This window comes from Klebsiella sp. JN_Kp121 (assembly GCF_040062145.1).
Lineage (GTDB): Bacteria > Pseudomonadota > Gammaproteobacteria > Enterobacterales > Enterobacteriaceae > Klebsiella > Klebsiella aerogenes.
In genome coordinates, this window is sequence record NZ_JBEAHX010000028.1 from 57,672 (window position 1) to 115,342 (window position 57,671).

At 55.7% G+C, this 57,671-nt stretch carries 53 protein-coding genes and 1 pseudogene (2 of these 54 cut by a window edge); 20 read left to right on the forward strand and 34 right to left on the reverse strand.

All coding sequences use genetic code 11. The annotated features are described in order from the left end of the window. The 8 genes from rluE to ABLU86_RS19475 all read left to right on the forward strand — a co-directional run. A protein-coding gene (rluE, locus tag ABLU86_RS19440; RefSeq protein WP_032705674.1) for a 23S rRNA pseudouridine(2457) synthase RluE crosses the window boundary here: on the forward strand, window positions 1–315 show its final stretch. The gene continues 336 nt to the left of window position 1, outside the view; only the last 315 of its 651 coding nucleotides appear in the window; the start codon falls outside the window, past its left edge; its stop codon occupies window positions 313–315. Between the two features lie 21 nt (window positions 316–336). Further along, window positions 337–795, forward strand: coding sequence for an NUDIX hydrolase (locus tag ABLU86_RS19445; protein ID WP_015367142.1), 459 nt, complete (start codon window positions 337–339; stop codon window positions 793–795). Window positions 796–851: 56 nt separating this feature from the next. Beyond that, a complete protein-coding gene (mnmA, locus tag ABLU86_RS19450; protein ID WP_015367143.1) occupies window positions 852–1,958 on the forward strand; it encodes a tRNA 2-thiouridine(34) synthase MnmA in 1,107 nt (368 codons plus the stop codon). Between the two features lie 56 nt (window positions 1,959–2,014). Next, window positions 2,015–2,656 (forward strand): high frequency lysogenization protein HflD, encoded by a 642-nt coding sequence (gene hflD, locus ABLU86_RS19455; RefSeq protein ID WP_015367144.1) that lies wholly within the window; start codon window positions 2,015–2,017, stop codon window positions 2,654–2,656. A 3-nt stretch (window positions 2,657–2,659) separates the two neighbouring features. Next, window positions 2,660–4,030, forward strand: coding sequence for an adenylosuccinate lyase (purB, locus tag ABLU86_RS19460; protein ID WP_348796391.1), 1,371 nt, complete (start codon window positions 2,660–2,662; stop codon window positions 4,028–4,030). A 168-nt stretch (window positions 4,031–4,198) separates the two neighbouring features. Next, window positions 4,199–4,873 (forward strand): two-component system response regulator PhoP, encoded by a 675-nt coding sequence (phoP, locus tag ABLU86_RS19465; protein WP_015367146.1) that lies wholly within the window; start codon window positions 4,199–4,201, stop codon window positions 4,871–4,873. Further along, window positions 4,870–6,336: a two-component system sensor histidine kinase PhoQ gene (gene phoQ / locus ABLU86_RS19470; RefSeq protein WP_015705063.1), complete on the forward strand. Its 1,467-nt coding sequence runs from the start codon at window positions 4,870–4,872 to the stop codon at window positions 6,334–6,336. Before phoP ends, phoQ begins: the two co-directional genes overlap by 4 nt. A gap of 85 nt (window positions 6,337–6,421) precedes the next feature. Next, complete coding sequence (locus ABLU86_RS19475) at window positions 6,422–7,543, forward strand: cupin domain-containing protein (RefSeq protein WP_015367148.1); 1,122 nt, start codon at window positions 6,422–6,424, stop codon at window positions 7,541–7,543. Window positions 7,544–7,809: 266 nt separating this feature from the next. Here the strand turns inward: ABLU86_RS19475 and pepT are convergent, their stop codons facing one another. Next, window positions 7,810–9,033 carry a peptidase T gene (gene pepT, locus ABLU86_RS19480; protein WP_045361297.1) on the reverse strand — a complete coding sequence of 408 codons (1,224 nt, stop codon included), beginning with the start codon at window positions 9,031–9,033 and terminating at the stop codon, window positions 7,810–7,812. A gap of 254 nt (window positions 9,034–9,287) precedes the next feature. On the opposite strand from pepT, the gene potA reads away from it, so the two are divergent. The 4 genes from potA to potD are packed head-to-tail and all read left to right on the forward strand — an operon-like array spanning window position 9,288 to window position 13,090. Then, window positions 9,288–10,424 carry a spermidine/putrescine ABC transporter ATP-binding protein PotA gene (potA, locus tag ABLU86_RS19485; protein WP_015705060.1) on the forward strand — a complete coding sequence of 379 codons (1,137 nt, stop codon included), beginning with the start codon at window positions 9,288–9,290 and terminating at the stop codon, window positions 10,422–10,424. Beyond that, a complete protein-coding gene (potB, locus tag ABLU86_RS19490; RefSeq protein WP_047053791.1) occupies window positions 10,408–11,265 on the forward strand; it encodes a spermidine/putrescine ABC transporter permease PotB in 858 nt (285 codons plus the stop codon). Before potA ends, potB begins: the two co-directional genes overlap by 17 nt. Further along, window positions 11,262–12,047, forward strand: a complete 786-nt coding sequence (gene potC, locus ABLU86_RS19495) for a spermidine/putrescine ABC transporter permease PotC (protein ID WP_012968557.1) — start codon at window positions 11,262–11,264, stop codon at window positions 12,045–12,047. Before potB ends, potC begins: the two co-directional genes overlap by 4 nt. Further along, window positions 12,044–13,090 (forward strand): spermidine/putrescine ABC transporter substrate-binding protein PotD, encoded by a 1,047-nt coding sequence (potD, locus tag ABLU86_RS19500; RefSeq protein WP_015367153.1) that lies wholly within the window; start codon window positions 12,044–12,046, stop codon window positions 13,088–13,090. Before potC ends, potD begins: the two co-directional genes overlap by 4 nt. Window positions 13,091–13,170: 80 nt before the next feature. Here potD and ABLU86_RS19505 read toward each other — a convergent pair whose 3' ends face one another. The 6 genes from ABLU86_RS19505 to lolC all read right to left on the reverse strand — a co-directional run bounded on the left by ABLU86_RS19505 (window position 13,171) and on the right by lolC (window position 20,026). After that, window positions 13,171–14,799 (reverse strand): long-chain fatty acid--CoA ligase, encoded by a 1,629-nt coding sequence (locus tag ABLU86_RS19505; RefSeq protein WP_348796392.1) that lies wholly within the window; start codon window positions 14,797–14,799, stop codon window positions 13,171–13,173. Between the two features lie 233 nt (window positions 14,800–15,032). Continuing rightward, window positions 15,033–15,857 (reverse strand): Sir2 family NAD+-dependent deacetylase, encoded by an 825-nt coding sequence (cobB, locus tag ABLU86_RS19510; protein ID WP_042892240.1) that lies wholly within the window; start codon window positions 15,855–15,857, stop codon window positions 15,033–15,035. 14 nt (window positions 15,858–15,871) lie between these two features. Further along, the gene (nagK, locus tag ABLU86_RS19515; RefSeq protein ID WP_047079593.1) at window positions 15,872–16,783 is read right to left on the reverse strand and encodes an N-acetylglucosamine kinase; all 912 of its coding nucleotides are present in this window, start codon (window positions 16,781–16,783) and stop codon (window positions 15,872–15,874) included. A 105-nt stretch (window positions 16,784–16,888) separates the two neighbouring features. Next, on the reverse strand, window positions 16,889–18,133 hold the full coding sequence (lolE, locus tag ABLU86_RS19520; RefSeq protein WP_015367167.1) for a lipoprotein-releasing ABC transporter permease subunit LolE: 1,245 nt from the start codon (window positions 18,131–18,133) through the stop codon (window positions 16,889–16,891). After that, window positions 18,133–18,834 (reverse strand): lipoprotein-releasing ABC transporter ATP-binding protein LolD, encoded by a 702-nt coding sequence (gene lolD / locus ABLU86_RS19525; protein ID WP_015367168.1) that lies wholly within the window; start codon window positions 18,832–18,834, stop codon window positions 18,133–18,135. Before lolD ends, lolE begins: the two co-directional genes overlap by 1 nt. After that, window positions 18,827–20,026, reverse strand: coding sequence for a lipoprotein-releasing ABC transporter permease subunit LolC (lolC, locus tag ABLU86_RS19530; protein WP_015705053.1), 1,200 nt, complete (start codon window positions 20,024–20,026; stop codon window positions 18,827–18,829). Before lolC ends, lolD begins: the two co-directional genes overlap by 8 nt. A gap of 338 nt (window positions 20,027–20,364) precedes the next feature. Here lolC and mfd point away from each other — a divergent pair, with 338 nt between their 5' ends. Together mfd and ABLU86_RS19540 are read left to right on the forward strand one after the other, a co-directional pair. Next, a complete protein-coding gene (gene mfd, locus ABLU86_RS19535) occupies window positions 20,365–23,811 on the forward strand; it encodes a transcription-repair coupling factor (RefSeq protein WP_046883763.1) in 3,447 nt (1,148 codons plus the stop codon). A gap of 165 nt (window positions 23,812–23,976) precedes the next feature. Beyond that, on the forward strand, window positions 23,977–24,936 hold the full coding sequence (locus tag ABLU86_RS19540) for a L,D-transpeptidase family protein (RefSeq protein WP_015705051.1): 960 nt from the start codon (window positions 23,977–23,979) through the stop codon (window positions 24,934–24,936). 230 nt (window positions 24,937–25,166) lie between these two features. Here the strand turns inward: ABLU86_RS19540 and bhsA are convergent, their stop codons facing one another. After that, window positions 25,167–25,424 (reverse strand): multiple stress resistance protein BhsA, encoded by a 258-nt coding sequence (gene bhsA / locus ABLU86_RS19545; RefSeq protein WP_015705050.1) that lies wholly within the window; start codon window positions 25,422–25,424, stop codon window positions 25,167–25,169. A 124-nt stretch (window positions 25,425–25,548) separates the two neighbouring features. Between bhsA and ABLU86_RS19550 the strand changes: the two are divergent. From ABLU86_RS19550 to ABLU86_RS19560, 3 genes and pseudogenes are all read left to right on the forward strand, one after another. Continuing rightward, window positions 25,549–25,611, forward strand: a pseudogene (locus tag ABLU86_RS19550) (hypothetical protein); the annotation flags it as partial. 62 nt (window positions 25,612–25,673) lie between these two features. Then, on the forward strand, window positions 25,674–26,309 hold the full coding sequence (locus tag ABLU86_RS19555; protein WP_015705049.1) for a TetR/AcrR family transcriptional regulator: 636 nt from the start codon (window positions 25,674–25,676) through the stop codon (window positions 26,307–26,309). Between the two features lie 224 nt (window positions 26,310–26,533). Then, the gene (locus ABLU86_RS19560) at window positions 26,534–28,723 is read left to right on the forward strand and encodes a TonB-dependent siderophore receptor (protein ID WP_230132934.1); all 2,190 of its coding nucleotides are present in this window, start codon (window positions 26,534–26,536) and stop codon (window positions 28,721–28,723) included. 56 nt (window positions 28,724–28,779) lie between these two features. Here the strand turns inward: ABLU86_RS19560 and ABLU86_RS19565 are convergent, their stop codons facing one another. From ABLU86_RS19565 to yceD, 22 genes are all read right to left on the reverse strand, one after another. Then, window positions 28,780–29,319, reverse strand: a complete 540-nt coding sequence (locus tag ABLU86_RS19565; protein WP_048228651.1) for a glycine zipper 2TM domain-containing protein — start codon at window positions 29,317–29,319, stop codon at window positions 28,780–28,782. Window positions 29,320–29,524: 205 nt separating this feature from the next. Next, window positions 29,525–30,829, reverse strand: coding sequence for an NAD(P)/FAD-dependent oxidoreductase (locus ABLU86_RS19570; RefSeq protein ID WP_015367177.1), 1,305 nt, complete (start codon window positions 30,827–30,829; stop codon window positions 29,525–29,527). 244 nt (window positions 30,830–31,073) lie between these two features. After that, on the reverse strand, window positions 31,074–31,616 hold the full coding sequence (gene ycfP / locus ABLU86_RS19575; RefSeq protein ID WP_015367178.1) for an alpha/beta hydrolase YcfP: 543 nt from the start codon (window positions 31,614–31,616) through the stop codon (window positions 31,074–31,076). A gap of 36 nt (window positions 31,617–31,652) precedes the next feature. After that, entirely contained in the window at window positions 31,653–32,663 is a 1,011-nt protein-coding gene (gene nagZ / locus ABLU86_RS19580) for a beta-N-acetylhexosaminidase (RefSeq protein ID WP_161798797.1), read from the reverse strand. Window positions 32,664–32,686: 23 nt separating this feature from the next. Beyond that, window positions 32,687–33,514, reverse strand: a complete 828-nt coding sequence (gene thiK, locus ABLU86_RS19585; RefSeq protein ID WP_348796393.1) for a thiamine kinase — start codon at window positions 33,512–33,514, stop codon at window positions 32,687–32,689. Next, on the reverse strand, window positions 33,495–34,133 hold the full coding sequence (lpoB, locus tag ABLU86_RS19590) for a penicillin-binding protein activator LpoB (protein WP_161798798.1): 639 nt from the start codon (window positions 34,131–34,133) through the stop codon (window positions 33,495–33,497). The genes thiK and lpoB overlap by 20 nt, the downstream gene beginning before the upstream one ends. Before the next feature lie 21 nt (window positions 34,134–34,154). After that, complete coding sequence (locus ABLU86_RS19595; RefSeq protein ID WP_015367182.1) at window positions 34,155–34,529, reverse strand: YcfL family protein; 375 nt, start codon at window positions 34,527–34,529, stop codon at window positions 34,155–34,157. A 4-nt stretch (window positions 34,530–34,533) separates the two neighbouring features. After that, a complete protein-coding gene (hinT, locus tag ABLU86_RS19600; protein ID WP_015705043.1) occupies window positions 34,534–34,890 on the reverse strand; it encodes a purine nucleoside phosphoramidase in 357 nt (118 codons plus the stop codon). 256 nt (window positions 34,891–35,146) lie between these two features. Next, window positions 35,147–36,580: a PTS glucose transporter subunit IIBC gene (gene ptsG / locus ABLU86_RS19605; protein WP_015367184.1), complete on the reverse strand. Its 1,434-nt coding sequence runs from the start codon at window positions 36,578–36,580 to the stop codon at window positions 35,147–35,149. A gap of 296 nt (window positions 36,581–36,876) precedes the next feature. After that, on the reverse strand, window positions 36,877–37,671 hold the full coding sequence (locus tag ABLU86_RS19610) for a metal-dependent hydrolase (RefSeq protein WP_015367185.1): 795 nt from the start codon (window positions 37,669–37,671) through the stop codon (window positions 36,877–36,879). Window positions 37,672–37,681: 10 nt separating this feature from the next. Next, window positions 37,682–38,686, reverse strand: coding sequence for a DNA polymerase III subunit delta' (gene holB / locus ABLU86_RS19615; protein WP_348796394.1), 1,005 nt, complete (start codon window positions 38,684–38,686; stop codon window positions 37,682–37,684). Continuing rightward, window positions 38,683–39,324: a dTMP kinase gene (tmk, locus tag ABLU86_RS19620; protein ID WP_020079143.1), complete on the reverse strand. Its 642-nt coding sequence runs from the start codon at window positions 39,322–39,324 to the stop codon at window positions 38,683–38,685. Before tmk ends, holB begins: the two co-directional genes overlap by 4 nt. After that, on the reverse strand, window positions 39,314–40,336 hold the full coding sequence (gene yceG / locus ABLU86_RS19625; protein WP_032705663.1) for a cell division protein YceG: 1,023 nt from the start codon (window positions 40,334–40,336) through the stop codon (window positions 39,314–39,316). Before yceG ends, tmk begins: the two co-directional genes overlap by 11 nt. Window positions 40,337–40,338: 2 nt before the next feature. After that, a complete protein-coding gene (gene pabC / locus ABLU86_RS19630; protein ID WP_015367188.1) occupies window positions 40,339–41,148 on the reverse strand; it encodes an aminodeoxychorismate lyase in 810 nt (269 codons plus the stop codon). A gap of 129 nt (window positions 41,149–41,277) precedes the next feature. Next, entirely contained in the window at window positions 41,278–42,519 is a 1,242-nt protein-coding gene (fabF, locus tag ABLU86_RS19635; protein WP_015705037.1) for a beta-ketoacyl-ACP synthase II, read from the reverse strand. An 88-nt stretch (window positions 42,520–42,607) separates the two neighbouring features. Beyond that, window positions 42,608–42,844: an acyl carrier protein gene (gene acpP, locus ABLU86_RS19640; protein WP_000103754.1), complete on the reverse strand. Its 237-nt coding sequence runs from the start codon at window positions 42,842–42,844 to the stop codon at window positions 42,608–42,610. A gap of 210 nt (window positions 42,845–43,054) precedes the next feature. Further along, window positions 43,055–43,789: a 3-oxoacyl-ACP reductase FabG gene (gene fabG / locus ABLU86_RS19645; protein ID WP_348796395.1), complete on the reverse strand. Its 735-nt coding sequence runs from the start codon at window positions 43,787–43,789 to the stop codon at window positions 43,055–43,057. Between the two features lie 12 nt (window positions 43,790–43,801). Continuing rightward, on the reverse strand, window positions 43,802–44,731 hold the full coding sequence (gene fabD, locus ABLU86_RS19650; RefSeq protein WP_020079146.1) for an ACP S-malonyltransferase: 930 nt from the start codon (window positions 44,729–44,731) through the stop codon (window positions 43,802–43,804). 15 nt (window positions 44,732–44,746) lie between these two features. Then, complete coding sequence (locus ABLU86_RS19655; protein ID WP_015367192.1) at window positions 44,747–45,700, reverse strand: beta-ketoacyl-ACP synthase III; 954 nt, start codon at window positions 45,698–45,700, stop codon at window positions 44,747–44,749. A 53-nt stretch (window positions 45,701–45,753) separates the two neighbouring features. After that, the gene (plsX, locus tag ABLU86_RS19660; RefSeq protein WP_086538096.1) at window positions 45,754–46,854 is read right to left on the reverse strand and encodes a phosphate acyltransferase PlsX; all 1,101 of its coding nucleotides are present in this window, start codon (window positions 46,852–46,854) and stop codon (window positions 45,754–45,756) included. A 146-nt stretch (window positions 46,855–47,000) separates the two neighbouring features. Then, window positions 47,001–47,174, reverse strand: coding sequence for a 50S ribosomal protein L32 (rpmF, locus tag ABLU86_RS19665; protein ID WP_000290724.1), 174 nt, complete (start codon window positions 47,172–47,174; stop codon window positions 47,001–47,003). A gap of 16 nt (window positions 47,175–47,190) precedes the next feature. After that, window positions 47,191–47,712, reverse strand: coding sequence for a 23S rRNA accumulation protein YceD (gene yceD, locus ABLU86_RS19670; protein WP_015705036.1), 522 nt, complete (start codon window positions 47,710–47,712; stop codon window positions 47,191–47,193). A 141-nt stretch (window positions 47,713–47,853) separates the two neighbouring features. Here yceD and ABLU86_RS19675 point away from each other — a divergent pair, with 141 nt between their 5' ends. Then, the gene (locus tag ABLU86_RS19675) at window positions 47,854–48,438 is read left to right on the forward strand and encodes a nucleoside triphosphate pyrophosphatase (RefSeq protein ID WP_015367195.1); all 585 of its coding nucleotides are present in this window, start codon (window positions 47,854–47,856) and stop codon (window positions 48,436–48,438) included. Window positions 48,439–48,478: 40 nt separating this feature from the next. Here the strand turns inward: ABLU86_RS19675 and rluC are convergent, their stop codons facing one another. Next, on the reverse strand, window positions 48,479–49,432 hold the full coding sequence (gene rluC / locus ABLU86_RS19680; RefSeq protein ID WP_072205245.1) for a 23S rRNA pseudouridine(955/2504/2580) synthase RluC: 954 nt from the start codon (window positions 49,430–49,432) through the stop codon (window positions 48,479–48,481). Window positions 49,433–50,257: 825 nt separating this feature from the next. Here rluC and rne point away from each other — a divergent pair. Continuing rightward, window positions 50,258–53,470 carry a ribonuclease E gene (gene rne, locus ABLU86_RS19685; protein ID WP_015367197.1) on the forward strand — a complete coding sequence of 1,071 codons (3,213 nt, stop codon included), beginning with the start codon at window positions 50,258–50,260 and terminating at the stop codon, window positions 53,468–53,470. 39 nt (window positions 53,471–53,509) lie between these two features. Here the strand turns inward: rne and ABLU86_RS19690 are convergent, their stop codons facing one another. Continuing rightward, window positions 53,510–54,448: a LysR family transcriptional regulator gene (locus ABLU86_RS19690; RefSeq protein ID WP_015367198.1), complete on the reverse strand. Its 939-nt coding sequence runs from the start codon at window positions 54,446–54,448 to the stop codon at window positions 53,510–53,512. 109 nt (window positions 54,449–54,557) lie between these two features. Between ABLU86_RS19690 and ABLU86_RS19695 the strand changes: the two genes are divergently transcribed. Next, a complete protein-coding gene (locus tag ABLU86_RS19695; protein ID WP_015705033.1) occupies window positions 54,558–55,772 on the forward strand; it encodes an MFS transporter in 1,215 nt (404 codons plus the stop codon). A 55-nt stretch (window positions 55,773–55,827) separates the two neighbouring features. Here ABLU86_RS19695 and murJ read toward each other — a convergent pair whose 3' ends face one another. Beyond that, entirely contained in the window at window positions 55,828–57,363 is a 1,536-nt protein-coding gene (gene murJ / locus ABLU86_RS19700) for a murein biosynthesis integral membrane protein MurJ (RefSeq protein ID WP_015367200.1), read from the reverse strand. Between the two features lie 113 nt (window positions 57,364–57,476). Further along, window positions 57,477–57,671, reverse strand: partial view of a Gfo/Idh/MocA family oxidoreductase gene (locus ABLU86_RS19705; RefSeq protein ID WP_015367201.1) — the 3' portion only. It continues 729 nt past the right edge of the window; the window shows 195 of its 924 coding nt (coding positions 730–924); its start codon lies off the right edge, out of view; it ends in the stop codon at window positions 57,477–57,479.

Genomic DNA, 57,671 nt, shown 5'->3' on the forward strand with positions numbered 1-57,671 from the left:
GTGGAAGGCGAACCTACAGAAGAAGCGATCCGCGCGCTGCGCGACGGAGTGACGCTAAACGATGGACCCACCCTACCCGCCGGCGTGGAGCTGGTGGATGAACCCGCCTGGCTTTGGCCGCGCAATCCGCCGATTCGCGAGCGTAAATCGATTCCCACTCGCTGGCTAAAAATCACCCTCTATGAGGGACGCAACCGTCAGGTTCGCCGGATGACCGCCCACGTCGGTTTTCCGACGCTAAGGCTAATTCGCTACGCCATGGGCGGCTATACGCTTGATGGTTTAGCCAACGGCGAGTGGCGTCAAACCGAATAACCGCATTCATAAGGAAGCTCGATGTTTAAACCGCACGTCACCGTCGCCTGCGTGGTACACGCCAAAGGCAAATTCCTGATTGTTGAAGAGACGATTAACGGCAAAGCGCTATGGAACCAGCCAGCCGGTCATCTTGAGGCCAATGAGACCCTGGCGCAGGCCGCCGAGCGCGAACTGTGGGAAGAGACCGGTATTCGCGCCGCGCCGCAGCACTTCATCCGCATGCACCAGTGGCAGGCCCCGGATAATACGCCATTCCTGCGCTTCCTGTTTGCCATTGAGCTTAACGATACGTGCGCTACTGAACCGCACGACAGCGACATCGATCGCTGTCTGTGGCTCAGCGCTGAGGAAATTCTTAACGCTAAAAACCTGCGCTCGCCGCTGGTGGCGGAAAGCATTCGCAGCTATCAGCAGGATCCGCGGCATCCGCTGTCGCTGATTGCGGAATTTAACTGGCCGTTCACAGGGGGTGCCTGAACGGTTGACGCGTGCTAGAATACGCCGCCTTGAAGTTCAATGTGGTGAGTATTCCAATGTCAGAAAGTCCAAAAAAAGTGATCGTCGGCATGTCCGGCGGCGTCGATTCCTCTGTTTCCGCCTACCTTCTGCAACAGCAAGGGTATAAGGTGGAAGGCCTGTTCATGAAGAACTGGGAGGAAGACGACGGTGAGGAATACTGCACCGCCGCTGCCGACCTCGCCGACGCGCAAGCCGTCTGCGATAAGCTCGGTATTGAACTGCATACCGTCAACTTTGCCGCAGAATACTGGGATAACGTCTTCGAGCTGTTCCTCGAAGAGTATAAAGCAGGCCGTACGCCGAACCCGGATATCCTGTGCAACAAAGAGATCAAATTCAAAGCCTTCCTTGAGTTCGCCGCAGAAGACCTCGGCGCTGACTACATCGCCACCGGTCACTACGTGCGCCGCGCCGATGTCAACGGCAAAAGCCAACTGTTGCGCGGGCTCGACGGCAATAAAGACCAGAGCTATTTCCTCTACACCCTCAGCCACGAACAAATCGCGCAAAGTCTGTTCCCGGTCGGTGAGCTGGAAAAACCGCAGGTGCGTAAAATCGCCGAAGAGCTGGATCTTATCACCGCGAAGAAAAAAGACTCTACCGGCATCTGCTTTATCGGCGAGCGTAAGTTCCGCGACTTCCTGGGCCGCTATCTGCCTGCGCAGCCGGGCAAAATCATCACCGTCGACGGCGATGAGATCGGCGAACACCAGGGGCTGATGTATCACACCCTCGGCCAGCGTAAAGGGCTCGGCATCGGCGGCACCAAAGAAGGTAGCGAAGATCCGTGGTACGTGGTCGATAAAGACGTGGAAAACAACGTGCTGATCGTCGCCCAGGGTCACGATCACCCGCGTCTGATGTCCGTCGGCCTGATTGCCCAGCAGTTACACTGGGTCGATCGTCAGCCGCTGCAGGGCACCCTTCGCTGCACGGTGAAAACCCGCTACCGCCAGACCGACATCCCCTGCACCGTGAAGGCGCTGGATGACGACCGCATCGAGGTTATCTTTGATGAACCCGTCGCCGCCGTGACGCCGGGACAGTCGGCTGTTTTCTATAGCGGCGAAGTGTGTCTCGGCGGCGGAATTATCGAACAGCGTCTGCCGCTGGCGTCTTGATCGACCATTTTCCGCCGGATGCCTGATTAACGCCCGGCGGGTTACAAGGAGTAAGCGTGGCGAAGAATTATTATGACATCACTCTGGCGTTGGCGGGCGTATGCCAGGCGGCGCGGCTGGTTCAGCAACTGGCGCATCAGGGGCATTGCGACAGCGACGCCCTGCACGTTTCGCTGAACAGCATCATCGATCTCGACCCGGATTCAACGCTGGCGGTATTCGGTGGGAGTGAAGCCAATCTTCGTCTCGGGCTTGAGACTCTGCTCGGCGTGCTGAATACCAGCAGCCGTCAGGGCCTCAACGCGGAGCTCACCCGCTACACATTAAGCCTGATGGTGCTGGAACGTAAACTCGCCGCCAGCAAAGGGGCGATGGATACCCTCGGCAACCGCATCGGCGGCCTGCGCCGTCAGTTAGAACATTTTGATCTACAATCTGAAACGCTGCTCAGCGCGATGGCCGGCATTTACGTTGACGTCATCAGCCCACTGGGGCCGCGCATTCAGGTCACAGGTTCCCCTGCCGTGCTGCAAAGCCCGCAGGTTCAGGCGAAAGTCCGTTCTACCCTGCTCGCCGGCATTCGTTCCGCCGTGCTATGGCATCAGGTTGGCGGCGGACGTCTGCAGCTCATGTTTTCTCGCAATCGTCTGGTTAACCAGGCAAAACAAATTCTTGCTCATTTAACCCCGGAGTTATGATTTATGGAATTATCCTCACTGACCGCCGTTTCCCCCGTAGACGGCCGCTACGGCGATAAAGTCAGCGCGCTGCGCGGTATCTTCAGCGAATTCGGTTTGCTGAAATTCCGTGTACAGGTAGAAGTCCGCTGGCTGCAAAAACTGGCCGCGCACGCAGCGATCAAGGAAGTTCCTGCTTTTGCTGCCGACGCAAACGGTTTCCTTGATAAAATCGTTGCCGACTTCAGCGTAGAGGACGCGGAGCGTATCAAAACCATCGAACGCACCACCAACCACGACGTGAAAGCGGTAGAATATTTCCTCAAGGAAAAAGTCGCCGATATCGCCGAGCTGCACGCGGTGTCAGAATTCATTCACTTCGCCTGTACTTCTGAAGACATCAACAACCTGTCGCACGCGCTGATGCTGAAAACCGCACGTGACGAAGTGGTGCTGCCGTACTGGCGCAAGCTGATTGACGCGATTAAAGATCTGGCGACCCAATACCGTGACGTGCCGCTGCTTTCTCGTACCCACGGTCAACCGGCTAGCCCGTCCACCATGGGCAAAGAGATGGCCAACGTCGCCTACCGTATGGAGCGCCAGTACCGTCAGCTGAATCAGGTGGAAATCCTCGGTAAAATCAACGGCGCGGTCGGTAACTACAACGCCCACATCGCTGCCTATCCGGAAGTTGACTGGCACCAGTTCAGTGAAGAGTTCGTTACTTCGCTTGGCATTCAATGGAACCCGTACACCACCCAGATCGAGCCGCACGACTACATTGCCGAACTGTTCGATTGCATGGCGCGCTTCAACACCATCCTGATCGATTTCGATCGCGATGTGTGGGGCTACATTGCGCTCAACCACTTCAAACAGAAAACCATCGCCGGCGAAATCGGCTCTTCGACCATGCCGCATAAAGTGAACCCGATTGACTTCGAAAACTCCGAAGGCAACCTCGGCCTGGCGAACGCCGTGATGCAGCATCTGGCCAGCAAACTGCCGGTTTCCCGCTGGCAGCGCGACCTGACTGACTCCACCGTGCTGCGTAACCTCGGCGTAGGTATCGGTTATGCGCTGATCGCGTACCAATCCACGCTGAAAGGCGTGAGCAAACTGGAGCTGAACCAGGATCGTCTGCTGGACGAACTGGACCACAACTGGGAAGTGCTGGCTGAGCCGATCCAGACCGTCATGCGCCGCTACGGTATCGAAAAACCGTACGAGAAGCTGAAAGAGCTGACCCGCGGTAAGCGCGTTGATGCCGAAGGCATGCAGCAGTTCATCGACGGCCTGCCGCTGCCGGAAGCAGAAAAAATCCGCCTGAAGGCGATGACCCCGGCTAACTACATCGGCCGCGCGACCACCATGGTCGACGAGCTGAAGTAACCGGCCTGACTCAGGTAGCATGGGCAATCTCTTCGCGCATGCTACCTGGCAATCCCCCGCTTTCCACGCAGAAAAACGCGCTCTCCCGCCTGGTTTAAATAATGTTTACCCCCAGCCCCACATAATGGCGTTAAACTATTAAAATCGAAAATGAAATGGAGAATGGGCATGCGCGTACTCGTCGTTGAGGATAATGCTCTGCTGCGCCATCACCTCAAGGTCCAGCTACAGGAATTGGGGCATCAGGTGGATGCTGCGGAAGATGCAAAGGAAGCAGACTACTACCTGGGCGAGCACATCCCGGATGTCGCCATCGTTGACCTCGGCCTACCGGATGAAGACGGTCTGTCGCTAATCCGCCGCTGGCGCAGTCACGACGTATCGGTACCGGTACTGGTGCTGACCGCCCGTGAAGGCTGGCAGGATAAAGTTGAGGTGCTGAGCGCTGGCGCCGATGATTACGTCACCAAACCCTTCCATATCGAAGAGGTCGCCGCCCGCATGCAGGCGTTGCTGCGTCGCAATAGCGGTCTGGCCTCGCAGGTTATCTCGATCCCGCCGTTCCAGGTGGATTTATCGCGCCGCGAGTTATCGGTCAATGAACAGCCGATCAAGCTCACCGCCTTTGAGTACACCATCATGGAAACGCTGATCCGTAACCGCGGCAAAGTGGTGAGCAAAGATTCGCTAATGCTGCAGCTCTACCCGGATGCCGAACTCCGCGAAAGCCACACCATCGATGTGTTGATGGGGCGGCTGCGTAAGAAAATCCAGGCGCAATATCCGCAGGACGTGATCACCACCGTGCGCGGCCAGGGCTACTTATTCGAACTGCGCGGATGAAAAGCGTGTTACGACATATTCTTCCGCTTTCTCTGCGCGTCCGCTTTCTGCTGGCGACCGCCGCCGTGGTACTGATCCTGTCGTTGGCGTACGGCATGGTTGCGCTGGTAGGCTACAGCGTGAGCTTTGATAAAACCACCTTCCGCCTGCTGCGCGGCGAGAGCAACCTGTTCTACATGCTGGCGAAGTGGGAAAATAACCACATCGATGTCGATATCCCCGAACACCTGAACATGCAGAGCCCGACGGTGACGCTGATTTACGACGCCAAAGGTAAACTGCTGTGGGCGCAGCATGACGTCCCGTGGCTGGTGAAGCGGATCCAACCTGAATGGCTGAAAAGCAACGGCTTTCATGAAATAGAAGCCGATGTTGGCAGCAGTAGTCTGCTGCTGCGCAATAATGATGAAATGCGCGAACAGCTTGACGCCATCCGCGAGGAAGACGACTCCTCGGAGATGACGCACTCGGTGGCGATTAATCTCTATCCAGCCACCGCGACGATGCCGCAATTGAGTATTGTGGTGGTCGACACCATTCCGGTGGAGCTAAAACGCTCTTATATGGTGTGGAGCTGGTTTATTTACGTGCTGGCGGCCAACCTGTTGCTGGTCATTCCGCTGCTGTGGCTTGCCGCCTGGTGGAGTTTACGCCCTATCGAATCCCTGGCGAAAGAGGTCCGCGAGCTGGAAGAACATCATCGCGAGAGGCTCGATTCTCACACCACTCGTGAACTTACCGGCCTGGTCAGTAACCTCAATCGCCTGCTGAAAAGCGAGCGTGACCGCTATGACAAATACCGAACCACCCTCACTGACTTAACCCACAGCCTGAAAACGCCGCTGGCGGTGCTGCAAAGTACCCTGCGCTCGTTGCGCGGCGAGAAAATCAGCGTCAGCGAAGCTGAGCCGGTAATGCTGGAGCAGATTAGCCGCATCTCGCAGCAAATCGGCTACTATCTCCACCGCGCCAGCATGCGCAGCGGCAATGCGCTTCTCAGCCGGGAACTGCACCCCATCGCCCCGCTGCTGGATAGCCTGACCTCTGCTTTAAATAAGGTCTACCAGCGTAAAGGGGTCAACATCACGCTGGATATTTCGCCGGAGATAAGCTTTGTCGGCGAGCAGAACGACTTTATGGAAGTGATGGGCAACGTTCTCGATAACGCCTGCAAGTACTGTCTGGAGTTTGTCGAAGTCTCGGTACGCCAGACCAACGACAACCAGTTGCATATTCTGGTGGAGGACGACGGCCCCGGTATCCCCCGCAACCAACGCACGGCGGTGTTCGATCGCGGCCAGCGCGCCGATACGTTGCGTCCGGGTCAGGGGGTAGGCCTGTCTGTCGCCCGCGATATCGTCGAACAGTACGACGGCGATATCCTGACCGGCGACAGCCTGCTCGGCGGCGCCTGCATGGAAGTTATCTTTGGCCGCCAGCTTCCTGATGATAAAGAGAGCTAACGCAACAGTTTTTTAACGGCGCCTGCATCGCCGCGGCGCCGCATCCGTTATAATCCCAGACAGACACCTGCTGTGGAATATAAATATGGACTATCAATTAACGCTTAACTGGCCCGACTTCATCGAACGCTACTGGCAAAAACGCCCGGTAGTGTTAAAGCGCGGCTTCGCCAATTTCATCGACCCAATCAGCCCGGATGAACTGGCCGGCCTGGCCATGGAGAGTGAGGTCGACAGCCGCCTGGTGAGCCATCAGGACGGAAAATGGCAGGTCAGCCATGGTCCATTTGAAAGCTACGATCATCTTAGCGAGAACAACTGGTCGCTGCTGGTGCAAGCAGTAAACAACTGGCACGAGCCGACGGCGGCATTGATGCATCCCTTCCGCGCCCTGCCGGACTGGCGTATCGATGACCTGATGATCTCTTTCTCCGTTCCCGGCGGCGGCGTGGGTCCACACCTTGATCAATACGACGTGTTTATTATTCAGGGCACCGGGCGCCGGCGCTGGCGCGTGGGCGAAAAGGTGCCGATGAAGCAGCACTGCCCGCATCCCGATCTGCTACAGGTTGATCCATTCGAGGCCATCATCGATGAAGAGATGGAACCTGGCGATATTCTCTACATTCCGCCAGGATTCCCACATGAAGGCTATTCTCTGGAAAATTCGCTTAACTATTCGGTCGGCTATCGTGCGCCGAATGCCCGCGAGCTGTTCAGCGGTTTTGCTGACTATATTTTGCAACGAGAGTTGGGCAGCCAGCGCTATGCCGATCCGGACGTGCCATCCCGCGACCATCCGGCCGATATTCTGCCGGTTGAACTGGATCGCCTGCGTGAGATGATGCTGGGGCTGATTAACCAACCTGAACACTTTAAGCAGTGGTTTGGCGAGTTCATTACCCAATCCCGCCACGAGCTTGACGTAGCGCCGCCGGAGCCGCCATACCAGCCGGATGAAATTTACGATGCGCTGCAGCAGGGCGATAAGCTCGCCCGCCTTGGCGGCCTGCGCGTGCTGCGGATCGATGGCGAAGTGTTCGTTAACGGCGAGAAAATCGACTCTCCGCATCGCCCGGCGCTTGACGCCCTGGCAACGCATCTGTCGCTACGCGCCGAACATTTCGGCGATGCGCTGGAAGACCCATCTTTCCTCGCCATGCTGGCGGCGCTGGTCAACAGCGGATACTGGTTCTTCGAGGACTGAGTCGACACCCTGCCCGGTGGCGCTGCGCTTACCGGGCCGACAAACGGCATCAACCCATACCCCGCCCGGTGGCGCTACGCTTACTGGGCCGACAAATGGCATCAACCTACACCCTGCCCGGTGGCACTGCGCTTACCGGGCCTACAAACGGCATCAACCCGCATCCTGCCCGGTGGCGCTACGCTTACCGGGCCTACAAACGGCATCAACCTACACCCTGCCCAGTGGCGCTGCGCTTACCGGGCGTACAGGACCGGGCTCTGGGTTTAACGTTTTGCCGTCAGCTCCGCAATCCGCACAATCACCTGCACGGCTTTCTCCATGCCCTCCAGAGTGACAAACTCGTGCTTACCGTGATAGTTGTAGCCGCCGGTAAATAGGTTCGGGCACGGTAAGCCCATGAAAGAGAGCTGGGCGCCGTCCGTACCGCCGCGGATTGGCTTTATCTGCGGCTCGATATCGCAGTCCACCATCGCCTGACGCGCGATGTCCACTACATGCGGATGGGCAATCACCTTCTCATGCATGTTGTAATAACTATCTTCGATCACCAGTTCGATGTAGCAATCCGGATGTAGCCCTTTACCGACCTTTTTGGCGATCTCCATCATTTTGCGTTTGCGCGCTTCAAACTGCTTGCGATCGAAATCGCGCAAAATGTAGTGCATCTCCGCCCGGTCGACGCTGCCCTTGATGCTGGTCAGGTGATAAAAGCCTTCATAACCGTCGGTAGTTTCAGGCGCTTCATTGGCGGGCACTTCGGCATGAATTCGCGCCGCCAGCGATAAAGCGTTAACCATCACCCCTTTCGCGGTGCCGGGATGCACATTATTGCCAACGATTTTGATAGTGACCGACGCGGCATTGAAGTTTTCAAATTCCAGCTCACCGACCCCGCCGCCATCCACGGTGTACGCCCAGCGGGCATCAAATGCGGCGACGTCAAAGTGCTTCGCGCCTTTGCCGACTTCTTCATCCGGCGTAAAGGCGACGCGAATATCGCCGTGAGGGATCTTTTTCGCCTGCAGCGTCGCCAGCGCCGTCATGATCTCTGCGATGCCCGCTTTATCGTCGGCGCCGAGCAGCGTTTTACCATCGGTGGTAATCAGGGTCTGGCCTAACAGCTGATGCAGGACCGGGAACATCACCGGCGACAACACTTCATCGCCGATGCCGAGGGCGATATCGCCGCCGCGGTAGTTTTCGACAATTTGCGGATTCACGTTCTTGCCGCTGAAATCCGGCGAGGTATCAACGTGGGAAATAAAACCGATGGCCGGGATTTCGCCTGCGACGTTGGCCGGCAGCGTCCCCATCACCGTGCCCTTTTCACTTAGCGTCACGTTGACCAGCCCCATCTCTTCCAACTGGCTCTGCAGCAAACGCAGCAGCTTCCACTGCCCTTCGGTACTGGGAACCTGACGCACGCCAGGCTTCGATTGCGTATCTAAAGAAACATACTGCAGAAAACGCTCAAGCAATTTATCCATGTGGCCACCCTCTTTTTTTGTGACAACATTATCAATAAGGGCGAAAAGACAAATATTGCGTCAGGTCATTTTTAGCCCGTAAACCAAAATTTAATACATTTACATGCATTATGTGTAAAGGTGGTACACCGCGGTACAACAATGATTGGCGATTACAATCGTTTGCCGTAAAATGCTGGCCCTTATTAATTATGTGCAACCCCAAAGGTGGTTAATCACAAACCCCGCAGCGATCCCTTTTCCGTTGCGTCTACATGGGACAGAGTCAAAAATTGAATATACAACCGCGTTCGCTTTCTCCGCTGGTACAACTGGCGGGAATTCGCAAAAGCTTTGATGGTAAGACCGTTATCTCCGATCTCAACTTAACCATCAATAATGGTGAATTTCTCACCCTGCTTGGCCCCTCTGGCTGCGGTAAAACAACCGTTCTTCGTCTAATCGCTGGTCTGGAAAGCGTCGATGTCGGACGTATCCACCTTGAAGACCAGGATATCACCCATGTTCCGGCGGAAAACCGCCACGTCAATACCGTATTCCAAAGCTATGCGCTTTTCCCGCACATGACCGTGTTTGAAAACGTCGCCTTCGGCCTGCGGATGCAGAAAACCCCGGCGGCAGAAATCACCCCGCGGGTGATGGACGCTTTGAAAATGGTACAGCTGGAGGCGTTTGCCCAGCGTAAGCCCCACCAACTCTCCGGCGGCCAGCAGCAGCGTGTCGCCATCGCCCGGGCGGTGGTCAACAAACCGCGTCTGCTGCTGCTTGATGAATCCCTCTCGGCGCTCGACTACAAGCTGCGTAAGCAGATGCAGAACGAACTCAAAGCGCTACAGCGCAAGCTCGGCATCACTTTTGTTTTCGTCACCCATGACCAGGAAGAAGCCCTGACGATGTCCGACCGCATTGTGGTGATGCGCGATGGCAAAATCGAGCAGGACGGCACTCCGCGTGAAATCTACGAAGAGCCGAAGAATCTGTTCGTCGCCAGTTTTATTGGCGAAATCAACATCTTCAACGCGACCGTCATTGAACGTCTGGATGAACAGCGCGTGCGCGCCTGCGTCGAAGGCCGCGAGTGCAATATCTACGTCAACTTCGCCGTTGAAAAAGGGCAACAGCTGAACGTACTGCTGCGGCCAGAAGATCTCCGCGTGGATGAAATTCATCACGGCAGCGAAGCTGACGGCCTTATCGGCTACGTGCGCGAGCGCAACTACAAGGGGATGACCCTTGAGTCAGTTGTTGAGCTGGAAAACGGCAAGATGGTTATGGTCAGCGAATTCTTCAATGAAGACGATCCGGACTTTGACCACTCGCTCGACCAGAAAATGGCGATTAACTGGGTAGAAAGCTGGGAGGTTGTGCTGGCCGATGAAGAACACCAGTAAATTCCAGAATGTGGTGATCGCCACTATCGTGGGTTGGCTTGTGCTGTTCGTTTTTTTGCCCAACCTGATGATCATCGCCACCAGCTTCCTGACCCGCGACGATGCGAACTTCGTCAAAATGGTCTTCACGCTGGATAACTACTCGCGGCTGCTGGATCCGCTCTATTACGATGTGCTGCTGCATTCGTTGAATATGGCGCTGATGGCGACCCTCGCCTGCCTGGCGTTGGGCTATCCGTTCGCGTGGTTCCTGGCGCGCTTGCCGCAAAAGATACGCCCGCTGCTGCTGTTCCTGCTGATCGTCCCGTTCTGGACGAACTCGCTAATCCGTATCTATGGGCTGAAGATTTTCCTCAGCACCAAAGGCTATCTGAACGAGTTCCTGCTGTGGTTGGGGGTTATCGATACGCCGGTACGCATTATGTACACGCCGTCAGCGGTGATCATCGGCCTGGTCTATATTTTGCTGCCGTTTATGGTGATGCCGCTCTACTCCAGCATTGAGAAACTGGATCGCCCGCTGCTGGAGGCGGCAAAAGATCTCGGCGCCAGCAAGCTGCAGACTTTTATCCGCATCATTATTCCACTGACCATGCCGGGAATTATCGCCGGCTGTCTGCTGGTGATGCTGCCGGCAATGGGGCTCTTTTACGTCTCAGACCTGATGGGCGGCGCCAAAAACCTGCTGATCGGCAACGTTATCAAGAGTCAGTTCCTTAATATCCGCGACTGGCCGTTCGGCGCGGCGACCAGTATTACCTTAACGCTGGTGATGGGGCTGATGTTGTTGATTTACTGGCGCGCGGCGCGTCTGCTGAATAAAAAGGTGGAGCTGGAATGATCGGTCGACTGCTGCGCGGCGGCTTTATGACCGCCATTTACGCGTATCTCTACATCCCTATTATTATTCTGATCGTTAACTCGTTTAACCGTTCACGCTTTGGTATTAACTGGCAAGGCTTCACCACCGACTGGTATAGCCTGCTGATGAATAACGATAGCCTGCTGCAGGCCGCCCAGCACTCGCTGACCATGGCGGTGCTGTCGGCAACCTTCGCCACGCTTATCGGCTCGCTCACCGCCGTGGCGCTGTATCGCTACCGTTTTCGCGGTAAGCCGTTCGTCAGCGGAATGCTATTCGTCGTGATGATGTCCCCGGATATCGTGATGGCTATCTCCCTGCTGGTGCTGTTTATGCTGATCGGTATTCAATTGGGTTTCTGGTCGCTGCTGTTTTCGCATATCACCTTCTGCCTGCCATTCGTGGTGGTGACCGTGTTCTCTCGCCTGAAAGGCTTTGATGTGCGCATGCTGGAAGCGGCGAAAGATCTCGGCGCCAGCGAGATGACCATTCTGCGCAAAATCATCCTGCCGCTGGCGCTGCCGGCGGTAGCGGCCGGGTGGCTGTTGAGCTTTACCCTGTCGATGGATGACGTGGTGGTCTCTTCGTTTGTCACCGGTCCGGGTTATGAAATCCTGCCGCTGAAGATCTACTCCATGGTGAAGGTCGGCGTTTCGCCAGAAGTGAACGCGCTGGCGACGATTCTGTTGGTTCTTTCGCTGGTGATGGTTATCGCCAGTCAGTTAATTGCACGTGATAAAACTCAGGGGACGTTAAAATGAAAAAATGGTCACGCCACCTGCTCGCTGCGGGCGCTCTGGCTTTGGGCATGGGCGCCGCGCAGGCGGACGATAGCAAAACGCTCTACTTCTATAACTGGACCGAATACGTGCCGCCAGGCCTGCTGGAACAGTTCACCAAAGAGACCGGCATCAAGGTGATCTATTCGACCTACGAGTCGAATGAAACCATGTACGCCAAGCTCAAAACCTATAAAGACGGCGCTTACGATCTGGTGGTGCCATCAACCTATTTCGTCGACAAAATGCGCAAAGAAGGCATGCTGCAAAAGATTGATAAGAGCAAGCTGAGTAACTTCAGCAACCTCGATCCGCAGATGCTGAACAAACCTTTCGACCCAAATAACGACTACTCGATTCCCTACATCTGGGGCGCGACGGCAATCGGCGTCAATAGCGATGCTATCGACCCGAAAACCGTAACCAGTTGGGCCGACCTGTGGAAACCGGAATATAAAAGCAGCCTGCTGCTGACCGATGACGCCCGCGAGGTGTTCCAGATGGCGCTGCGCAAACTGGGCTATTCCGGCAACACCACCGATCCAAAAGAGATTGAAGCGGCTTATAACGAACTGAGAAAGCTGATGCCAAACGTCGCGGCGTTCAACTCCGATAACCCGGCAAACCCGTATATGGAAGGCGAAGTGAACCTTGGCATGGTCTGGAACGGTTCCGCTTATGTCGCGCGTCAGGCAGGTACCCCGCTGGAAGTGATTTGGCCAAAAGAAGGCGGCATTTTCTGGATGGATAGCCTGTCGATTCCGGCGAATGCCAAAAACGTTGACGGCGCGCTGAAGTTGATTAACTTCCTGCTGCGCCCTGATGTCGCGAAACAGGTAGCCGAAACTATCGGCTATCCGACGCCAAACCTGGCAGCGCGCAAAATGCTCAGCCCGGAAGTCGCCAACGATAAATCGCTGTATCCGGATGCCGCCACTATCGAAAAAGGCGAATGGCAAAATGACGTCGGCAGCGCCAGCGCCATTTATGAAGAGTATTACCAGAAACTGAAAGCCGGGCGCTAACCCCGTAAGGCGGAACCCTGGTTCCGCCTTTTTCCCCCTACCCGCCTGATGCTGTAGACAATGCACAGACTCAGCGGTGGTCATCTTTCCTCGCGCATTAAAATCTGGCCGTACTCGTCACGAAGGCGATTCTTCAGCACCTTACCGGTGGCGCTAACCGGCAACGCATCGATAAAAATTATGCGGTCGGGGATCTGCCATTTCGGCACCCGCTCCTGATACCAGGCCAGCAGATCGGCCTCTTCGACTTCGCCCCCTTCAGCGCGGACGCATAGCAGCACCGGGCGTTCATCCCAACGCGGATGACGTGCGGCAATCGCTGCGGCGCTGCGCACCGCTGGATGGGCGATGGCGATATTCTCCAGCTCGACGGTCGAGATCCACTCCCCACCAGATTTAATAATATCTTTCGCCCGATCGTGGATAACCAGATAGCCGTTAACGTCGAGGGTGCCGATATCGCCGGTATCAAACCAGCCATCAGCGGTCAGCGCACTCTCATCGCGACCAAAATAGTGATCGACCACCCAGTGGCCGCGAACCTGCAAATATCCCTGACTTTTGCCATCACAGGGTAGCGGTTTCCCGTCGATATCCACCACCCGTAGATCGATGCCGAAAATCGGCCGTCCCTGCCCATCACTCTGCTGACGCTGCTGCTCCGCCGGGAGTGCGGCGTGCTTACTGAGCAGCGTATTGATCGTGCCGATGGGCGACGTTTCCGTCATCCCCCAGGCATGGATCAGCTCAATATCATAATCGCGCTTAAACGCTTCTCTCATCGATGGCGGTAACGCCGAGCCACCGACGAAGGAGCGCTTGAAATAAGGCAGGCGAAGATCCGATTTACGCAGCGCCGCCAGCAGTCCGGCCCAAATCACCGGCACGCCAAAAGCCACGCTGACCTTCTCGGCGCTCAGCAGACGCAACAGGCTATCGCCATCCAGGTGCGGCCCCGGCAACACCAGCCGCGCGCCGACCATCGCGGCAATAAACGGCGTTCCCCAGGCGTTGACGTGGAACATCGGCACTACCGGCAACAGCGAATCTTGCGCTGAAATGCCTGCACCGTCCGGCTGGTTGCCGCTTAGCGCATGCAGCACCAGCGAGCGATGGGTATTCAGTACGCCTTTCGGCCTGCCGGTGGTCCCTGAGGTATAACAAAGCGAAGCAGGCGTCAGCTCATTCAACCCAGGCCAGCAATAGTCGGCATCCCCCTGCTGCAACAGCTGGTCAAAAAAGCGTAACGACGGCAGCAGATCCTGCGCGTCTTCACTATGCGGCTCCATCAATACGATATGTTTAACCGTCGGTAGCTGTGGCTGCAGTTGCCGTATTAATGGCAGGAAAGTCTGGTCAATAAACAGCACCTCATCGGCGGCATCATTGATGATATACAACAGATGTTCGACCGACAGCCGCGGATTGATCGTGTGTGTCACCCAACCGCCGGACACGACGGCGAAATAGATTTCGAGATGACGACGGTTATTCCACGCTAACGTACCGCAGCGGGCGCCAGCGGGCAGGGCCAGCGTCGCCAGCGCCGAGGCCAGCCGTCGGGCGTTGCGGGCCACTTCTCCCCAACTGCTACGTTCTATTTCTCCGGCAGTACTCACCGAGACGATTTCCGTCTCGCGATGATACTGCGCCGCATGTTCGAGTAGCGCTGAGGTAGTTAAGTGCTGATAAATCATCGGCGAAGGCATCACTGAAGCTCCTGGACAGGCTGAGGATATAGCTGCTGGGATTATCGGAGTTAAAGCTGGTGCCTTTAAATCTGGTTCAGATTCGCCGCTGCGCGCAAAAAAACGTACGGAAATCAGCGCTAACGCACAAAAATTTGAGTTACCGGGGAACGATTGAGGGATTACGCAAGAGTAAAACCGCGGGCAATGAACCAGAAAGCCGCGCCCGTAGTAAAAGGCGCGGCGTATGACCGCTAAAGTCCTTTCAGCAGCTTATCAATGAACTCGGGCACCACTTCGCTTGCCAGCCCGTAATGTTTCTCAGCGAATTCGCTGCCGACCTGGCTGGGTTCAAGGTTTAGCTCGACGGTATGCGCGCCGTGCAGACGGGCTTCATGGACGAAACCCGCCGCCGGATAAACGTGACCAGAGGTTCCAATAGCAATAAAGATATCGGCCTCGGCCAGCCCGCTGTAGATCTCATCCATCCCCAGCGGCATCTCGCCAAACCATACCACGTGCGGGCGCAGCGCCGCCGGGAACTGGCAGCAGTGGCATTTGTCATCCACCGTCACGTCACCGGTCCATTCCAGCACCTGCCCGCTCCACGAACAGCGTACTTTCAGCAACTCGCCATGCATATGGATAACCCGGCGGTTACCCGCGCGCTCGTGCAGATTATCGATGTTCTGCGTCACCAGCAGAAAACGATCGCCAAGCACCTCTTCCAGCTTCGCCAGCGCCAGATGCGCGGCATTGGGCGCGATCTCCGCACTCTGCAACTGGCGGCGGCGGGCGTTATAAAACGCCTGTACCAGCGCCGGGTCGCGGGCAAAACCTTCCGGCGTCGCCACGTCTTCCACCCGGTGTTCTTCCCACAGGCCGTCGGCGGCGCGGAAGGTTTTAATCCCCGACTCAGCCGAAATACCGGCGCCGGTTAACACCACCACCCGTGGTTTGTCTATTGCCTGCGGCGGCGTTTTGTCTTCGCCGAAGAAGACACGTTGCCGTAAGCGATCGCGTAACTGACGTTTTTTACGGCGGAAACGGCTTAAGCGATGTAAGCGGCGCGACAGCATAGCTACCCCTGTAATTAATGAGTCAAATGAAGGAAGGCCGCACCGCGCATACCTCCGGCGTCGCCGTGACGCGCGCGCTCAATGCGCGGCACCCGGGCGACCGGAAGCAAATGACGCGGCAGGCGCTGCGCCAGCCCTTCGGTTATAGCAGTAAAATTAGATAATCCGCCACCCAACACCAGCAGATCCGGATCGACAATGGTGAGGATATTGCCCAGACAAACGGCCAGTAGATCGAGATAACGCTCGACGTGCTCCCGCGCCTGCGCATCACCCTGCAGCCACAGGTCGACGATCTGCGGCGAAGTTAAGGATTGCTGATAAAAATGCTGATACAGCCAGGCGAATCCGCGGCCGGAAAGATAGTTCTCGATGCAGCCGAGCTGGCCGCAGCCGCAACGGGTCAGCGGAAAATCGCGCCCCACCACTTCCAGGGCGTCTACCGGCAGACGAATATGGCCGAACTCGCCGGTGATGTAGCTGTGACCGGTTATCGATTTACCGTTAAGCACGATCCCGCCGCCCACGCCGGTGCCGAGGATTAATCCCATCACCAGCGGATATTGAGTAAATTCATCATCCCACGCTTCAGATAACGCAAAGCAGTTGGCGTCATTATCAAGACGCACTTCACGCCCCAGGCGCGCGCTGAGATCAACGCGCAGCGGTTGGCCGCTGGCGGCGGGTACGTTGGCGGCATACAGCTTGCCGTCCGCGGTTTCCGGCATGCCGGGGATACCAATACCGACCGCGCCCTCCACGCCAAAGCGCCGATCGGCTTCGCGAACCAGCGCTTCAATCGCCTGCAGGAAAGCCTCATAGCTTTCCGTTGGAGTGGGGACGCGTTTTTCCCACTGCAGTTGCCGGGCGTTATCAAATACGCCCAATGCTATCTTGCTGCCGCCAATGTCAAATCCGTAGTACATTTCAGCCATTCCTCTTATTGGCCCCAACCCCTCATCCTTTGGGCTGTATCTGCTTTCACAGCACTGGCCTAAGGGATGCGGCGTTTGACGGGCCACGACGATAAATTACTGGCCACTCAGCACCCTCGCCGGGTCAATACGACTGGCGCGGCGGGCGGGATACCAGCTGGCCAGCAAACTCAGCAACAGTGCTGTCACCAGCACATAAACGACATCCAGCCAGTGCAATTCAGACGGCAGGAAGTCAATAAAATAGATGTCGCCGGAAAGGAATTTATGCCCGATCAACGCTTCGATACCGTTGATAATCGATGTCAGCTTCAGCGCGGCTATCACGCCGATCACTACCCCGATCAGGCTCCCGACCGAACCGGCCAATAAACCATACCATACGAAAATCGCGCGGATTAAGCCGTCTTTCGCGCCAAGCGTGCGCAGCACCGCAATATCGCCGCTTTTATCTTTCACCGCCATCACCAGCGTCGAGACAATGTTGAAACAGGCGACGCCGATAACCAGTACCATGGCGAGATACATAATGGCGCGGATCATCTGAATATCACGGTACATATAGCCATAAGTGCCGATCCAGCTCTTGATATAGACGTAGCTGTTGGTCACTTCGCCGGCGTCGCGTACCAGCGTATTCGCGTGAAACACGTCGGTGACTTTGATGGCGATGCCGGTCACGCTGCTGCCCATATCCAGATACTGCTGGGCGTCCGCCATTGGGATCATCGCGAAGCTATGGTCCAGTTGGCCGCTCAGTTGCAAAATCCCGGTCACGTGTAGCCTGACGCGTTTCGGCTGCAACAGCTGGTGCTCGGAATCTGAATTGGGAATCATGATCGACACCCAATCGCCCTGCTTCACGTGCAGCGCATCGGCGACGCCTTTACCCAGAATTACCTGTTGCTCGCCGGCCTTAAAGTTGGCCCATGCGTTGTTCTGCACAAAGTTTGGTAGCGAACTCAGGCGGCTCTCCTGCTGCGGATCGACGCCTTTGACCTGAATAGCGCGCATATTGCTGCCGCTCTCCACCAACCCGGTAAAGTTGATATAAGGCGCAGCGGCGACGATGCCTTTCACTTTTTCAACTTTCGTCAGCGCTTCGTTCCAGTTATTCCACGGCTGGTTAACCGGCTCGATTTCGCCATGCGGCACCACCGCCAGAATGCGGTTGTTGAGCTCGCGCTCGAAACCGTTCATCGCGCTCAGGCCGACGATCAGTACCGCCACCCCTAATGCGATGCCGATAGTAGAGATGACGGAAATCAGCGAGACCATACCGCCGCGGCGTCTGCCGCGGCTAAAACGCAGCGCAATCAGTAACGATAACGGTGAAGCCATTACTGGGCCCCCATCAGGGTCAGGTCAGCCGTCAGGCGGCCATCGCGCATCTCCAACTGGCGGTTCATGCGTTTCGCCAGCTGCAGGTCATGGGTCACCACCAGGAAAGCGGTACGCTGCGCCACGTTGAGCTCGCCCAACAGCTCAAAAATACTGTCGGCATTGCGGGCGTCGAGGTTGCCGGTCGGTTCATCCGCCAGTACCAGCCGCGGTTTGTTCACCAGCGCGCGAGCAATCGCCACGCGCTGGCGCTCGCCGCCGGAAAGCTCAGACGGACGATGGTGGCTACGGTGTTCCAGGCCGACCGCCTGCAGCATCGCTTTCGCCTGGCGTTCGATATCCGCCGCTTTTTTCTTGCCAATCAGCAGCGGCATCGCCACGTTTTCCAGCGCGGTAAAATCCGGCAGCAGATGGTGGAACTGATAGATAAACCCGAGTTCGCGGTTACGCAGATCGGCGCGAGCCGCGGCGGAGAGCGAACTCATCGGCTGACCGGAGAAAATAACATCGCCGGAGGTCGGCGTATCCAGCCCGCCAAGCAGGTGCAGTAGCGTACTTTTGCCGGAGCCTGAAGAGCCGACAATCGCCATCATTTCACCCTCTTGAATGCTGAAGCTGACATCGTGCAGCACATCGGTTTGCACGTTGCCTTCCTGATAGCGTTTGCACAGGTTGTCGCATTGCAGCAGGATCTTATTCATAACGTAAAGCCTCAGCGGGTTGGGTGGCGGCAGCGCGCCAGGAAGGATACAACGTAGACAGCAGGGCCAGCGCCATCGCCACCAGAGCGATAATAATCACCTGCAGCGGCTCAATCGCCACCGGCAGGGCCGCGCCGTCCAAAAACGCGCCGATAATCGGCATTAAATTATTCAGCTGGCTGGCCAACAGCACGCCGAGCAGCGCGCCAAGCAGCGCGCCCACTATCCCGGCGCTGGCGCCCTGTACCATAAAGACGGCCATGATCTGCCGCGGCGTCAGCCCCTGGGTCTGCAGAATAGCCACCTCGCCCTGCTTCTCCATCACCATCATGCCAAGCGAGGTAATAATGTTAAAAGCGGCAACGGCGACGATCAGGCTCAGCAGCAGCCCCATCATATTTTTTTCCATCCGCACGGCCTGGAACAGCTCGCCTTTACGCTCACGCCAGTCCTGCCATTTGGTGCCATCAGGCAGCTTCTGTTGACTGAGCGTATCAACCTGCAGCGGTTGGCTGAGCCACAGACGCCAGCCGGTAATATTGCCCAGCGGATAGCGCATCAGGCGGGAGGCGTCATCAATGTTGGTCAGCATTTGATAGCCATCGACTTCGCTGTTGGCGGCAAAGGTGCCGATGACGTTAAACAAACGCTGGCTCGGGACACGGCCCATCGGGGTAAACTGGCTGGCGGAAGGCACCATCACGCGAATTTGATCGCCGCGGTTAACCCCCAACTGACCCGCCAGCTGTTCGCCGAGAATGACGTTATATTTGCCGGCCTGCAAATCGCTTTGTTTCACGTTCACCAGGTAAGGCGTCAGCGGATCTTTTTGCGCCGGGTCAATACCCAGCATCACGCCGACGGCGACGCTGCGGGCGCTTTGCAGCACCACATCACCGGTGGTGATCGGCGCGACGCGCGTCACGCCCTGCAGCTTAACGGCGCTTTCCGGCATTTTTTGCGGGTTGATAGAGCCCTGCTGGGCGCTAATGATAGCCTGCGGCATCAGCCCCAGGATGTTGTTTTGCAGCTCGCGCTCAAAACCGTTCATCACCGACAGGACGGTCACCAGCGCCATCACGCCAAGCGTAATGCCGATGGTCGAAAGCCAGGAGACGAAACGGCCGAAGCGGTCGGCTGCGCGCCCGCGCATGTAGCGAAGGCCGATAAATAGTGCGGCAGGTTGGTACATGTAATCCATCTGGTTGCTGATAGCCGATGTTCGAGTATATATGGCATAGCCCAACGCGTAAATCGCTGATACGGTAGATTTTTTCGCCAAAATAACAAAATAATAGTTTTAAATCAGAAAGTTAATTTAGAGTGTATATATTTATCAATCGCCACGCGCTGTAGAAAACATGGCGCAGAAGGCCATTCGGGTTGGCGAAATCAGACCAATTGCGGATAATCAGAGACATTGAATATCAGCAATTTGCCCCTACATCGAAGAGCGAGTTGGCCGACTGCGGCCAAACAGTACACACAATCGCCTGATGGGATAGGCGCTAAGGGATCCTGACAACCGTTATGCCTGAACAATATCGCTATACTCTGCCGGTCAAAGCCGGCGATCAGCGCCAGCTTGGCGAACTCACCGGCGCCGCCTGCGCCACGCTGGTAGCCGAAATGGCCGAACGCCATCATGGCCCGGTGGTGCTGGTGGCGCCTGACATGCAAAACGCCCTGCGTTTGAATGATGAAATCAGGCAATTTACCGATAGCATGGTGATCGGCCTCGCTGACTGGGAAACCCTGCCCTACGATAGCTTTTCGCCACATCAGGATATTATCTCTTCGCGCCTTGCGACTTTATACCAGTTGCCAACCATGCAGCGCGGCGTGCTTATCGTTCCGGTCAGCACTCTGATGCAGAAGGTCTGCCCGCATAATTATCTGCACAGTCACGCGCTGGTAATGAAAAAAGGGCAGCGTCTGTCGCGCGATGCGCTACGCACGCAGTTGGACAGCGCCGGTTACCGCCATGTCGATCAGGTAATGGAACACGGCGAATACGCGACCCGCGGCGCCCTGCTCGACCTCTTCCCGATGGGCAGCGAGCAGCCCTATCGCCTCGATTTCTTTGATGACGAAATAGACAGCCTGCGGTTATTCGATGTTGATAGCCAGCGTACTCTGGAAGAAGTCGAGGCCATCAATTTGCTGCCGGCGCATGAGTTCCCAACCGACCAAGCGGCGATCGAACTGTTCCGCAGCCAGTGGCGCGATCGCTTTGACGTGAAGCGCGATCCGGAACATATCTACCAGCAGGTAAGCAAAGGTACCCTGCCTGCCGGGATCGAATACTGGCAACCGCTGTTCTTCAACGAGCCGCTGCCGCCGCTGTTTAGCTATTTCCCCTCCAGTACGCTGATTGTGAATACCGGCGATCTGGAGCACAGCGCCGAGCGTTTCCAGAATGAAACCCGCGCCCGCTTTGAAAACCGCGGCGTCGATCCGATGCGCCCGCTGCTACCGCCGGAACAACTGTGGCTGCGCAGCGACGAACTTTTTAGCGAGCTGAAAAAATGGCCGCGGGTCCAGTTAAAAACCGAGCGTCTGGCGGAGAAAGCCGCTCATACTAATCTCGGCTATCAACCCCTGCCCGAGCTGGCGATTCAGGCGCAGAATAAAGCGCCGCTGGACAATCTGCGTCGCTTCCTTGAATCCTTCAGCGGCCCGGTGATTTTCTCCGTTGAAAGCGAAGGCCGCCGCGAGGCGCTGGGCGAGATGCTGGCGCGCATCAAAGTTGCGCCAAAACATATATTGCGCCTGCAGGAAGCCAGCGGCAATGGTCGTTTCCTGATGATCGGCGCCGCCGAGCACGGATTTATCGACAGCCAGGCTAATCTGGCGCTGATTTGCGAAAGCGATCTGCTGGGCGAACGCGTCGCCCGCCGTCGTCAGGATTCCCGCCGTACCATCAACCCCGATACGCTCATTCGCAACCTGGCGGAACTGCATATCGGACAGCCGGTGGTGCACCTTGAACATGGGGTGGGTCGTTATGCGGGGATGACCACCCTCGAAGCCGGGGGCATCAAAGGCGAATATCTGATGCTGACCTACGCCAACGACGCCAAACTGTACGTCCCGGTATCGTCACTGCATTTGATTAGCCGCTACGCCGGCGGCGCGGAGGAAAATGCGCCGCTACACAAACTGGGCGGCGATGCCTGGGCGCGGGCAAGGCAAAAAGCGGCGGAGAAAGTGCGCGACGTGGCCGCCGAACTGCTGGATATCTACGCCCAACGCGCGGCCAAAGAAGGCTTCGCCTTTAAGCATGACCGCGAGCAGTATCAATTATTCTGCGACGGTTTCCCGTTCGAAACCACACCAGATCAGGCGCAGGCAATCAACGCCGTTCTCAGCGATATGTGCCAGCCGCTGGCAATGGACCGCCTGGTCTGCGGCGACGTTGGCTTCGGGAAAACCGAAGTGGCGATGCGCGCCGCCTTCCTCGCCGTCGAAAACCACAAACAGGTGGCCGTGCTGGTGCCGACCACCCTGCTCGCCCAGCAGCACTACGATAACTTCCGCGACCGCTTCGCCAACTGGCCGGTACGCATTGAGATGCTATCGCGTTTCCGCAGCGCCAAAGAGCAGGCGCAGATCCTCGAACAGGCGGCAGAAGGTAAAATCGATATTCTGATCGGCACCCATAAGCTGCTGCAAAATGAAGTCAAGCTGCGCGACCTGGGGTTATTAATCGTCGATGAAGAACACCGCTTCGGGGTGCGTCATAAAGAACGCATCAAGGCGATGCGCGCGGACGTCGATATCCTGACGCTGACCGCCACGCCGATCCCGCGTACGCTGAATATGGCGATGAGCGGAATGCGCGATCTGTCCATTATCGCCACCCCGCCAGCTCGCCGTTTGGCGGTAAAAACCTTTGTCCGCGAATATGACGCGCTGGTGGTTCGCGAGGCGATCCTGCGTGAAGTCCTGCGCGGCGGTCAGGTTTACTATCTGTATAACGATGTTGAAAATATTCAGAAAGCGGCGGATCGTCTGGCTGAACTGGTACCGGAAGCGCGAATTGCCATCGGTCACGGCCAGATGCGCGAACGCGAACTGGAACGGGTGATGAATGATTTCCATCACCAGCGTTTTAACGTGCTGGTCTGTACGACAATTATTGAAACCGGCATCGATATCCCGACCGCCAATACCATCATCATTGAGCGCGCCGATCACTTCGGCCTTGCCCAGCTGCACCAGCTGCGCGGCCGTGTGGGCCGTTCGCACCATCAGGCCTACGCCTGGCTGCTCACCCCGCATCCGAAAGCGATGACTACCGACGCGCAGAAACGCCTGGAAGCTATCGCTTCGCTGGAAGACCTCGGCGCCGGCTTTGCCCTCGCGACCCACGATCTTGAAATTCGCGGCGCCGGCGAACTGCTGGGAGAAGGTCAGAGCGGACAGATGGAAACTATCGGCTTCTCGCTGTATATGGAACTGCTGGAGAACGCCGTCGATGCCCTGAAAGAGGGTCGCGAGCCGTCGCTGGAAGATCTCACCAGCCAGCAGACGGAAGTGGAGCTGCGCATGCCGGCGTTGCTGCCGGATGACTTTATTCCCGACGTGAACACCCGTCTGTCGTTCTATAAGCGTATCGCCAGCACCAAAAACGAACACGATCTGGATGAGATCAAAGTCGAGCTGATCGATCGCTTTGGCACATTGCCGGATGCGGCGCGTAATTTGCTGGATATCACGCGCCTACGCCAGCAGGCGCAAAAGCTGGGGATCCGTAAGCTGGAGTGCAATGAAAAAGGCGGCGTGATCGAGTTTAACGAGAAAAATAATGTGAACCCGGTCTGGCTTATCGGTCTGCTGCAGAAGCAGCCGCAGCATTACCGGCTGGATGGGCCAACTCGTCTTAAATTCTTCCAGGAGCTGGATGAGCGTAAAACACGTATGGACTGGGTACGCCAGTTTATGCGTCAGCTGGAAGAAAACGCCACCGCTTGATAAAAAAGAGATGCGGTTGTCAGAACCGCATCTCTTTACCTGTCACAGTTAGCAAACTTTACAAACATTTTGCAATCCACCTGGATTTCCCAACACTCTCCCGCGCCATAATTGACATTGATTATCTTATAAAAATAACCATTTGTTTATTGTGGAATTATGGTAATGATAAATATCTCGCGTGTTTCAACCTGGCTTACGGCATTCGCTCTCGCGGCGACGCTGGCCCTTCCCGCCCGCGCCAATACCTGGCCGTTACCGCCGAGCGGTAGCCGTCTGGTCGGGCAGAATCAGTTTCATGTAGTGCAGGATAACGGCGGATCGCTGGAAGCGATTGCCAAAAAATACAACGTTGGTTTTCTCGCGCTGCTGCAGGCTAATCCCGGGGTCGATCCTTATGTGCCGCGCGCCGGTAGCGTGCTGACCATCCCGCTGCAGACGCTGCTGCCTGACGCCCCCCGTGAAGGTCTGGTGCTCAATATCGCCGAGCTGCGCCTGTACTACTATCCACCTGGACAGAATAGCGTGACCGTTTATCCGATAGGTATCGGCCAGCTTGGCGGCGATACCCTGACCCCGACGATGGTCACTACCGTTTCCGATAAGCGCGCCAACCCCACCTGGACACCAACCGCCAACATCCGCGCGCGATATAAAGCGATGGGGATCGATTTGCCGGCCGTAGTCCCTGCCGGGCCGAATAACCCGATGGGACATCACGCGATTCGTCTCGCGGCCTACGGCGGCGTCTATCTACTGCACGGCACCAACGCCGATTTTGGTATCGGGATGCGCGTCAGTTCAGGCTGTATCCGCCTGCGCGATGCTGATATAAAGTCTCTGTATAACAAAATCACGCCGGGCACCAGGGTGAATATCATCAACGAACCTATCAAAGTTTCGGTAGAGCCAAACGGTACCCGTCTGGTGGAAGTCCACCAGCCGCTGTCCGAACATATCAATGACGATCCGCAGACGCTGCCAATCGTCCTGAATGCCGGCATGAAGAACTTTAAACAGGCACCGCAGACCAATCAGCAGGTGATGGAATACGCGATGGAGCTGCGCTCCGGAATGCCGGTCGATGTGACCCGCCATCAGCTTCCCGCTGAGCAAGCCATGTAGTGCATTTCCGGATGGTAGAATGTAAAAAACCCGCCAGGCACGGCGGGTTTTTTTGTGGCAATCGCCAGCTTCGCTGACGAGGTTTCGCGGGGCGCGGTCCCATGAAGGGGTGTGGACCGCGTCGCGAGAGTGGCATAACAAAGGGAACGACTTTTACTGCTTACTACACGCGTTCTGCTGAAGGGGGTCAGGAACGCGTTTTGTCAGTGGCATGACAGGGGTTACAACATTTATTTATAGATAACTGCGGTACCGTGCAGGGTATTAGGACCGGTTACCGAGGTAATACGGTAAGAGGTCGCCCCCATCTCGTCGGCTTTCTGCGCCAGCTGCTCTTCAAGCGAACCCAGATTGGTGCCGGCGGATGCGGAAACGGTACCGATTTTATGTTGACCTGCTGGGGTGGATTGCACCTCAACAGCGGCGAAACTTGCGAATGAGAGTGAGCTCAGTACGGCAGCAAGTGCCAGTTTTTGGACGTTTTTCATGATTATTATACCTATGCAGATGATTTTTATAGTAGGGTCGCAAGAATTAACTTAACGATCGATAGGTAAATGATAATGTGATCCAGGTCACAGGTCAACTCATTTTTATAACGATCATTTAACTATTTATAAAATGCTTAATTTTCATACATATATGAATTATTTATTTTTGGACTTCTGCCGCTGGTAGCGTGACGCGTTTATTTTTATAATGGCCGTTCAACAACCCAACATAGGTACAACGGCATCATGACAACTGACGTTCAAAGTTGCGCAAAAAAAAGCCGTGGCCGACCTAAAGTGTTCGACAGGGACGCGGCGCTGGACAAGGCCATGACACTTTTCTGGCAGCACGGCTATGAAGCAACTTCGCTGGCCGATCTCGTCGAAGCGACCGGTGCGAAAGCCCCGACGCTATACGCCGAGTTCGTGAACAAAGAAGGCTTATTCCGCGCGGTGCTGGATCGCTACATTTCCCGCTTCGCCGCCAAACACGAAGCCCTGCTATTCGATGACCACAAAACCGTCGATCAGGCGCTGCGCGACTATTTCACCGCTGTCGCCACCTGCTTTACCAGCAAAGATACCCCGGCAGGCTGTTTTATGATTAACACCTCCGCGGCGCTGGCCGCCTCTTCAACCGATATCGCCAACACCATTAAGTCGCGGCACGCGGTGCAGGAACAAACGTTGACGCAATTTTTACAGCAGCGTCAGCAACGCGGCGAACTCCCTGCACAGGGAAATGTCTTGCAGCTGGCGCAGTTTTTAAACTGCATGCTGCAAGGAATGTCGATCAGCGCGCGCGAAGGCGCTGATTTTGCCACCCTGAAACAGATTAGTGACACGACGCTGCGCCTGTGGCCGCAAATCCTGCAACCTTAATCCCCTACCGGCGACCGTCGTTCGCCGGTTTTTTCCCTTCTGCTGAATACCCTTACTTTTCTCAACATTTTCATTATGTTGATTTGTTGTAAATGATATTGATAACGATAATCAATATGTGCAAAATTCGCATTTGTCTTTCTATATGTTTCACGCTGTAACAGCCGCGCCTGTGGCTGAAAAAAATAACAACAGTAATGACTAACTCATATCAAGGAATGCGAATGAACAAGCGCCTCTGGCTGCTCAATCCTCTGCTGCTGGCCACCGCCCTGCCAGCCTTTACCGCGCAGGCCGCCGATGAAGATGATATTATCGTCAGCGCCAACCGTAACCACCGTACCGTCGCCGAGATGGCGCAAACCACCTGGGTGATTGAAGGCCAGGAGATTGAGCAACAGGTTCAGGGTGGTAAAGAGTTTAAAGATGTCCTCGCGCAGCTGATCCCCGGGATAGATGTCAGCAGCCAGGGGCGTACTAACTACGGCATGAACATGCGCGGACGCGCCATCGTCGTGCTCATCGACGGCGTGCGTCTCAATTCATCGCGTACCGATAGCCGCCAGCTTGATGCCATCGATCCGTTTAACATCGAACATATTGAAGTTATTTCCGGCGCCACGTCGTTATACGGCGGCGGCAGTACCGGCGGTCTGATTAATATCGTCACGAAAAAAGGCCAGCAGGAACGCCAGGTGGATCTAGAGCTGGGTGGTAAAACCGGCTTTGCCAATAGCAACGATCATGATGAACGAGTAGCGGCGGCCGTCAGCGGGGGTACCGATCATGCTTCCGGCCGATTGTCGGTGGCCTATCAGCGCTTCGGCGGCTGGTATGACGGCAACAATGACGCGCTGATCCTCGATAATACGCAAACCGGCTTACAGCATTCGGACCGACTCGACGTGATGGGTACCGGAACCATCGAAATTGATGACCAGCGCCAGCTCCAGCTTGTCACGCAGTACTATAAAAGCCAGGGCGATGATTATGGTCTGAATTTGGGCAAAGATATGTCTGCGGTACTTGGCGAAAGTAAAGCCTGGACCTCTAACGGGCTTAACTCCGATCGCGTGCCTGGTACCGAGCGTCATTTGATCAGTCTGCAATACTCCGACGCCGACTTCTTCGGCCAGAATCTGGTCAGCCAGATTTATTACCGCGACGAATCACTGACCTTCTACCCCTTCCCGGCCCTGAGCAAAGGGCAAATCAGCAGTTTTTCCGCTTCACAGCAGGATACCGATCAGTACGGCGCTAAGATCACCTTCAACAGCCAGCCGCTGACGGGATGGGATCTGACCTGGGGCGTTGATGCCGACCATGAAACCTTCAACTCCAACCAAATGTTCTTCGACCTGGATAAAGCAATGGCTTCCGGCGGCCTGAATAATCAGTCAGCCTACACCACCGGCCGCTATCCAGGCTACAGCATCACCAATCTCGCGCCGTTCCTGCAAACCAGCTATGACCTGAACGACATCTTCACCCTTAGCGGCGGCGTGCGCTATCAATGGACGGAAAACCGCGTCGATGATTTTGTCGGCTACGCGCAGCAGCAGGATGTCGCTAAAGGCAGATATCAGTCGGCGGATGCCATTCCTGGCGGTAAGACCGATTATGATAACTTCCTCTTTAATGCCGGGATCGTCGCCCACATTACCGAACGCCAGCAGACCTGGTTTAACTTCTCTCAGGGCGTCGAACTACCGGATCCGGGCAAATATTACGGTATCGGCAGCTACGGCGCCGCGGTCGACGGCCATCTGCCGCTGGTCTCGAGCGTTAACGTCGGCGACTCGCCGCTACAGGGGATCAAAGTTAACTCCTGGGAGCTGGGCTGGCGTTACACCGGCGACAACCTGCGCACCCAGCTTGCCGCTTATTACTCGACATCAGACAAAACCATCGTAGTTAACCGCAGCGATATGACCATTGATGTGCAATCGGATAAACGACGCATTTACGGCGTGGAAGGCGCGGTGGACTACTTCGTGCCTGATAGCGACTGGAGCCTGGGCGCTAACTTCAACGTGCTGAAATCGCAAGTAAAAACCGATGGCAGTTGGCAGAAGTGGGACGTCACCCTGGCCTCGCCGTCGAAAGCCACCGCCTGGGTCGGCTGGGCGCCGGACCCGTGGTCGCTACGCGTGCAAAGCCAGCAGGTATTTGATTTAAGCGATGCCAGCGGCAATAAGCTTGATGGGTACAATACCGTCGATTTTATCGGTAGCTATTTGCTGCCGGTGGGTAAACTGACCTTTAGCATCGAAAACTTGCTGAACGAAGATTACGTCACCATCTGGGGACAGCGCGCGCCGCTATTGTACAGTCCAACCTATGGCAGCGCCGGGCTGTACGAATATAAAGGCCGTGGCCGGACCTTCGGCCTGAACTACGCGTTAACGTTCTAATAAAAAAAGCCCCTCAGCCTGAGTGATTGAGGGGCTAATAGCTTAAAACTGCTGTTTTACGCTTTGTTATTCAGAATCAGCTGACCGTTGCTGTCCAGCGGGATTTGCGCCCCCGGCTGGTGGTCCATGCGGATTTTGCCCTGCTGGTCGCCGATTTTATAGGTGACATCATAACCGAGCATTTTTTCCGACTTGTCGTAAACCGTCTTACAGCGCTGCTGGGTGGTGGTATAGGTGTCGTTATCCTGCATCGAGCCCTGAATTTGGTTACCGGCATAGCCGCCGCCCAGCGCGCCAACCACGGTAGCGACATCACGCCCTCGCCCGCCGCCAAACTGGTGGCCAATCACGCCCCCGGCGACCGCGCCGAGAACGGAACCGGCAATACGGTTTTCATCCTGCACCGGACGACGATGGGTAACGGTCACGTTACGGCATTCCTGGCGCGGCGTTTTTATGCTTTCTTTTATCGGCGTACTGGACACCACTTGCGCATATTGCGGGCCACGATCTAATACATTGAGACCGGCAACGGCGGCGACGCCCAACGCGGCGGCAACGCCAATCCCAATACCCGCCAACATTGATTTATTCACGGGAATTCCTCCTTCATTGCTGTTACTAGCAATTCTGCGTGCTGCTCAGGGGGTATGCAAATCAGAAAGCGGATGAAAAATGCGGGAACCTACGGCAAATCAAGGGGATTCAGAGGATTCCTAACAGGAATTAGCGATTCTGGCAGAAGGATATGCTGTGTTTTCAGGATAGCGCCGCGATGGCGCTATCCTGATTGCTGACAGCTTAGTGCAGCTTGAGACGCGGACGAATGATGCGGTTAATACGTCCTACCAACATCATCAGGCCGGTCTTGAAATAGCCGTGTAACGCAATCTGATGCATGCGGTACAGCGAGATATACACGAAGCGCGCAATTCGCCCTTCAACCATCATCGAGCCACGCATCAGGTTACCCATCAGGCTGCCAACGGTGGAGTAGTTCGACAGGGAGACCAGTGAACCGTGATCTTTATAGACATACGGTTTCAGCGCTTTACCTTTCATCTGCGCCAGAATGTTATTCAACGCGCAGGTCGCCATCTGGTGCGCCGCCTGGGCGCGTGGAGGTACAAAGCCGCCTTCCGGACGAGCGCATGAGGCACAATCGCCGATAGCGTAGATATCCGGATCACGCGTTGTCTGCAGCGTCGGCTCCACCACCAGTTGGTTAATGCGGTTGGTCTCCAGGCCGCCAATCTCTTTCATGAAATCAGGCGCTTTGATGCCCGCCGCCCACACCATCAGGTCGGCATCAATAAATTGACCATCTTTAGTGTGCAGGCCGTTAACGTCTGCGCTGGTCACCATGGTCTGCGTCAGGACACGTACGCCAAGCTTAGTCAGTTCATTGTGCGCGGCGCCGGAAATGCGCGGCGGCAGCGCCGGAAGAATACGTTCGCCGGCTTCAACCAGCGTCACGTTCAGCGCTTCGTTGGTCAACCCTTTGTAACCATAGCTATGCAGCTGTTTCACCGCATTATGTAGCTCGGCGGACAGCTCAACCCCGGTAGCCCCGCCGCCAACGATGGCGATATTGACCTTACCGTTGGCGCCGAGGTTTGCAGAATACTTGAGGAACAGGTTAAGCATTTCCTGATGGAAACGGCGCGCCTGGTGCGGGTTATCAAGGAAAATGCAGTTTTCCTTCACCCCTGGCGTGTTAAAGTCATTGGAGGTACTACCCAGCGCCATCACCAGCGTGTCGTACGGCAGCTTACGCTCGGCAACCAACAGCTCGCCTTTCTCGTTGCGCAGTTCCGCGAGAGTAATGGTCTTTCCTTCGCGATTGATATCCACCACCGATCCTAACTGGAACTGGAAACCGTGGTTACGCGCATGCGCCAGGTAGCTCAGCGCATCAACGCCCTCATCCAGAGAACCGGTCGCCACTTCATGCAGTAGCGGCTTCCACAGGTGGCTATGGTTGCGATCCACCAGCGTAATTTTCGCTTTTTTGTTGCGGCCCAGCTTTCTACCCAACTGAGTAGCCAGTTCCAGTCCGCCGGCACCACCACCTACAATAACGATTCTTTTCAATGGCGTAGTCACAAGACCCCCTAAAAGTATTAACCAATTGTTAATTAAAAGTTATCCAAATAGCTCTTAGTTAACAACAAGTTGCAGCAATGAAACCATTCAGCAGGACCGAGAATAGCATGAACGGAACATTGGTCATACCAAAATTGATGTGCATCAAGTTTTACCGCATATTTTTTAAACGAACAACGTCAATTATGGACAAGAAAAAGCCCGCGGCGTTTGCACGCGGCGGGCTGAGAAAGGGAAAACAAGGTTAGCCGAGGGTCTTAAAAGCCTTTATTCGCTGCAGATGCGGTGAAAGACTTTTAAATTTGTGCGTCTGTTCTTCATCCCAGATGATTTCGTAATAATGATGCAGCACTTCAGCCGAGCGTTGGCTATCCAGCGCCTCATCATGGCGTGATAGCATCACCAGGCAGCGGTCGCGATTTTTTTCGCGGAAGTTGTTCACGCACTTGGTGGCGATATCCTGATACTCTTCCGGCCTGTCGATTTTCCCTTCCATGTTCTCGTAGGGGAACAGGTTCGGGTTGAACACGGCCTGCCGAATATCGCAGAGGAAACCGATCCTTTCCGCCCAGTAACCGCCTAACCCGACGCCGCATATGAGCGGCCGATCGTCGGCAGTGAGCTGCAGCATTTTGTCGACTTCCTTCAACAAATGCTGCATATCATGTTTTGGATGGAGCGTACTGTAGCTAATCAACCGCACGTCAGGGTCGATAAACTGCAGCTGCAGCACCTTTTCATGGTTACCGGGGCTGTTAGAGTCAAAACCGTGTAAATAGATAATCATCGTATCCTCACCAGACAACAACGCCCTTCAGGTTAACTACGCAGACTTCGCTTCTTGCCAGCGCGCATGGAGCTGTTCCAGCTGTGCGCTTACCGTTTGCCAACGAGCGGAATCTCGCAGTTCCTGACGGGTAAATGAACCTTTATGATACAATTTTGTAACACGCTCTGCTTTGATCGGGGACAGGTTATCCAATACGCTCACCGCGCCTTTACGATTATTGCAGACCAGGATCATATCGCAACCGGCATCGAGCGATGCCTGCCCACGTTCAGCATAGCTGCCCATGATCGCCGCCCCTTCCATCGACAGGTCGTCTGAGAAAATGACGCCATCAAAGCCCAGCTCGCCGCGCAGCACCGTTTTCAGCCAGTATTCTGAACCACTCGCCGGGCGCGGATCGATGTCAGAGTAAATCACATGCGCCGGCATAATCGCATCCAGGCGTTGTTCATCGATCAGGCTCTTGAACACCGCCATATCTTTAGCACGGATTTCCGCTGCCGGACGCGGATCAAACGGTGTCTCTTTGTGTGAATCCGCCGTCACCGCGCCGTGGCCCGGGAAGTGTTTACCGGTGGTTTTCATACCGGCGGCATGCATACCGTCAATGAAATGACGCGCCATCACCAGCGCCTTTTGCGGGTCTTCATGCCATGAGCGTTCGCCGATCGCAGCGCTGATGTGCCCCACATCCAGCACCGGCGCGAAGCTGATATCAATATCCATGGCAATCATTTCGCTGGCCATCAGCCAACCGGCTTCTGCGGCGAGCTTACCGCCCTCTTCCACCCCCAGCAGCGCGGCAAAAGACTGCGCGGCCGGCAGACGGGTAAAACCTTCGCGAAAGCGCTGCACACGCCCACCTTCCTGATCCACCGCCACCACGAGATGATTACGCGAGGCCTCGCGGATTTGGCGTACCAGTTCGCGCAACTGCGCCGGATCGTGGTAGTTGCGGGTAAACAAAATTAAGCCGCCGACCAAAGGATGAGCCAGAATCTCACGCTCTTCCGCATCCAGTTCAAAACCTTCGACATCCAACATTACCGGACCCACACAGACCTCTCTTATCCTTTATTTTCTGTTTTTAACTGACGCCATGTCGCATCCGCCAGTGCAATAAATTGCCGGTCGCCGCTCTGCTGCCAGCGCCGCTCATACCAGCCCGCCATCAATATAAGTACCCACGGCCGCCAACGCTGTATTTGCCGCCGCAGTTGCTGCTTATCAATTCGGGCAAAGCGCGAATACTCATTGAGCAGCTGGCAACGCGTATTGGCATTGCACCATACCGCCGCCAGTTCAAGCGCGATATCGCCATCTCCCGCATACTCCCAGTCAATCAAGCGCAGACCGTCGCGGCTATGAATAATATTACCAGCGTGGACGTCCATATGCAGAGGCGCTAAACGCAACGGCCGCGGTTCACGCTGGCGCAATAACCGTTTATGCCAGCGCAGCCAGAAAACGGTGCGCCTGGTCGGATCGCACTGCTGCCAGTACAACTCAAGCAACGGCGCCAGCTCGATGCGCCAGCCAAAACGCGGCTGTTGGTGCAGATGATACAATAACCCGGCAAGCGAAGGGCACTCCGGCAGCGCGCTTTTCACTTCTCCTGCGCAATACTCCACCACCATCCAGCGTGGCGAAAAGAACACCGGCGCCGGCGAAAGCGACGCCGGAAGGTGCTGAAGCGCACGGTACTGGCGCAGAAAATGGCTGAGCGGCGCCAGCGGATCGTGAGGCTGGCGCAACACCAGCCGACGGACGCCATCGCTGATAACGCAACTGCTGCCGCTAAGACCGTTTTCAGTCAAGGCGGCGACAGGTGAATAGCGAGGAAAGAAGCGCGACAAGAGCTCGTCGCGCGTAAGCTTATTGTTGCTGAACCGCACCTTTGCCTGACCAGATAATCTCGCCGGACTGCACCAGCATCAGCTGCATTTTCAGCTCCGGCGCATTCACGTTGCCGGTGGCGTTGGAATACAGCACGTACTGTGCGCCAACGGTGCGCGCAATCCCCATCGCTTTGCTGCGGCTGCCGAGACTATCCTGCGCCGACAGGCCCAGCTGTTGTTTAGCCACCGCAAGCTGCTGAGTCGATACCAGCGTAAACTTGCCGTTGCCCGCCAGCGCGTTGCGCAGCGCGGAGGTCGCTTCGGCCGCATTCAGCGATCCGTTGGTACGGTTATTGACGCTATCCACCAACAGAATGCTGCCAGCGTTCACTCCGCCGGCCTGCAGCATCTGGCCGACCATTGGTTGTACGGCGGCGTCCCAGTTGTAGTGACGAACGCGCGGAGCAGGCTGAGACGGCTGCGATGGCTGTTCGCCGCCGTGTTCGATCGGCCCCGGCTGCGTTGGTACCGTCGGCACGGCAGGCACCGTCGGCTGCGGCTGCGCAGGTTGTTCCGGCTTCGGCTTCGCCTCCTCGACCGGCGCAGGTTCATTACGTTGCCCCACACAGCCAGCCAGGAATATCGCCAGTGCTGTGATTAACGCATAGCGACACATTTTAATCATTATGATGACCTCTTAAAGATAAAGATAAAGGCGGGCTTTGTGCGCCCCGAGAATATTGGCACTGCCGTAGAGCACGACGGACGAGCGTGCTGGAACCGTCACGCTACGCGCAGGGTCCAGCGGATGCATCTCAAGCCCATGGGCGTCATACCAGAAAAAACGGTAGTGCACGGTAATGGGCTCTTGCCGTTCATTAAATAATCTTGAGGTAGCGGTGGCCTGAATTTCCGAAGCGGTCACCGACGGCGGATCGGCGCTGATGCCAGCCGCCAGAACGCTGGATTCCATCACCAACGTCTGCTGCTCGCCAACCGGAATTTCCGGGTGCGAGCTACATCCGGCCAACAGCGCCGCCAGAACCAGGACGCCTGAATAAGCAGCACGCATCGATTTAGCCTTTATGCGCCAGCATCGGGCCCAACGGACGGCCGCCCAACAGGTGCATATGAATATGGTAAACTTCCTGCCCGCCGTGGCGGTTGCAGTTAACGATAAGACGGTAGCCGTCGTCAGCCAGACCTTCATCACGGGCAATCTTCGCCGCGACGGTCATCATTCGGCCTAGCGCCTGTTCGTGTTCGGCGGTGACGTCATTTACGGTTGGAATCAGGATATTCGGGATAATCAGAATATGGGTCGGCGCCTGCGGAGAGATATCGCGAAAAGCGGTGACCAGTTCATCCTGATACACAATATCCGACGGGATTTCCCGGCGAATGATTTTGCTGAAAATCGTTTCTTCTGCCATGACTGATTCCTTATTAGTTTTATACCGTGCCCCGGCCTGCCTCTGCAGATAAACACGAATGCACAGGATCAGCTAAGAGTATGAGCGACTTCCTCCCTCTCTTTCAACCTGAATGCAGTTTTTCTTATTCAACTATAGACTTAGCCGCTGAGGGAATAAGCATTTCCCCCATTTTCCGGGTATTGCCAAACAATGACCAGAATACCAACGTAAAAAAGGCAGCCATTTGGCTGCCTTAGTCTCCCCACACTACGTCTTAGCTATTGCGGATGTACTCATCCATCTCGGTTTTCAGGTTATCGGACTTGGTGCCGAAAATAGCCTGAACGCCGGAACCTGCAACAACTACGCCAGCAGCACCCAGTTTTTTCAGGCCAGCCTGATCAACTTTCGCTACGTCAGCCACGCTTACGCGCAGACGAGTAATACATGCGTCGAGGTTTGTGATGTTCTCTTTACCACCGAAGGCGGCAATCAGCGCCGGCGCCATTTCACTGGTCGCAGCGGATTTGCTGTCTTCAGTTGCATCTTCACGGCCTGGAGTTTTCAGGTTCAGCGCTTTAATCAGCACGCGGAAGACCACGTAGTACACGATCGCATAGCAAATACCGACAATCGGGAACAGCCACAGCTTGCTGCTGTTGCCGGAAAGAACGATAAAGTCGATCAGACCGTGAGAGAACGACGTCCCGTCACGCATACCCAACAGGATACAGATCGGGAATGCCAGGCCTGCAAGAATCGCGTGGATGATATACAGGATCGGCGCAACGAACATGAAGGAGAACTCGATCGGCTCGGTAATACCGGTCAGGAACGAGGTCAGCGCCGCGGAGATCATAATACCGCCGACTTTGGCACGGTTTTCTGGTTTAGCAGAGTGCCAAATCGCGATAGCTGCAGCCGGCAGGCCGTACATTTTGAACAGGAAGCCGCCAGACAGTTTACCCGCAGTCGGGTCGCCTGCCATGTAACGAGGGATGTCGCCATGGAACACCTGACCTGCAGCGTTGGTGTATTCACCAATTTGCATCTGGAAAGGTACGTTCCAGATATGGTGCAGACCAAACGGTACCAGGCAACGCTCGATGAAACCGTAGATACCGAACGCCACAACCGGGTTCTGGTAAGCAGCCCACTGAGAGAAGGTCTGGATGGCGGAGCCAATCGGCGGCCAGATGAAGGACAGGATCACGCCGGTGAAGATAGCGGCGAGACCAGAGATAATCGGCACAAAACGCTTGCCCGCGAAGAAGCCCAGATATTCAGGCAGCTTGATACGGTAGAAGCGGTTGAACATGTAGGCTGCAATCGCACCGGAGATAATACCGCCAAGCACGCCGGTATCAGCCAGGTGTTTGGCTGCGATTTCCTCAGCAGGTAAATGCAGAACCAGCGGCGCGACTACCGCCATGGTTTTCACCATGATGCCGTAAGCTACGACTGCAGCCAGTGCGGATACACCGTCGTTATTGGTGAAGCCAAGCGCAACACCGATTGCGAAGATCAGCGGCATATTGGCGAAAACTGAACCGCCTGCTTCCGCCATGACGTGGGAGACCACGGCTGGCAGCCAGCTGAAGTTGGCAGAACCGACGCCCAGCAGGATACCTGCAATAGGCAGTACGGATACTGGCAGCATCAGCGATTTACCGACCTTCTGCAGGTTAGCAAATGCATTCTTAAACATAATTGAGAGTGCTCCTGAGTATTTGGTACTTTTTTACGCTTTCACGCATTGGCCCGGGGGGAGAACCGTGCCGTGGACAGGACATCTAAGCGCCCTTTATTTATTACACAGAGTAAAATAATTAACGCGGACATTGTTTGACGGCTATCACGTTTCATTCAGTCAACATATAAAAATTTACACTGATTTACATAATGTGTATCTGTATGTTGCAAAAATGCGCTCACCGCCTCTGTCGCGGCGGTGAACTTTACTCGCTTTAACTATTAATTACGAGCCTTAAAATAATAGAAAGATCAGGCGGGTTGCAGTCTGGCAGGGTCGATGTGGAACAAGCTGGCAAAGTTATCGGTGGTTTGTTGCGCGAGCTGCTCCAGCGACACGCCCTTCAGCACCGCCATGTATTCAGCGATATCGCGCACCATCGCCGGCTGGTTCTCTTTACCGCGATGTGGTACCGGCGCCAGATAAGGCGAATCGGTCTCTACCAGCAAGCGATCGAGCGGAACATAGCGCGCGGCATCTCGTAGCTGCTCCGCGTTACGGAACGTGACGATACCGGAAAACGAAATATAAAACCCCATGTCCAGCAATTTACCCGCTGTCTCCCTGTCTTCAGTGAAACAGTGTAGTACGCCACCGCAATCCGTCACCTTTTCTTCCTGTAAAATCGCCAGCGTATCGGCGCGCGCATCGCGGGTATGCACAATCACCGGCTTATTCAATTCGCGGCCAATGCGGATATGCTGGCGGAAAGACTCCTGCTGGCGGAGTTTCGTTTCCGGGGTATAAAAATAATCGAGCCCGGTTTCCCCCATCGCCACTACGCCCTCTTCCGCAGCCAGCGAACGCAGCTCTTCGAAGTCATACGCTTCATCCTGGTTCAATGGATGAACACCGCAGGAAAAGACGACATTTTCTCGCTGGCCGACTAACTCGCGCATCCCGCGATATCCCGGCAGCGTGGTGGCGACTGCCAGGCAAAACTTAACATCACGCGCGGCGGCTTTCGCCAGCACATCATCGACATCTTTATGCAGCGTTTGATAATCCAGGCCATCAAGATGGCAGTGGGAATCGACTAAAAACATGTTCTTATTCTCAGAGATGTGAGACGGGCAGAACCGCCCCGGGTTGCAGGTAATGTTCCCAGCGCAGGAGGCGCTCGGTGAGTAGTAGTTCGCGGTTGACGCCGACCACGCTCAGCAACTGCTCGCGACAGGCGCTAACATCGCGCGTGATAGCTTCAAGACGTGGGCCCGAAAGTGTTTGCGCCTGTTGGTTAACCAGCGTCCAGGCATCTGGATTACTCAGAAGCGTAATCCCCTGTTGCCGCTTCTGCGCATCCAGCAACAGCGATGCCAGCCAGTGCAGACGCACCGGGGCCTGTTCGTGATTCAGAACCGGCAATAATGACAGCCAGTCACCGCTGGTTAACGCGCTGGCTAACGCCTGGCAAAGCTGTTGTCGCGGAGCCCAGTTAGCCTCTTGCAGTAACTCCAGCGCTGCCGCGGGTGCGTTAGCGCTGAGGCGCAACGCGGCCAATAAAGCTTCTTGTGACATTGTCACTTCACGTGCTAACCACCCTAACGCCCAGGCTTCAGAAGGCGGAGTAAGGTGATATGAGAAGCACCGGCTGCGCAAGGTGGCGAGCAGACGCGCCGGCTCCGGGCAGGCCAGGAAAAACCAGGTATTTTCCGGCGGCTCTTCCAGCGTCTTCAGCAAAGCATTGGCGGCGGCATCGGTTAACAACGTCGCATCGTTGATCCACACCACCTTCGCGCCGCCGAGACGCGCACGCTCATAGAGTTTTTCAGTGATGCCGCGCACCGCATCGATGCCTAGCGCGCTCTTGCCCTTCTCCGGAACCAGAGTGTAGTAATCAGGATGGGTCCCCGCCTGCATAAGCTGGCAGCTATGACAATGGCCACAGCTTTTATGCCCTTCCGGCTGGCGGCACATCAGGAAACGGCATAACGCGTAGATAAGCGCATCGCCCCCCATCCCCGGTAATGCCTGGAGTAATAACGCATGGTGACCCCGTCCTGCCTGATAGCCAGACACTAGCTGCTCGAAGGACGGGCGTAACCACGGATACCATTTCATGCGCGTTGCTCCGCAACCCATTGAGTGATAACGGCGCGAATGTCGCGCTCAACCGCTTCCAGAGGCTGCGTCGCATCCACCGTGCGGATAGTCGGATCCTGCGCCGCCAGTTCAAGGTAGCGCGCGCGGGTACGATTGAAGAAATTCATCGACTCCTGCTCAATCCGATCCAGATCGCCTCGCGCGCGGGCGCGCTTAAGGCCAACTTCCGGCGTCACGTCAAGATAGAGTGTTAAATCAGGGCGAAAATCACCGAGTACCGCATCGCGTAGCGTCGCCAGCATCCCCTGATCGATACCGCGCCCCCCGCCCTGGTAGGCCTGAGTTGAGAGATCGTGACGGTCGCCAATGACCCATTGACCGCGAGCCAGAGCAGGCTTAATCACCGTTTCCACCAGCTGTACGCGGGCGGCGTAAAACATCAGCACTTCCGCTTTATCGTTAATGACTTCATCGCCGGTAGACTGGATATCCAGCACCAGGCTGCGCAGTTTTTCAGCCAGGATGGTACCGCCCGGTTCACGGGTAAACACCATATCGCGGATACCCAGCTGTTCCAGAGCCTCAACGACCAGATTGCGTGCGGTGGTTTTCCCCGCCCCTTCCAGGCCTTCGATAACGATATAGTTACTGCGCATTTTTTTCCTTAAGTACTTTTAAATAGTCCTGAACCGAACGGTTATGGCTGGCCAGATTGGTATTGAACGTATGGCCGCCTTTGCCGTCGGCAACAAAATAGAGGTACGGCGTTTTCGCCGGATGGGATGCCGCATTGAGAGACGCTTCGCCCGGCACGGCGATTGGCCCTGGCGGCATACCGCTAATCACATAGGTGTTATAAGCGGTCGGCGTCTCCAGATCTTTACGCGACAGTTTACCATTATAGCGCTCTCCCATGCCGTAAATTACGGTAGGGTCGGTCTGCAAACGCATGCCAATGCGTAGACGGTTGATAAAAACCGACGCCACGCGATCGCGCTCGGCAGGAACCGCGGTCTCTTTCTCAACGATAGAGGCCATGGTCAGTAACTGGTTTTGATCTTTATAGGGTAGATTATCCGCCCGCCCTTCCCAGGCTTTCGCTACCGCAGCGACCATTTTCTGGTGCGCGCGTTTAAGAATGGCGATATCGCTGGTATTGGCGGTGTACATCCAGGTATCCGGCCATAACCAACCTTCAACCCAATCGGCGTGCTCAAGACCCAGCGCTTTGGCGACCGTTTCGTAACTGTCGTCTTCTAAAGTGTGCTTCACATACGGCGCATCGCGCAGCTGACGCAAATAGTCGCTAACGCGCATCCCTTCAACAAACCGTAGCGGGAACTGCGCTTCTTTACCGCTCGCTAAAAGCTGCAGCATCTCGCGCACCGTCATTTGCGGTGTGAAGCGATAGGTACCCGCTTTGAAATGAGAAAGTTCAGGTTCGACGCGCAGCAGCCACTGGAATACGCGTGGACGATTAATGATTTTATCGCCATACAGCTGCTGGCCAAGCACCACTCGCCCGGTTCCTGGCTCAAGGGTGAAGATGGTCTCTTCTTTAATAAGCAACTTACTATCTGCCAGTTGGCGGACTTTCCACATACCTGCCGCTGCGGCAATACCGAACACCACGACTAACAGCAGGACAAAACGTAACATTTTCTTCATGACTAACCAGGCAGCTCACACAATGGGGCTAAAAAATGGTAAAGATCGCGTTCAGACCAACAGACGTCATCCCAACGACAAACCGGTACCAGCGGCATAAGCGCATTGCAAATCAGCACTTCATCGGCATCGCGCAGTACATCAGGGCGCATGGATACTTCGACAACATCAAAAGAAGAACGTGCCAACATAGCCATACAGTGCTGGCGCATAATGCCATTAACGCCCGCCTGATCGAGGCGCGGCGTGAACACCTGGCTTCCTTTACGCCAGAACACATTCGCGGCACAGCATTCCGTAAGCCACCCGTCGCTGTCAAGAACCAGCGCCTCATCGGCGTCCGTCTGCTCAAGATGAGAACGAATTAAGACTTGTTCGAGGCGATTAAGATGTTTGAGCCCCGCCAGCGAAGGATTGCGCCCCAGGCGGATCGGGCTTAACGCCAGGGTTATTCCCTCTTCTCGCCAACGCGCATAATGCGCGGGGAAAGACGACACACTCATCATGCGGGTAGGTTGAATGCATCCGCTCGCGCTATATCCCCGACCTCCTGAACCACGCGTTATGACCACTTTGAGTACGCCTTCTCGATGTGGCTTTGCCAGTTCTTGCATTTCTGCGGCCAACGTTTCCCATTCAGAAAAAGGTATCAAGAGTTTTTCGCAAGTATCTTGCAAGCGGCCCAAATGGGCATTGAAGAAGGCTATCTGGCCGTCGATGATTCGCGAGGTGGTAAAACACCCATCACCGAATTGAATTGCACGGTCGTTTGCTGCCAGCACATCCTGCTCGACACCATTTATCAAGAACATAGGGGGCTCCTCTCACCGGTGGCACAGTGTCTCAGGATAAAAAGCAGAGAACAAGCGGAGAAAACCGAATAAAAAAAGACCCGCCAGGCGGGTCTTTTCGTCAACGCTTAAACCAGCATTAGCGGTTGATCATACTTTTTTGAAGATAATCGAACCGTTAGTACCGCCAAAGCCGAAGGAGTTACACAGGGTGTATTCCATACCGGAAACCTGACGCGCTTCATGAGGAACGAAGTCGAGGTCGCAACCTTCATCCGGGTTATCCAGGTTGATGGTCGGCGGAACCGCCTGATCGCGCAGCGCCAGAATAGAGTAGATAGACTCTACTGCGCCAGCCGCGCCTAACAGGTGGCCGGTCATTGATTTGGTGGAGCTCACCATCACGCGGCTTGCCGCATCGCCAAACACGGATTTCACCGCCTGGGCTTCTGCTTTATCACCGGCTGGCGTCGAAGTACCGTGGGCGTTGACATAGCCAATCTGGCCCGGTTCAATCGCCGCGTCGCGAATGGCGTTAACCATCGCCAGCGCAGCGCCAGCGCCATCTTCCGGTGGAGACGTCATATGGTACGCATCGCTGCTCATACCAAAACCAACGATCTCTGCGTAGATTTTCGCGCCGCGTTTTTTCGCATGCTCGTACTCTTCCAGCACGACCATACCAGCACCGTCGCCCAGCACGAAGCCATCACGCTCTTTATCCCACGGACGGCTTGCCGCCTGCGGGTTGTCATTGCGGGTGGACAGCGCGCGCGCAGCGCCAAAGCCGCCTACGCCCAGCGGCGTACTCGCCTTCTCTGCACCACCGGCAACCATCGCGTCGGCATCGCCATAGGCGATAATACGTGCCGCGTGGCCGATATTGTGTACGCCTGAAGTACACGCGGTCGCGATGGAGATACTCGGTCCACGCAGACCAAACATGATGGTCAGATGACCGGCCACCATGTTAACAATTGTGGACGGAACGAAGAACGGGCTGATCTTCCGCGGTCCGCCGTTTACCAGCGAACTATGGTTTTCTTCGATCAGGCCGAGGCCCCCGATACCGGAACCGATAGCGGCGCCGATGCGGGTTGCGTTTTCTTCCGTCACTTCAAGGCCAGAATCCTGCATGGCCTGAACGCCAGCGACAATTCCATATTGAATGAAGGCATCCATCTTGCGCTGTTCTTTGCGCGAGATGATATCATCACAGTTAAAATCCTTTACTAAGCCAGCAAATTTCGTTGCATAGGCGCTAGTATCGAAATGGTCGATCAGGCTGATGCCACTCTGACCGGCAAGGAGAGCTTTCCAGGTAGACTCTACGGTATTGCCGACAGGAGACAACATGCCCAGTCCGGTCACAACTACACGACGCTTAGACACGGTTGTCCTCCAGGGAGGGAAAATAGATTCTTGTGGGACAAAAAAAGATAAAACTCAGGCGGTCGAATGACCGCCTGGAGATGTTCACTTACGCCTGGTGACCGTTGATGTAATCAATGGCAGCCTGAACGGTGGTGATTTTCTCAGCTTCTTCGTCCGGAATCTCAGTATCAAACTCTTCTTCCAGAGCCATTACCAGCTCAACGGTGTCAAGAGAATCAGCGCCCAGGTCTTCAACGAAGGAAGCATTGTTGGTAACTTCTTCCTGCTTAACGCCCAGCTGTTCGCCGATAATTTTCTTAACGCGTTCTTCGATAGTGCTCATACTCTTAAATTTCCTATCAAAACTCGCTTTCGCGATGGTTTTCGTAGTGTATAAAATGTTGAAAAATTTGCAACTAAATCCCGGCAGGTCTTACCACGATTTTACGCTATTTTGCGGCTGTTTGCCCTAATAACGCAAATGATTTCGCACAAAACTGTACCCGCAAGCGTGCAGACTGCGCGCTTCCTGAACATTTTGCGCAAATCTCGGTCAGACCATATACATCCCGCCATTGACGTGCAGGGTTTCACCAGTGATGTAACCCGCTTCGTCAGAGGCTAAGAATGCAACCGCGCTGGCGATTTCATTTGGGGAGCCAAGGCGCCCCGCAGGAACTGCAGCCAGCGTACCCGCACGCTGCTCATCGGTCAGCGCACGCGTCATGTCCGTTTCAATAAAGCCCGGAGCAACAACGTTTACAGTAATACCGCGAGACGCAACTTCACGTGCCAGTGACTTACTGAAACCAATCAGACCCGCTTTCGCAGCAGCGTAGTTAGCCTGACCAGCATTTCCCATGGTACCAACCACAGAACCGATAGTGATAATACGCCCATGACGCTTTTTCATCATAGCGCGCATTACCGCTTTTGACAGACGGAATACAGATGACAGGTTGGTTTCGATAATATCGTTCCACTCATCATCTTTCATTCGCATTAACAGGTTATCACGAGTAATCCCGGCATTATTGACCAGGATATCAACTTCGCCAAACTCTGAGCGAACATTTTCCAGAACAGATTCAATAGATGCCGGGTCGGTCACATTCAACATCAGACCTTTACCGTTGGCACCTAAATAGTCGCTGATTGCCTGCGCACCGCTTTCGCTGGTGGCAGTACCGATAACTTTCGCGCCGCGCGCGGCGAGGGTTTCAGCGATTGCGCGGCCGATACCGCGGCTCGCACCGGTAACCAGCGCGATTTTTCCTTCAAAACTCATGGTATTCCTCTTTTATTGCTCAAGCGCCGCAGACATCGCAGCCGGCTCGTTGAGCGCAGAAGCAGTCAGGGTGTCAACAATACGTTTGGTCAGGCCGGTGAGGACTTTACCCGGGCCCATTTCATACAGGTGCTCGACGCCCTGAGATGCCATAAACTCAACGGTCTTAGTCCACTGAACCGGGCTGTACAGTTGGCGAATCAGCGCGTCGCGGATAGCATCAGGCGCGGTTTCACACTTCACGTCGACGTTGTTCACAACCGGAACGGTCGGCGCATTAAAAGTGATTTTCTGCAGCTCTACCGCCAGTTTTTCAGCGGCAGGTTTCATCAGCGCGCAGTGAGACGGTACGCTGACCGGCAACGGCAGCGCACGTTTGGCGCCTGCGGCTTTACACGCAGCGCCTGCACGCTCAACGGCTTCTTTGTGCCCGGCGATAACCACCTGACCCGGTGAATTGTAGTTCACTGGCGAAACCACCTGCCCTTGTGCAGATTCTTCACAGGCTTTAGCGATGGACGCGTCGTCGAGGCCAATAATTGCAGACATCGCGCCGGTACCTTCTGGTACCGCTTCCTGCATGAATTTGCCACGCAGTTCAACCAGACGAACGGCATCAGCGAAATTAATCACGCCCGCGCAGACCAGCGCAGAGTATTCGCCAAGGCTATGACCGGCTAACAGCGCCGGCGCTTTACCGCCCTGCTGCTGCCATACGCGATATAACGCGACGGAAGCGGTCAGCAGCGCCGGCTGCGTTTGCCAGGTTTTGTTCAATTCTTCTGCCGGGCCCTGTTGGGCAAGCGCCCACAGATCGTAACCCAACGCTGCGGAAGCTTCGCCGAAAGTCTCTTCAATAACTGGCCAGGTCGCGGCCATATCAGCCAGCATACCGACAGCCTGAGAGCCCTGTCCCGGGAACACAAAAGCAAATTGCGTCATGTTTAAATCCTTATACTAAAAACGAACCAGCGCGGAACCCCAGGTGAAACCACCACCGAAGGCCTCCAGCAGAATCAACTGACCGCGTTGAATACGGCCATCGCGAACGGCTTCATCGAGCGCGCAAGGGACCGAGGCGGCGGAAGTGTTACCGTGACGATCGAGCGTGACCACCACATTATCCATCGACATTCCCAGCTTTTTCGCCGTCGCGCTGATGATCCGCAGGTTAGCCTGGTGCGGCACCAGCCAATCCAGCGCCGAGCGCTCAAGATTATTGGCCGCCAGCGTCTCGTCAACGATATGCGCCAGTTCGGTGACCGCAACTTTAAACACTTCGTTGCCGGCCATCGTCAGATAAATCGGATTTTCCGGCTCTACGCGATCGGCGTTCGGCAGCGTTAACAGCTCACCGTAGCGGCCATCGGCATGCAGATGCGTGGAAATAATGCCTGGCTCTTCAGAAGCGCCAAGCACCACTGCGCCCGCGCCGTCGCCGAAGATAATGATCGTGCCGCGATCGGTTGGATCGCAGGTGCGCGCCAGCACGTCAGCGCCGATCACCAGCGCGTAATCTACGGCGCCGTTTTTCACATACTGGTCGGCGATGCTCAACGCGTAAGTAAAGCCCGCGCAGGCGGCTGCGACGTCAAACGCCGGACAGCCTTTGACACCCAGCATAGATTGAATCTGGCACGCAGAGCTCGGGAAGGCATGCGTACCCGAGGTGGTCGCAACAACGATCAGACCAATTTGTTCCGGGTTGACATTCGCCATTTCCAGCGCTTTCTTTGCGGCTTCGAAGCCCATCGTAGCAACTGTTTCGTTCGCTGCGGCAATACGGCGTTCACGAATACCTGTACGTGTGACAATCCACTCGTCAGTCGTTTCAACCATTTTTTCCAGGTCGGCGTTAGTACGCACTTGCTCAGGCAGGTAGCTGCCGGTGCCAATAATCTTTGTATACATGTACGCTCAGTCACTCTTGGGTAATATACCCGCGTTGTTCAAACCGCAGGGCGTCAGTCGTATCCGTTGGTCCCGGTGTGCTGTCGGGCACTCCCGTTACCGCTGCTGCTCCCTGGCAGTTCAAAGCCTGCTGGGTATAACGATTCCAGGCGAGCGGCGATCCGCTGTGGAACCTGCCGCTGCACCGCCTGCACTGCCTGCTCTATTGCGACGCAAAATGCGCGCTGGTTGGCAGCGCCATGACTTTTGATCACAGAACCGCGCAATCCTAACAGACAGGCGCCATTATACTGGTCGGGGTTGAGGTGACTGAATCGCCTGCTCAGGCTTTTTTGTAACCAACGCTTTAATAAAATCAGCCACCACGACCGTTTTTTTCCCTCTCCCTGTGATTTCAGCAGCGAAAGGAACATCCTGACAACACCTTCCATCGTCTTTAATGTGACGTTGCCTGTGAATCCGTCACAAACCAGAACATCCGTTTTCCCCGTCAACAGTTCGTTAGCTTCAAGGTAACCAATATAGTTGAAGGACGGCAGTTTTTTGAGCATTGCCGACGCATCGCGAATGCTGGTGAGACCTTTCATCTCTTCTTCACCGATATTCAACAATGCAATGCGTGGGTTTTTAATCCCCACCACTTCTTCAGCTAACACTGCGCCCATTACGGCGAACTGCACCAGCATTGTACTGTCGCAATCGACGTTAGCGCCTAAATCCAGCACTACCGTTTTGCCCTTTTGCTGATGCGGCAGTACCGTCACCAGCGCCGGGCGCTCAATCCCCTCAATGGGCTTAAGCAATAACTTCGCCAACCCCATCAGCGCGCCGGTATTTCCCGCGCTAACGCAGGCCTCGGCTCGCCCTTCTTTCACCAGCTCCAGCGCCAGGCGCATCGAGCTTCCGCGGCTACTGCGGATAGCCTGCGCGGGTCGCGCATCACTGGCAATAACTGACTGTGCAGGGATAATCTGCAGTCGCGAACGTTGTTCGAAATCAGCTTTGGCAAGTAATGGCGTGATGGCGTCGGGGTCGCCGACTAAAAGAAGTGTGAGTTGCGAATTAGAGTTCAGTGCCTGCAGTGCTGCAGGCACTGTCACGGATGGGCCAAAATCGCCCCCCATGACATCTAACGCCAGGGTTAGACGTGTCAAGGTATCGTCGCTGCCCGGTTCGGTTATTCCCCAGTTACCTGGGGAGATCCTCACTAAGCTTCACCACGCTTTTACTCTTGTCTTTCACGTTACAGGGACGTTGACTACGTTTTCTTGCAACGTGAAATCCACGGAGTAAGGCGTGATTACTTAGCGATTACCTTGCGACCGCGGTAGAAACCGTCGGCAGTGATGTGGTGACGCAGGTGTTTCTCACCAGAAGTTTTGTCTACAGACAGGCTGGTGACTGCGGTCAGAGCGTCATGGGAACGACGCATGCCACGTTTGGAACGGGTTGGTTTATTCTGTTGTACGGCCATGGACCTTACTCCTCAATTACTTATGCTTTAAGCTGGCTAATACGGCAAATGGGTTTGGTTTTTGTGCCTCTTCAGGCAGTTCGCCAAAGACCATGTCCGCGTCGGACACTTCACAGTGTTCAGAATCATGCACCGGAACTACCGGCAAGGAAAGAATGATTTCATCCTCAACCATCGCCTGCAGATCGATTTCACCGAATTCGTTAACCTCAATCGGCTCATACGCTTCCGGTAGTGCTTCTGCCTGTTCGTCATTTCTGACAGGGCTGAAACAATACGTTGTGTGAACATGATGAGGGAACGGTTTCCCGCAACGCTGACATTCGAGGGTTACCGACACCTTCGCATCACCGGTAATAACGGCAAGACGCTGGTTATCGATAGCGAACGACATGCTGCATTCCACATCACTGTCCACGCTGACGACTGAATCGGCGACACGGCCAACCTGATCACGGGCGTAGATACCCTCGTAATCAAGGCGTTTTTGAGCCGTGCGAACCGGATCGAGAGTCAGGGGTAATTTTACCTTTTGCATAGGGCGCGCATATTAACTTTGTAATGTCATAGAGTCAAAGAAAAAGGCAGCCTCAGGTTGCCTTTTGCCATTTATTCGCACACATTGCGGCGCATAGTTTAAAATGATGCTCTGCGAAGCGCTATATGTGGATGAAAAAATATGTCTAATCTTCTCCTGGCCTCAACCTCGCCGTGGCGGCGGATGCTGTTGGAAAAACTCACGCTGCCGTTTGAATGCGCGGCGCCGGAGGTTGACGAAACGCCTCAGCCCGGCGAATCCGCCCGCCAGTTGGTTGTGCGTCTGGCGCAAGCCAAAGCCCAGGCGCTGGCATCCCGCTTCCCTCAGCACCTTATTATAGGTTCCGATCAGGTTTGCGTCTTAGACGGCGAAATCACCGGTAAACCGCACACTGAAGAAAACGCTCACCGTCAGCTACGCAAAGCCAGCGGCACGATTGTCACTTTTTATACCGGGCTTGCGCTCTACAATTCTGCCAACGGACACCTACAAACGGAATGCGAACCCTTCGATGTCCATTTTCGTCATTTAAGCGATCAGGAGATCGAGGCCTATATCCGTAAAGAGAACCCTCTGCAGTGTGCCGGCAGTTTTAAAAGCGAAGGCTTAGGCATCACGCTATTTGAGCGACTGGAAGGACGCGATCCTAATTCGCTGGTTGGATTACCGCTGATAGCGCTATGCCAGATGTTGCGCCGGGAAGGCTTTAACCCGCTGCTTAGCTAGCCATAAAAGAAAGCGGCGGAGTATGAATCCGCCGCTGTGCTTATTTGCTATTGCGCAAAACCTGCAAGCAGTGTTTCAGTTGGTTATCCAACGGCGCTTCAATACGCATCACTTCACCGGTGCCTGGATGAGTGAATTTCAGCGCTGCCGCATGCAAAAACAGACGGTTTAACCCTGTCCCTGAAAGCTGCTTGTCAAACTCGCGATCGCCATAACGATCGTCAAAAGCAATAGGATGTCCCGCATACTGGGTGTGAACGCGAATCTGATGCGTACGCCCGGTAACCGGGCTACAGCGTACCAACGTGGCAAACGCGTAACGCTCTTCCACTTTAAAGCGCGTTTCGGAAGGCTTACCTTCCTGGCTCACGCGCACGATGCGCTCGCCGCTCTGCAGAATATTTTTCAGCAGCGGCGCTTGTACCACCTTCGTGTGCGACTGCCACTGACCGCGGACCAGCGCCAGATAATCCTTCTGCATCCCTTTCTCACGCAGTTGCTCATGAAGCGAGCGAAGCGCCGAACGTTTTTTCGCTACCAGCAGAACGCCTGAGGTATCACGATCGAGACGGTGGACCAGTTCCAGGAAACGGGCCTCAGGGCGTAGCGCCCGCAGCCCTTCAATCACGCCGAAGCTCAGACCGCTACCACCGTGCACCGCGGTACCGGAAGGTTTATTCAGCACCAGGATATGATCGTCTTCATAGAGGATAACATCCGACAACGCCGCCACTTTTTGCAGATGCGGCGAAACGGCCTCTTCTTCGCGCTCGGCGACCCGCACCGGCGGGATACGCACTTCATCGCCATCTTCCAGTTTATATTCCGGCTTGACGCGTTTTTTGTTCACCCGCACCTCGCCTTTACGCAGGATGCGATAAATCATGCTCTTCGGTACGCCCTTAAGTTGCGTACGCAAAAAGTTGTCGATACGTTGCCCCGCTTCATCGGCGGAAATGGCAACCATTTTTACGGTTGGAGTCTCAGTTTTCATGGTCGGCGATTCTAAATAGCCGAGGGCATTAGCGCCACTCATTTTTATATGCTTATATTTATCAGTATCCGGTTTTCATCGCATGCTTCATCGGCGTTTTGTTTGTTATTAGAACAATCTGTAGACGCTGGTGAAAAAACTGTGAGTAACCCGGTGATAAAAGGTAAAAGTGAACTTGCTATAACAAGGTTAGCAATGGAATAATGAAGCCGTTTTCCGTGTTGACACTTGTTAGAACAAGAAATTAGCGGAATGACCAATTTTGTCTGACCGATCATCCACGCAGCAATGGCGTAAGACGTATTGATCTTTCAGACAGTTAGCGGGCTGCGGGTTGCAGTCCTTACCGGCACAGGCTCTATAAGATTTTTGCGTGGCAGGATGGCGTCGACTCCGGAACCACCGGGAGTTCATCTGAATCCTCCGATTGAGGTGAACAGGTTAAGCCATTACTCCTGCGACGTGAGAGACGATGAGAATATACGCAACATCGTTTGAGGTGCGTCAAGGCTGCAAAAGAGAGAATCTTCAGTCGGTTGTACAAGCAATCGATTGAGGTGAACAAGCGCGGCCAACGCGAAATCACTTAAAGGATGAAGTGTATAAATGGAATATTCTCTGGTGATACATCCCAGGCTGTTCCCCTGAATAATTGCGCTGTGTTTCCGTTTGAAACACAGGCGACCGACACTCTGCGCCTCTTAAGCGCGCGACAACCGTGAGGTTGGCGACGTGAACCAGACTCGAGGCCATCGGTTTTCACCCGGTAAGGCGTTACTCTGCCCGTAGCTTAGTCGTCAATGTAAGAATAATGAGTAAGTTACGATGAAAAGAATGTTAATCAACGCAACTCAGCAGGAAGAGTTGCGCGTCGCTCTTGTTGATGGGCAGCGCCTGTACGACCTGGATATCGAAAGCCCCGGGCACGAGCAGAAAAAAGCGAACATCTACAAAGGCAAAATCACTCGTATTGAACCTAGCCTTGAAGCCGCGTTTGTCGATTACGGCGCTGAGCGTCATGGTTTCCTCCCCCTCAAAGAAATTGCCCGCGAATACTTCCCAGCCAATTACAGCGCTCATGGCCGCCCTAACATTAAGGACGTTCTGCGCGAAGGTCAGGAAGTCATTGTTCAGATTGATAAAGAAGAGCGCGGTAATAAAGGCGCCGCGCTGACCACCTTTATCAGCCTGGCAGGCAGCTACCTGGTACTGATGCCGAACAACCCTCGCGCCGGCGGCATTTCGCGCCGTATCGAAGGTGACGATCGTACCGAGCTGAAAGAAGCGCTGGCGAGCCTTCAGCTGCCGGACGGCATGGGTCTTATCGTGCGTACCGCGGGCGTTGGCAAATCCGCTGAAGCGCTGCAGTGGGATCTGAGCTTCCGCCTGAAGCACTGGGAAGCGATTCAGAAAGCCGCTGAGAGCCGCCCTGCTCCGTTCCTGATCCACCAGGAAAGTAACGTTATCGTTCGTGCCTTCCGCGACTATCTGCGCCAGGACATCGGCGAAATCCTAATCGATAATCCGAAAGTGCTTGAGCTGGCGCGCCAGCATATCGCCGCCCTCGGTCGTCCGGATTTCAGCAGCAAAATCAAACTGTACACCGGTGAAATTCCGCTGTTCAGCCACTACCAAATTGAATCCCAGATTGAATCCGCGTTCCAGCGTGAAGTGCGTCTGCCGTCCGGTGGTTCTATCGTTATCGATAGCACCGAAGCGCTGACCGCTATCGACATCAACTCCGCTCGCGCGACCCGCGGCGGCGATATCGAAGAAACGGCGTTCAACACTAACCTCGAGGCGGCTGACGAAATCGCACGCCAGTTGCGTCTGCGCGACCTTGGCGGCCTGATCGTTATCGACTTCATCGATATGACCCCGGTCCGCCACCAGCGTGCGGTTGAAAACCGCCTGCGTGAAGCCGTCCGCCAGGACCGCGCGCGTATCCAGATCAGCCATATCTCGCGCTTCGGCCTACTGGAGATGTCCCGCCAGCGTCTGAGCCCGTCGCTGGGCGAATCCAGCCACCACGTGTGCCCACGCTGTAGCGGCACCGGTACCGTGCGTGACAACGAATCGCTGTCGCTCTCTATCCTGCGCCTGATTGAAGAAGAAGCGCTGAAAGAGAACACCAAAGAAGTCCACGCGATCGTTCCGGTACCTATCGCTTCTTACCTGCTTAACGAAAAACGTGCCGCAGTCAGCGCGATTGAAACCCGCCAGAGCGACATTCGCGTCATCATCGTCCCTAACGATGAGATGCAAACCCCGCACTACTCCGTACTGCGCGTGCGTAAAGGCGAAGAAACCTCCACGCTGAGCTATTTGCTGCCGAAACTGCACGAAGAAGAGATGGCGATGCCGTCTGACGAAGAACCGGCTGAACGCAAACGCCGCGAAGAGCCAGCGCTGGCTGCTTTCGTGATGCCGGATGCGCCGCCTGCGCCGGTACAGGAAGAAACCGCAGCCGCGCCGACCGCAGCGAAAGCCGCCGCTGCTCCGGCAGCGAAGGTAGCAACGCCTGCCCAGCCTGGTCTGCTGTCCCGCTTCTTCGGCGCGTTGAAAAACATCTTCTCCGGCGCAGAAGAAGCTAAACCGGCTGAAGTCAAAGCCGAGCAAAAAACTGAAGAGAAACCTGAGCGTCAGCAAGAGCGCCGTAAACCGCGTTCTAATAATCGCCGCGACCGTAACGACCGTCGTGATAACCGCGATAATCGTGACAACCGTGATAATCGTGATAATCGCGGAGAAAACACAGAAGGTCGCGAACCTCGTGAATCACGCGAGGAGAACCGCCGTAATCGTCGTGACAAACAATCACAGAACGCTGAACTGCGCGAATCTCGCCAAAACGCGGGCGATGAGTCTGATAAAGGCAAATCACGCGATGAGCAACAGCAACCGCGCCGTGAACGCAACCGCCGTCGTAATGATGACAAGCGTCAGGCACAGCAGGAAGCGAAAACTCAGACCCGCGAAGAACCGGTAGTACAGCAGGAAACCGAGCAGGAAGAGCGCGTTCAGAGCATGCCGCGTCGTAAGCCGCGTCAGCTGGCGCAGAAAGTCCGCTTTGAATCCGCAGAAACCGAGCAGGTTGTCGAAGCCGTTGCTGAGCAGCAGGCGGAATCCACTACGCCGCGTACGGAACTGGCAAAAGTCGATCTGCCGGCCGTCGTTGAAACTGCCGCTGAGCAGGATGAAAACGGCGACGCTCGTGAATCTAACGGTATGCCGCGTCGCTCTCGTCGTTCTCCGCGCCACCTGCGCGTAAGCGGCCAACGTCGCCGTCGTTACCGCGATGAGCGTTATCCGACCCAGTCGCCGATGCCGCTGGCCATCGCCTGCGCGTCGCCTGAGCTGGCGTCAGGTAAAGCGTGGATCCGCTATCCAATTGCCCGTGCGCATGATCAGCAGCAGGAAGAGTTACCGGTACAGGAAACCGCCAACGTTGAGCCTATCATTACGCCAGTCGTCGCGGAGACTATCGCTCCGGTTGTCGTTGCGGAAACCGTCGCAGCTGAAACTGTCGTACCGGCAGTGGCCAGCGAACCGACCGTAGTTGAAGCTCCGGTCGTCGAAGAAACGGCGGTGGTTGAAGAGACCGCAATTGTTGCGGAAAGCGTTGCGCCGCAGGCAGAAGTCAGTGAGCCAGCAGAGCCGGTAGTCGAAGAAACTGAGACCGCACCTGCTCCAGCTACTGAAGAAACCGTCACTGCGCAGCCAACGATTGCCGAAGAAGAAACCGCTGTTGTCGAAGAAACGACCGTTGCCTCCGTTGAAGAAGCCGCGCCGGTTGTTGAACCGACGCCGGTCATCAGCACCGCGCCAGTGGTGAAAGCGCAACCGGCGACCACCGCTACTCGCCATGCGACCGCGCCGATGACCCGCGCACCGGCTCCGGAATACGTGCCGGAAGCGCCGCGCCAAAGCGATTGGGTTCGTCCTCCGTTTGCCTTTGAGGGTAAAGGGTCTGCAGGCGGCCATAGCGCCACTCATCAAGCCACGGCGGAAGCTACCCGTCCGCAGCCTGTAGAGTAACGGTGCTCAACGAAAAAACCGGCCAACTGGCCGGTTTTTTTATTTCTTCTCGTCCGGGCGCTGCATCCCCGCCACCTGTGGCATCACTTCGCGCATCAAATCGAGAAACTTGCGTAGCCGCGTCGGATAATAGCGCGCCCAGGGATAAACCAGATGCACCGGCAGCGGCGAAGCCCGCCACTGCGCAAACGGCTCAATCAGCCTGCCTGCCGCAATATCCTCCTCCACCGCCCAACTGGAAACAATTGCCGCCCCCAGCCCCGCCAGGGCGGTGTTACGCGCAACGTAGACGCTATCGGTACTCAGACAAGGGACAATCGGGAAACTCACCAACTGCCCGTCCACCTGATGCTGTAGCGTGACTTCATGCTGATAAAAGGTGCTGATAGCGACCCATGGCAGCGCGGAGAGCGCCTGCGGTTCGCTGAGTTCCGGATGGCGCGCCAATAGCTCAGGCGCAACCACCAGGCTGCGAGGAACCACAGCCAACAGTACCGATACCGTTGATGGATCGACTTCCGCGCCAACGCGGATCGCGCAATCAATATTATCGCTAAGAAAATCGACGGTTTTATCATTCAGCATCCACTCAACGGAGAGCTCGGGATATCGCTGCAGAAAACTCACCAGCGGACCCAGCAACTGCTGTTGGCCAAAAGCGTGCGGCGCCCGCACCCGCAGCACGCCAACCGGCCGGTCCTCCTCGATGCGCAAATCATCTTCCAGCGCCAGCCAGCTGTCCACCAGCCGCCGCGCATGTTGATAACAGCGCTCGCCGTCATCGGTCAGTTTCATCGCATGGGTCGTGCGCAGAATAAGCCTCGCGCCAAGTAACGTCTCCAGCGACTGCAAACGTCGGCTGACGGTCGCCTGAGTCGTACTCATCTGCAGAGCCGCCGCCGAGAGCGAACCTGCTTCGACGATGCGAATAAAGGTCCGCATCAGCTCAATCCGATCTATACGCTCTTGTTTCTTCATTTATATTTTGCCTATACGTGCTACGTATAACCGTTTTACCACTACCCTATCTTCCGCGCCAGTCTGCTTCAGGGAACAATAGCGCCAACGCATTTACGAGGGCACTACCATGACACCGCTTCCTTTATCCCCCCGCCAGGCCGGCTGGGTTATTTTTATTCTCGCGCTCGGCGCTGGCTTCAGCGTCGCATCCATCTACTACGCCCAGCCGCTGCTGCCGTTAATCGGCGCCAACCTGCATCTCAGCGTTGAAGGAATGGGGCTGGTGCCCACCCTGACCCAGGCTGGCTATGCATTGGGAATATTATTTCTGCTGCCGCTCGGCGATCGCCACGATCGCCGAACGCTTATCCTGCTGAAAAGCGCCGTGCTGGCGGTACTGTTGCTACTCTGCAGCCTGACCGGTCAGCTTACCTCGCTACTGGTCGTCAGCCTGCTGATTGGCATGGCGGCGACCATGGCGCAGGATATTGTCCCGGCGGCGGCGATTCTGGCGCCGGCGGGCAAACAGGGGAAGATGGTCGGTACGGTGATGACCGGCCTGCTACTGGGGATCCTGCTTTCACGTACCGTCAGCGGGCTGGTCGGCGCGCTATTTGGCTGGCGGGTCATGTACCAGGCTGCGGCAGTCAGTATCGCCTTTATCGGCCTGTTAATGTGGCGTGTTGTGCCGCGTTTTGAGATCCACTCTACCCTCAGTTATCCGCAGTTGCTGAAGTCAATGGCCCATTTGTGGCAGCGCTATCCCGCGCTGCGCCGCGCGGCATTCGCCCAGGGCTTTTTGTCTATCGCCTTTAGCGCGTTCTGGTCGACGCTGGCGGTGATGCTCGCCGAACATTACCAGATGGGTAGCGCGGTCGCCGGCGGCTTCGGTATCGCTGGCGCAGCAGGCGCCCTGGCGGCACCGCTGGCAGGCGGTTTGGCGGATAAAGTTGGCGCGGGGAGAGTCACCCAACTCGGCGCGGCGTTAGTCACCGTCTCCTTTGCCCTGATGTTGCTACTGCCCGCGTTGCCGGTACACGGCCAACTGGCGCTGATTGCGTTATCGGCTATCGGTTTTGACCTTGGTCTGCAGTCGAGCCTGGTGGCGCATCAAAACCTGGTTTACAGCCTGGAGCCCCAGGCCCGCGGCAGGCTTAACGCCTTGCTATTTACCGTGGTCTTCATCGGAATGGCTCTGGGATCGGTGCTGGGAAGTAAACTGTACGTGCTGGCTGGCTGGAACGGTGTGGTGATTCTGGCGGTGAGCAGCGGCGCGATTGCTCTGATTATCCGCCTGCTGGAAAATGCTCGTCTACAGGCCGCAGAACGCGCCGTGAGATAAAAAAACCCGCTCCGCATGGCGGAACGGGTTAATCAGGCCCGACGTTACGGTGAATTTAAATCGTGCGGCGGGCAAACTCTTTCAGGCGAAAGCCGAGCAGCAGCAATGTCGCGAAATAGGCGACTACGCCAGCCACCACCACCACCATCAGACGCATCAGGCGGAACGGCATCGTCCCCTGCGACCATTCCGGCATCAGATACATCACGCCGACGAGCGCTGCGGCCATGACCAGCACCGCGATGACCAGACGCAGCAGGAAGACGAACCAGCCCGGCTGCGGCGTGAAGATTTTCTGCTTACGCAGTTGCCAGTAAAGCAGCGCGGCGTTCAGACAGGCAGCCAGACCAATAGACAGCGACAAGCCGGCATGCTTCAACGGGCCAATAAACGCCAGGTTCATCACCTGGGTCATTATCAGAGTAACAATGGCGATTTTAACCGGCGTCTTGATATCCTGGCGCGAGTAAAAGCCCGGCGCAAGCACCTTCACGACGATAAGCCCCATCAGTCCAACCGAATAAGCCACCAGAGCGCGTTGCGTCATCGCCGCATCGAAAGCGTTAAACTTACCGTACTGGAATAGCGATACCGTCAGCGGTTTGGCGAGAATGCCTAAGGCAACCGCGCTTGGCAAGGCCAGCAGGAAGCACAGACGCAGCCCCCAATCCATCAGTCGGCAGTACTCATCGTGATTGCCGCTGGCGAAACTTTTTGATAACGATGGCAACAGGATGGTGCCCAGCGCCACGCCCAGCACGCCGGAGGGGAACTCCATCAGACGGTCGGCATAATACATCCAGGAGACCGAACCTGAAACCAAGAAGGAAGCGAAAATGGTATTGATAATCAGCGAGATCTGGCTGACAGAGACGCCGAGGATCGCCGGCCCCATCTGCTTAACCACGCGAATCGCCCCTGCATCTTTCAGGTTAACCCGCGGCAGCACCAGCATACCTATTTTTTTCAGATGCGGCAGTTGATACGCCAGTTGCAGGATACCGCCAACCGTGACCGCCCAGGCCATCGCCAGCATTGGCGGATGAAAATAAGGCGCGGCAAACAGGGCAAAACCAATCATGCTGACGTTGAGGAAGGTCGGCGCGAAGGCGGGAACCGAGAAGCGGTTCCAGGTGTTAAGGATCGCCCCCACCAGCGACGCCAGCGAGATCAATAAAATGTAGGGGAAGGTGATGCGCAGCAGCTGGGTGGTTAAGGCAAATTTATCTGGCGTATCGGCAAAGCCCGGAGCAGTAACGGTAATCACCCACGGCGCAGCCAGCATCCCTGCCACCGTGACCAGCGCCAGAACCAGCGTCAACAGCCCGGAAACATAGGAGACGAACACCCGCGTCGCGTCTTCGCCCTGCTTGCTTTTATATTCAGCGAGGATCGGCACAAAGGCCTGAGAAAAGGCGCCTTCGGCAAAAATACGCCGCAAGAGGTTTGGCAGTTTGAAGGCCACAAAAAAGGCGTCGGTCGCCATCCCGGCGCCAAAAATACGCGCGACGATAGCATCGCGGGCGAACCCCAGTACGCGCGAGAACATGGTCATCGAGCTGACTGCCGCTAATGATTTTAATAGATTCATTACTGTCTTATTCCACAACCCATGGAGTAAAACGCCCGCAAAAGCGGGCGCTGGAAAGTGGCGATAGTCTACCGGGTTCGCAATGAATTACTACTGTCAGTTGTTACAACCAGTTATTCGCTCATCGCCTCGCGCCAGAGCTTTTCCACGATCCGCTGGGCTAAAAGCGCCTGCTCGCCGGCGGTTTCCGGAACCGTCTGATTTTGCACGCATTCGATAAAGTGGCGAGCGCAGCCGTCGAATCCGCGCTGTTCAAGTGTCGTTTGCCAGCCGGGCGCCGGGCGCTGCAGGATACCGCTGCCCCGCTC

Coding starts and splice junctions, on each gene's coding strand:
- ABLU86_RS19445 (WP_015367142.1), top strand. CDS start 337: ATGTTTAAACCGCACGTCACCGTCGCCTGCGTGGTACACGCCAAAGGC.
- mnmA (WP_015367143.1), top strand. CDS start 852: ATGTCAGAAAGTCCAAAAAAAGTGATCGTCGGCATGTCCGGCGGCGTC.
- purB (WP_348796391.1), top strand. CDS start 2,660: ATGGAATTATCCTCACTGACCGCCGTTTCCCCCGTAGACGGCCGCTAC.
- phoP (WP_015367146.1), top strand. CDS start 4,199: ATGCGCGTACTCGTCGTTGAGGATAATGCTCTGCTGCGCCATCACCTC.
- phoQ (WP_015705063.1), top strand. CDS start 4,870: ATGAAAAGCGTGTTACGACATATTCTTCCGCTTTCTCTGCGCGTCCGC.
- ABLU86_RS19475 (WP_015367148.1), top strand. CDS start 6,422: ATGGACTATCAATTAACGCTTAACTGGCCCGACTTCATCGAACGCTAC.
- pepT (WP_045361297.1), bottom strand. CDS start 9,033: ATGGATAAATTGCTTGAGCGTTTTCTGCAGTATGTTTCTTTAGATACG.
- potA (WP_015705060.1), top strand. CDS start 9,288: ATGGGACAGAGTCAAAAATTGAATATACAACCGCGTTCGCTTTCTCCG.
- potB (WP_047053791.1), top strand. CDS start 10,408: ATGAAGAACACCAGTAAATTCCAGAATGTGGTGATCGCCACTATCGTG.
- potC (WP_012968557.1), top strand. CDS start 11,262: ATGATCGGTCGACTGCTGCGCGGCGGCTTTATGACCGCCATTTACGCG.
- potD (WP_015367153.1), top strand. CDS start 12,044: ATGAAAAAATGGTCACGCCACCTGCTCGCTGCGGGCGCTCTGGCTTTG.
- ABLU86_RS19505 (WP_348796392.1), bottom strand. CDS start 14,799: ATGCCTTCGCCGATGATTTATCAGCACTTAACTACCTCAGCGCTACTC.
- cobB (WP_042892240.1), bottom strand. CDS start 15,857: ATGCTGTCGCGCCGCTTACATCGCTTAAGCCGTTTCCGCCGTAAAAAA.
- nagK (WP_047079593.1), bottom strand. CDS start 16,783: ATGTACTACGGATTTGACATTGGCGGCAGCAAGATAGCATTGGGCGTA.
- lolE (WP_015367167.1), bottom strand. CDS start 18,133: ATGGCTTCACCGTTATCGTTACTGATTGCGCTGCGTTTTAGCCGCGGC.
- lolD (WP_015367168.1), bottom strand. CDS start 18,834: ATGAATAAGATCCTGCTGCAATGCGACAACCTGTGCAAACGCTATCAG.
- lolC (WP_015705053.1), bottom strand. CDS start 20,026: ATGTACCAACCTGCCGCACTATTTATCGGCCTTCGCTACATGCGCGGG.
- mfd (WP_046883763.1), top strand. CDS start 20,365: ATGCCTGAACAATATCGCTATACTCTGCCGGTCAAAGCCGGCGATCAG.
- ABLU86_RS19540 (WP_015705051.1), top strand. CDS start 23,977: ATGATAAATATCTCGCGTGTTTCAACCTGGCTTACGGCATTCGCTCTC.
- bhsA (WP_015705050.1), bottom strand. CDS start 25,424: ATGAAAAACGTCCAAAAACTGGCACTTGCTGCCGTACTGAGCTCACTC.
- ABLU86_RS19555 (WP_015705049.1), top strand. CDS start 25,674: ATGACAACTGACGTTCAAAGTTGCGCAAAAAAAAGCCGTGGCCGACCT.
- ABLU86_RS19560 (WP_230132934.1), top strand. CDS start 26,534: ATGAACAAGCGCCTCTGGCTGCTCAATCCTCTGCTGCTGGCCACCGCC.
- ycfP (WP_015367178.1), bottom strand. CDS start 31,616: ATGATTATCTATTTACACGGTTTTGACTCTAACAGCCCCGGTAACCAT.
- nagZ (WP_161798797.1), bottom strand. CDS start 32,663: ATGTTGGATGTCGAAGGTTTTGAACTGGATGCGGAAGAGCGTGAGATT.
- lpoB (WP_161798798.1), bottom strand. CDS start 34,133: ATGTGTCGCTATGCGTTAATCACAGCACTGGCGATATTCCTGGCTGGC.
- ABLU86_RS19595 (WP_015367182.1), bottom strand. CDS start 34,529: ATGCGTGCTGCTTATTCAGGCGTCCTGGTTCTGGCGGCGCTGTTGGCC.
- hinT (WP_015705043.1), bottom strand. CDS start 34,890: ATGGCAGAAGAAACGATTTTCAGCAAAATCATTCGCCGGGAAATCCCG.
- ptsG (WP_015367184.1), bottom strand. CDS start 36,580: ATGTTTAAGAATGCATTTGCTAACCTGCAGAAGGTCGGTAAATCGCTG.
- ABLU86_RS19610 (WP_015367185.1), bottom strand. CDS start 37,671: ATGTTTTTAGTCGATTCCCACTGCCATCTTGATGGCCTGGATTATCAA.
- holB (WP_348796394.1), bottom strand. CDS start 38,686: ATGAAATGGTATCCGTGGTTACGCCCGTCCTTCGAGCAGCTAGTGTCT.
- tmk (WP_020079143.1), bottom strand. CDS start 39,324: ATGCGCAGTAACTATATCGTTATCGAAGGCCTGGAAGGGGCGGGGAAA.
- yceG (WP_032705663.1), bottom strand. CDS start 40,336: ATGAAGAAAATGTTACGTTTTGTCCTGCTGTTAGTCGTGGTGTTCGGT.
- pabC (WP_015367188.1), bottom strand. CDS start 41,148: ATGTTCTTGATAAATGGTGTCGAGCAGGATGTGCTGGCAGCAAACGAC.
- acpP (WP_000103754.1), bottom strand. CDS start 42,844: ATGAGCACTATCGAAGAACGCGTTAAGAAAATTATCGGCGAACAGCTG.
- fabG (WP_348796395.1), bottom strand. CDS start 43,789: ATGAGTTTTGAAGGAAAAATCGCGCTGGTTACCGGTGCGAGCCGCGGT.
- fabD (WP_020079146.1), bottom strand. CDS start 44,731: ATGACGCAATTTGCTTTTGTGTTCCCGGGACAGGGCTCTCAGGCTGTC.
- ABLU86_RS19655 (WP_015367192.1), bottom strand. CDS start 45,700: ATGTATACAAAGATTATTGGCACCGGCAGCTACCTGCCTGAGCAAGTG.
- rpmF (WP_000290724.1), bottom strand. CDS start 47,174: ATGGCCGTACAACAGAATAAACCAACCCGTTCCAAACGTGGCATGCGT.
- yceD (WP_015705036.1), bottom strand. CDS start 47,712: ATGCAAAAGGTAAAATTACCCCTGACTCTCGATCCGGTTCGCACGGCT.
- ABLU86_RS19675 (WP_015367195.1), top strand. CDS start 47,854: ATGTCTAATCTTCTCCTGGCCTCAACCTCGCCGTGGCGGCGGATGCTG.
- rluC (WP_072205245.1), bottom strand. CDS start 49,432: ATGAAAACTGAGACTCCAACCGTAAAAATGGTTGCCATTTCCGCCGAT.
- rne (WP_015367197.1), top strand. CDS start 50,258: ATGAAAAGAATGTTAATCAACGCAACTCAGCAGGAAGAGTTGCGCGTC.
- ABLU86_RS19690 (WP_015367198.1), bottom strand. CDS start 54,448: ATGAAGAAACAAGAGCGTATAGATCGGATTGAGCTGATGCGGACCTTT.
- ABLU86_RS19695 (WP_015705033.1), top strand. CDS start 54,558: ATGACACCGCTTCCTTTATCCCCCCGCCAGGCCGGCTGGGTTATTTTT.
- murJ (WP_015367200.1), bottom strand. CDS start 57,363: ATGAATCTATTAAAATCATTAGCGGCAGTCAGCTCGATGACCATGTTC.